Annotated in this window: 46 protein-coding genes; 15 read left to right on the forward strand and 31 right to left on the reverse strand. The window is 66.7% G+C overall.

Annotated features, from left to right (window positions below):
• From HRL41_RS03725 to HRL41_RS03760, 8 genes are all read right to left on the reverse strand, one after another.
• A partial coding sequence (locus tag HRL41_RS03725) for an FAD-dependent oxidoreductase (protein ID WP_172135608.1) occupies positions 1 to 672 on the reverse strand: 672 nt, incomplete at its 3' end.
• Positions 645 to 2,234 carry an AMP-binding protein gene (locus HRL41_RS03730; protein ID WP_172135609.1) on the reverse strand — a complete coding sequence of 530 codons (1,590 nt, stop codon included), beginning with the start codon at positions 2,232 to 2,234 and terminating at the stop codon, positions 645 to 647. The genes HRL41_RS03725 and HRL41_RS03730, both read right to left, overlap by 28 nt.
• Positions 2,231 to 3,472 carry a CoA transferase gene (locus HRL41_RS03735; RefSeq protein WP_172135610.1) on the reverse strand — a complete coding sequence of 414 codons (1,242 nt, stop codon included), beginning with the start codon at positions 3,470 to 3,472 and terminating at the stop codon, positions 2,231 to 2,233. The genes HRL41_RS03730 and HRL41_RS03735 overlap by 4 nt, the downstream gene beginning before the upstream one ends.
• 13 nt (positions 3,473 to 3,485) lie before the next feature.
• A complete protein-coding gene (locus HRL41_RS03740; RefSeq protein ID WP_172135611.1) occupies positions 3,486 to 4,853 on the reverse strand; it encodes an NAD(P)/FAD-dependent oxidoreductase in 1,368 nt (455 codons plus the stop codon).
• Between the two features lie 62 nt (positions 4,854 to 4,915).
• Positions 4,916 to 5,374 carry a DUF4442 domain-containing protein gene (locus HRL41_RS03745; protein WP_172135612.1) on the reverse strand — a complete coding sequence of 153 codons (459 nt, stop codon included), beginning with the start codon at positions 5,372 to 5,374 and terminating at the stop codon, positions 4,916 to 4,918.
• 37 nt (positions 5,375 to 5,411) lie between these two features.
• Positions 5,412 to 6,377 (reverse strand): FAD-binding protein, encoded by a 966-nt coding sequence (locus tag HRL41_RS03750; RefSeq protein WP_172135613.1) that lies wholly within the window; start codon positions 6,375 to 6,377, stop codon positions 5,412 to 5,414.
• Positions 6,378 to 6,389: 12 nt separating this feature from the next.
• The gene (locus tag HRL41_RS03755; RefSeq protein WP_172135614.1) at positions 6,390 to 7,151 is read right to left on the reverse strand and encodes an electron transfer flavoprotein; all 762 of its coding nucleotides are present in this window, start codon (positions 7,149 to 7,151) and stop codon (positions 6,390 to 6,392) included.
• 13 nt (positions 7,152 to 7,164) lie between these two features.
• The gene (locus tag HRL41_RS03760; protein ID WP_172135615.1) at positions 7,165 to 8,310 is read right to left on the reverse strand and encodes an acyl-CoA dehydrogenase; all 1,146 of its coding nucleotides are present in this window, start codon (positions 8,308 to 8,310) and stop codon (positions 7,165 to 7,167) included.
• Between the two features lie 274 nt (positions 8,311 to 8,584).
• On the opposite strand from HRL41_RS03760, the gene HRL41_RS03765 reads away from it, so the two are divergent.
• Both HRL41_RS03765 and HRL41_RS03770 read left to right on the forward strand, forming a co-directional pair.
• Complete coding sequence (locus HRL41_RS03765) at positions 8,585 to 9,556, forward strand: LysR family transcriptional regulator (protein WP_165172706.1); 972 nt, start codon at positions 8,585 to 8,587, stop codon at positions 9,554 to 9,556.
• A 203-nt stretch (positions 9,557 to 9,759) separates the two neighbouring features.
• Complete coding sequence (locus HRL41_RS03770) at positions 9,760 to 11,172, forward strand: SLC13 family permease (RefSeq protein WP_165172704.1); 1,413 nt, start codon at positions 9,760 to 9,762, stop codon at positions 11,170 to 11,172.
• A gap of 184 nt (positions 11,173 to 11,356) precedes the next feature.
• Here HRL41_RS03770 and HRL41_RS03775 read toward each other — a convergent pair whose 3' ends face one another.
• The 11 genes from HRL41_RS03775 to HRL41_RS03825 form a co-directional block, all read right to left on the reverse strand.
• Entirely contained in the window at positions 11,357 to 12,301 is a 945-nt protein-coding gene (locus HRL41_RS03775) for a LysR family transcriptional regulator (protein ID WP_172135616.1), read from the reverse strand.
• 169 nt (positions 12,302 to 12,470) lie between these two features.
• Positions 12,471 to 12,794 carry a 4Fe-4S dicluster domain-containing protein gene (locus HRL41_RS03780; RefSeq protein WP_172135617.1) on the reverse strand — a complete coding sequence of 108 codons (324 nt, stop codon included), beginning with the start codon at positions 12,792 to 12,794 and terminating at the stop codon, positions 12,471 to 12,473.
• 15 nt (positions 12,795 to 12,809) lie between these two features.
• Positions 12,810 to 15,122 (reverse strand): molybdopterin-dependent oxidoreductase, encoded by a 2,313-nt coding sequence (locus HRL41_RS03785; RefSeq protein WP_172135618.1) that lies wholly within the window; start codon positions 15,120 to 15,122, stop codon positions 12,810 to 12,812.
• 236 nt (positions 15,123 to 15,358) lie between these two features.
• Positions 15,359 to 16,708, reverse strand: a complete 1,350-nt coding sequence (purB, locus tag HRL41_RS03790; protein ID WP_172135619.1) for an adenylosuccinate lyase — start codon at positions 16,706 to 16,708, stop codon at positions 15,359 to 15,361.
• A gap of 266 nt (positions 16,709 to 16,974) precedes the next feature.
• Complete coding sequence (locus HRL41_RS03795; protein WP_172135620.1) at positions 16,975 to 17,646, reverse strand: TrkA family potassium uptake protein; 672 nt, start codon at positions 17,644 to 17,646, stop codon at positions 16,975 to 16,977.
• A 9-nt stretch (positions 17,647 to 17,655) separates the two neighbouring features.
• Positions 17,656 to 18,318, reverse strand: coding sequence for a TrkA family potassium uptake protein (locus HRL41_RS03800; protein ID WP_165172690.1), 663 nt, complete (start codon positions 18,316 to 18,318; stop codon positions 17,656 to 17,658).
• 3 nt (positions 18,319 to 18,321) lie between these two features.
• Entirely contained in the window at positions 18,322 to 19,170 is an 849-nt protein-coding gene (locus tag HRL41_RS03805) for a CMP-2-keto-3-deoxyoctulosonic acid synthetase (RefSeq protein WP_172135621.1), read from the reverse strand.
• Positions 19,171 to 19,381: 211 nt separating this feature from the next.
• Positions 19,382 to 20,266, reverse strand: coding sequence for a hemolysin family protein (locus tag HRL41_RS03810; RefSeq protein WP_253904682.1), 885 nt, complete (start codon positions 20,264 to 20,266; stop codon positions 19,382 to 19,384).
• Between the two features lie 237 nt (positions 20,267 to 20,503).
• Positions 20,504 to 21,133: a hemolysin III family protein gene (locus HRL41_RS03815; RefSeq protein WP_371808791.1), complete on the reverse strand. Its 630-nt coding sequence runs from the start codon at positions 21,131 to 21,133 to the stop codon at positions 20,504 to 20,506.
• Positions 21,134 to 21,362: 229 nt separating this feature from the next.
• Positions 21,363 to 23,408, reverse strand: a complete 2,046-nt coding sequence (locus tag HRL41_RS03820; RefSeq protein WP_253904683.1) for a PH domain-containing protein — start codon at positions 23,406 to 23,408, stop codon at positions 21,363 to 21,365.
• Position 23,409: 1 nt separating this feature from the next.
• Complete coding sequence (locus tag HRL41_RS03825; RefSeq protein ID WP_172135624.1) at positions 23,410 to 23,901, reverse strand: PH domain-containing protein; 492 nt, start codon at positions 23,899 to 23,901, stop codon at positions 23,410 to 23,412.
• 443 nt (positions 23,902 to 24,344) lie between these two features.
• Between HRL41_RS03825 and HRL41_RS03830 the strand changes: the two genes are divergently transcribed.
• On the forward strand, positions 24,345 to 25,016 hold the full coding sequence (locus tag HRL41_RS03830; protein ID WP_172135625.1) for a response regulator transcription factor: 672 nt from the start codon (positions 24,345 to 24,347) through the stop codon (positions 25,014 to 25,016).
• A 12-nt stretch (positions 25,017 to 25,028) separates the two neighbouring features.
• On the opposite strand, the gene HRL41_RS03835 is transcribed toward HRL41_RS03830, so the two are convergent.
• On the reverse strand, positions 25,029 to 25,901 hold the full coding sequence (locus tag HRL41_RS03835) for a MarR family winged helix-turn-helix transcriptional regulator (RefSeq protein WP_172135626.1): 873 nt from the start codon (positions 25,899 to 25,901) through the stop codon (positions 25,029 to 25,031).
• Positions 25,902 to 26,116: 215 nt separating this feature from the next.
• Here HRL41_RS03835 and HRL41_RS03840 point away from each other — a divergent pair, with 215 nt between their 5' ends.
• The 9 genes from HRL41_RS03840 (at position 26,117) to HRL41_RS03880 (ending at position 38,364) form a co-directional block, all read left to right on the forward strand.
• Positions 26,117 to 28,525: a molybdopterin-dependent oxidoreductase gene (locus HRL41_RS03840; protein WP_172135627.1), complete on the forward strand. Its 2,409-nt coding sequence runs from the start codon at positions 26,117 to 26,119 to the stop codon at positions 28,523 to 28,525.
• Positions 28,526 to 28,527: 2 nt separating this feature from the next.
• Complete coding sequence (locus HRL41_RS03845) at positions 28,528 to 28,947, forward strand: hypothetical protein (protein WP_172135628.1); 420 nt, start codon at positions 28,528 to 28,530, stop codon at positions 28,945 to 28,947.
• A gap of 271 nt (positions 28,948 to 29,218) precedes the next feature.
• Positions 29,219 to 30,127, forward strand: a complete 909-nt coding sequence (locus HRL41_RS03850) for a DMT family transporter (protein ID WP_172135629.1) — start codon at positions 29,219 to 29,221, stop codon at positions 30,125 to 30,127.
• Between the two features lie 542 nt (positions 30,128 to 30,669).
• Positions 30,670 to 32,220 carry a helix-turn-helix transcriptional regulator gene (locus HRL41_RS03855; RefSeq protein WP_172135630.1) on the forward strand — a complete coding sequence of 517 codons (1,551 nt, stop codon included), beginning with the start codon at positions 30,670 to 30,672 and terminating at the stop codon, positions 32,218 to 32,220.
• A gap of 253 nt (positions 32,221 to 32,473) precedes the next feature.
• On the forward strand, positions 32,474 to 34,768 hold the full coding sequence (locus HRL41_RS03860; RefSeq protein WP_172135631.1) for a molybdopterin-dependent oxidoreductase: 2,295 nt from the start codon (positions 32,474 to 32,476) through the stop codon (positions 34,766 to 34,768).
• 13 nt (positions 34,769 to 34,781) lie between these two features.
• Positions 34,782 to 35,111: an oxidoreductase gene (locus HRL41_RS03865; protein ID WP_172135632.1), complete on the forward strand. Its 330-nt coding sequence runs from the start codon at positions 34,782 to 34,784 to the stop codon at positions 35,109 to 35,111.
• Between the two features lie 18 nt (positions 35,112 to 35,129).
• Positions 35,130 to 35,597 (forward strand): hypothetical protein, encoded by a 468-nt coding sequence (locus tag HRL41_RS03870; RefSeq protein WP_172135633.1) that lies wholly within the window; start codon positions 35,130 to 35,132, stop codon positions 35,595 to 35,597.
• A 125-nt stretch (positions 35,598 to 35,722) separates the two neighbouring features.
• The gene (locus tag HRL41_RS03875) at positions 35,723 to 37,039 is read left to right on the forward strand and encodes a nitrate/nitrite transporter (RefSeq protein WP_172135634.1); all 1,317 of its coding nucleotides are present in this window, start codon (positions 35,723 to 35,725) and stop codon (positions 37,037 to 37,039) included.
• A 245-nt stretch (positions 37,040 to 37,284) separates the two neighbouring features.
• Positions 37,285 to 38,364 carry a HAMP domain-containing sensor histidine kinase gene (locus HRL41_RS03880; RefSeq protein ID WP_165172334.1) on the forward strand — a complete coding sequence of 360 codons (1,080 nt, stop codon included), beginning with the start codon at positions 37,285 to 37,287 and terminating at the stop codon, positions 38,362 to 38,364.
• Positions 38,365 to 38,394: 30 nt separating this feature from the next.
• Here the strand turns inward: HRL41_RS03880 and HRL41_RS03885 are convergent, their stop codons facing one another.
• Positions 38,395 to 39,282: a Fic family protein gene (locus HRL41_RS03885; protein ID WP_172135635.1), complete on the reverse strand. Its 888-nt coding sequence runs from the start codon at positions 39,280 to 39,282 to the stop codon at positions 38,395 to 38,397.
• 232 nt (positions 39,283 to 39,514) lie between these two features.
• Between HRL41_RS03885 and HRL41_RS03890 the strand changes: the two genes are divergently transcribed.
• Positions 39,515 to 40,393 carry an ABC transporter ATP-binding protein gene (locus tag HRL41_RS03890; RefSeq protein WP_172135636.1) on the forward strand — a complete coding sequence of 293 codons (879 nt, stop codon included), beginning with the start codon at positions 39,515 to 39,517 and terminating at the stop codon, positions 40,391 to 40,393.
• Complete coding sequence (locus HRL41_RS03895) at positions 40,383 to 42,584, forward strand: FtsX-like permease family protein (protein WP_172135637.1); 2,202 nt, start codon at positions 40,383 to 40,385, stop codon at positions 42,582 to 42,584. The genes HRL41_RS03890 and HRL41_RS03895 overlap by 11 nt, the downstream gene beginning before the upstream one ends.
• A 197-nt stretch (positions 42,585 to 42,781) precedes the next feature.
• Here HRL41_RS03895 and HRL41_RS03900 read toward each other — a convergent pair whose 3' ends face one another.
• The 3 genes from HRL41_RS03900 to HRL41_RS03910 form a co-directional block, all read right to left on the reverse strand.
• A complete protein-coding gene (locus HRL41_RS03900; RefSeq protein ID WP_172135638.1) occupies positions 42,782 to 44,203 on the reverse strand; it encodes a hypothetical protein in 1,422 nt (473 codons plus the stop codon).
• Positions 44,204 to 44,333: 130 nt separating this feature from the next.
• Positions 44,334 to 45,359 (reverse strand): cytochrome d ubiquinol oxidase subunit II, encoded by a 1,026-nt coding sequence (gene cydB, locus HRL41_RS03905; RefSeq protein ID WP_172135639.1) that lies wholly within the window; start codon positions 45,357 to 45,359, stop codon positions 44,334 to 44,336.
• Positions 45,359 to 46,861: a cytochrome ubiquinol oxidase subunit I gene (locus tag HRL41_RS03910; RefSeq protein WP_172135640.1), complete on the reverse strand. Its 1,503-nt coding sequence runs from the start codon at positions 46,859 to 46,861 to the stop codon at positions 45,359 to 45,361. The genes cydB and HRL41_RS03910 overlap by 1 nt, the downstream gene beginning before the upstream one ends.
• Positions 46,862 to 47,149: 288 nt before the next feature.
• On the opposite strand from HRL41_RS03910, the gene HRL41_RS03915 reads away from it, so the two are divergent.
• Entirely contained in the window at positions 47,150 to 47,737 is a 588-nt protein-coding gene (locus HRL41_RS03915; protein ID WP_172135641.1) for an NUDIX hydrolase, read from the forward strand.
• 106 nt (positions 47,738 to 47,843) lie between these two features.
• Here HRL41_RS03915 and hypD read toward each other — a convergent pair whose 3' ends face one another.
• The 7 genes from hypD to HRL41_RS03950 form a co-directional block, all read right to left on the reverse strand.
• Positions 47,844 to 48,935, reverse strand: coding sequence for a hydrogenase formation protein HypD (gene hypD, locus HRL41_RS03920; protein WP_172135642.1), 1,092 nt, complete (start codon positions 48,933 to 48,935; stop codon positions 47,844 to 47,846).
• A gap of 3 nt (positions 48,936 to 48,938) precedes the next feature.
• Entirely contained in the window at positions 48,939 to 49,208 is a 270-nt protein-coding gene (locus HRL41_RS03925; protein WP_172135643.1) for a HypC/HybG/HupF family hydrogenase formation chaperone, read from the reverse strand.
• 42 nt (positions 49,209 to 49,250) lie between these two features.
• Complete coding sequence (locus HRL41_RS03930; protein WP_172135644.1) at positions 49,251 to 51,878, reverse strand: carbamoyltransferase HypF; 2,628 nt, start codon at positions 51,876 to 51,878, stop codon at positions 49,251 to 49,253.
• A gap of 7 nt (positions 51,879 to 51,885) precedes the next feature.
• On the reverse strand, positions 51,886 to 53,775 hold the full coding sequence (locus HRL41_RS03935; protein WP_172135645.1) for a glucose-6-phosphate isomerase: 1,890 nt from the start codon (positions 53,773 to 53,775) through the stop codon (positions 51,886 to 51,888).
• A 224-nt stretch (positions 53,776 to 53,999) separates the two neighbouring features.
• The gene (locus HRL41_RS03940) at positions 54,000 to 54,713 is read right to left on the reverse strand and encodes a LytTR family DNA-binding domain-containing protein (protein WP_165047174.1); all 714 of its coding nucleotides are present in this window, start codon (positions 54,711 to 54,713) and stop codon (positions 54,000 to 54,002) included.
• Between the two features lie 328 nt (positions 54,714 to 55,041).
• Entirely contained in the window at positions 55,042 to 56,448 is a 1,407-nt protein-coding gene (locus HRL41_RS03945; RefSeq protein WP_172135646.1) for a Sapep family Mn(2+)-dependent dipeptidase, read from the reverse strand.
• 557 nt (positions 56,449 to 57,005) lie between these two features.
• Positions 57,006 to 57,341, reverse strand: coding sequence for a hypothetical protein (locus HRL41_RS03950; protein ID WP_172135647.1), 336 nt, complete (start codon positions 57,339 to 57,341; stop codon positions 57,006 to 57,008).
• Positions 57,342 to 57,423: the final 82 nt, after the last annotated feature.

A 57,423-nucleotide genomic window follows, 5' to 3' on the forward strand; every position in this document is an offset into this window, starting at 1 on the left:
GCCGCCGCCGAAGGTGCCCTTCGTGGAGTCGCCGGCGAACAGCCACGCCGCGCCCTCGTCGTCGGACGCGGCCAGGATGCGGTCGGTGATCACCGGGGCCGGCAGCTCGATGACCTCCTTGACGCCCACGGCGACGGCGGAGGCGGGCGGCCGGGCGGCCCCCACGGCCTCGGCGGTCAGCAGCGAGTTCACGCCGTCGCACAGGATGACCACGTCGGCGGTGATCTCGTCCTCGCCGGCGCGCACGCCGACGACCTTGCCGGCGTCGTCCTTCACCAGGCCCTCCACGGCGATGCCGTAGATGAGCTCGGCGCCGGCCTCCTCGGCCTTCTCGGCCAGCCACGAGTCGAAGGGGGCGCGCAGGACGGAGTAGGAGTCCTGGCCCTCCTTGAGCATCTCGTCGGAGGTGAAGTCGACGGTGAAGCTGGCGTCCTCGGACAAGAGCGAGATGCGCTCGCGCGTGATCTTGCGCTCGAGCGGGGCCTCCTGCTCGAAGTCGGGGAACACGGCCTTCAGCGCATGGGAGTACACGCGGCCGCCGGTCATGTTCTTGGCGCCGGCGAAGTTGCCGCGCTCTATCACGAGAACGCTCTTGCCGGCCTTCGCGAGCTCGTAGGCGGCAACCGGGCCAGCGCACCCGGCGCCTACGACGATGGCATCGAAGTCAGCCACGTCTCCTCCTTGTCTTCGGCTTCCCTTTTCCTCGCGCTCTCGGAGAGGGCCCTCCTCAGCGCGTCCTTCACCACCTTGCCCGAGGCGTTGCGCTCGATCTTCCTCAAGAAGAGCACGTGGCGGGGCTTCTTGTAGCCGCCGAGGCAGTGCTCGCAGCGCGCGGCCACCTCGTCGGCGGTCAGCGCGCCCGCGCCCTCGGACGCCACCACGAAGGCGGCGAGCGCCTCGCCCCAGACGGGGTCGGGGACCCCTACGACGGCCACGTCGGCGACGCGCTCGCCGAGGCCCCTGATGCAACGCTCCACCTCGAGCGGGTACACGTTCTCTCCCCCGGTTATCACCAGGTTGTTCTTCCGGTCGACCAGGGTGAGGTATCCCGCCGCGTCGAAGAACCCGATGTCCCCCGTGAAGTACCAGCCCTCCCGCATCACCCGCATGGTCGACGGCGCGTCGCGGTAGTAGCCGTTCATGAGCGTGGGCGTCTTCACCGCCACCTCGCCCAGCACGCCCGGCTGGCACTCGCGCCCCTGCTTGTCGATGACGGTGACCTCCATGCCCGGCAGGGCGCGCCCCACCGTGGAGCGCAGCGCCACGCTGTCGTGGTCGCGCGGCTCGAGCAGCGTGACGGCCGAGGCCGTCTCCGTCATGCCGTAGCCTTGGATGAGGCCGCAGCCCAGAACGCGCCGGCACCGCACGAGCAGCGCCTCGTCTATGGGCTCGCCCCCGTAGAGGACGTAGCGGAGCGAGCTCATCCGCTCGCCCGTCTCCTCGAGGTGCGCCACGAGCAGGCGCAGGACGTAGGGGACCGCGCCCATGCGCGTCACGCCGTGCTCGTTCACCAGCCGCACGATGTCCTCGGGGCGGCTCGAGTCGTCGATGACGACCTCCGCCCCCGCGAGAAACGCCGCGAACGTCGAGACCGACGTGACGTGGAACAGGGGCAGGACGCTCAGCACCACGTCGTCCTCGCTGAACCACATGGCCCGGGCGTCGATCTCCGCGCGGGCGATGAGCGCCTGGTGGGAGAGCATGACGCCGTGGGGGTCCCCCGCGGTCCCGCTCGTGTAGATCATGAGCGCCGGATCCGACGGCGCCCTGTCGACGTGCTCGTCGAAGGGCTCAGCGCCTGCGATGAGCTCCTCGTAGGCGGACGACGCGAAGGCGTCGTCGCCGTCGAGCAGGATGACGGCGAGGGGGCGGCCCACCCCGCCGATGACCGGCGAGAGCCGCCCCCACACCGCCGACGAGCACACGAGCACGGTGGAGCCCGACGCGCCCAGCAGGCGGACGAGCGCCGCGGGCGACAGGCGCGTGTTGTGCTGCTCGCACACCGCGCCGATCTGCGCGCAGGCGAAGGTGAGCTCCACGCACGCCAGCGTGTTCGCCGTCACGAGCGACACGTGGTGCCCGCGGCGCACGCGCAGCGCGCGCAGGATCCCCGCGAGGCGGTCGACCCTCCCCTTCACCTGCGCATACGTGAGCGCCCTGCCCTTGTGGCGCAGCGCGACCTTGTGCGGGCTGCGCCGCACGGCGTCGGCCAGCATGTCAGGCAGGTACGTCAAAGCCCACCAACGTAGTCGGTCTTGCGCAGCACGCGCGCCTCGTAGAGCTCTGCGATCTCGTCGGCGCCATAGCCCACCTCCGCGAGGATGTCGTCGTTGTCCATGCCCTGCGAGGGGCAGCCGCGCCAGATCCGCGCGGGGTTGTTCTTGAAGCGCGGAACTGACGTTACGCCCTTCACGTGCCTGCCGTCAACCGTGTCCCACTCAACCCAGGTGCCGCGCGCGAGGTAATGCGGGTGGCTCTCCATCATCTCATAGCTCATGACCACCGAGCAGGGGATGTTGATGCCCGCCATGGCCTCGGCGAACTCGGCCGCGGTGTGCTCGGCGCAGTACGCCTCGATGGCGGCGTCGAACACGGGGGCGCCCGGCGTGTCGATGCCCACCGACGGGATGCCCTCGGGGAACAGCTCGCTGCCGTACTCGAGGCCGAAGAACTCGAGCGCGCGCCTTATGGTGGACTGCCCCGCCGTGAACAGGTACACGCCCTCGCCGTCCTTGCACGCGTAGTAGCCGGAGCCGGCGGAGATGCTGTCACGCGGGGCGCCGGCGCCGCGCTCCTCCTGGATGCGCTTCTCGAACCACTTGCCGAACAGGCCCGCCTGGCAGCGCACCGCGGCCTCGTACTGGGCCAGATCGAAGCTCTCCCCCTTGCCCGTGCGCTGTGCGCCGACGTACGCGGCCAGCGCCGACCCGTAGGCGAACAGCCCGGCGTAGTAGTCGGTCACGAACTTCTGGATCATGTAGGGCGGGCCGTCCTTGTAGCCGTTCAGGTACATGAGACCGGAGAAGGCGTTCACCGTGAAGTCGTACCCGGGCAGGCTCACGTACGCGGGGTCGCCCGTGAGGCCGTAGCCCGACAGGTGCCCGATGACCAGCCGGGGGTTGTGCTCCCACAGAAGCTCGTCCGAGTAGCCCCACTTCTCCCACTGGCCGCCGCGCGACGCCTCGATGAAGATGTCGGCGGTCTCGATGACGCGCAGGAACGCCTCGCGGCCCGCGGGGGACACCACGTCGAGCATGAGGTTGCGCATGTTGCGGTGCTCGTTCTGCACGCCCCACCCGTCCTGCGTCCAGCGGTACGGGTCGATGCCCTTGGGCGGCTCGAGCCAGATGACGTCGGCGCCGTTCTCCGCGAACAGCTCGCCCGCGAACGGGCCCGCCGTGGAGACCGCCGCGACCACCACCTTCAATCCCGCGAGGTTGCCGAAGACCGGCATGTCGTCATGTCTTGCCATGGCATCCGCCTTTCTACGCGACGTACGTGTCGAAGAACTCGATGGCGCTGTTCGCGGCGAGCTCGGTGCCCACGCCCGAGCCGCCCGCCTCGGCGCCGACGACGAACAGGCCCTCGAGCGGCGTCTTGATGCACGGCCGGTCGACGCCCGCCTGCCCCGCCCGCTGGGCGATGCCGATGCCCGCGCCGTCCTCGCCCATGATGCGCGCCGCGTCGGAGGGGAACACCTTCTCGACGAAGAGGGCGTGCTCGCGGAGCCCGGGGAAGCTCTTCTCGGCGAGGTCGATCAGCGCCTCCAAGATGGCAGGGCAGTGCTCCTCCTTGATGCCCGCCGGCACGGCCGTCGTCATCATGACGAGCTGCTTGCCCTCGGGCGCCACCGACGGGTCGAAGCTCGAGGGGACCACGATGAACGAGTTCAGCTCCTCGGGGACCTCGCCCGCCATGAGGCGGTCGTTGTACTCGCGCACGGGGGTGGACGAGAACCCCGAGAGCATCTTGATCTCGGGGCTTATGACGGTGTCGAGCGCGAAGCGCGCGATGATCGACACGAACGATATCTCCAGGCCGCGCACGTCCTCGACGTAGCCCTCGTCGAAGTGCTCGGGGCCCACCAGGCTGTCCACCGTCTCCTTGAGGCCCGCGTTCGAGACGATCATGTCGGCGCGATGCTCCTCGCCGCCGACCACCACGCCGACGGCGCGCCCCTCCTCCACGACGACCTTCTCCACCGGCGCGCCGAAGCGGACCTCGGCGCCGTGCTGCTCGAGGCCCTTCAGGTACGCGCCCAGGATGGACACGCACCCGCCCGAGGGGTAGCCCGAGGCGTGCGCCTCGGACTCCCACTTGAGGCAGCGCGCGAACTCGCCCGCCGACAGGAGGTACTCGGGGATGCAGCAGTAGATGAAGCCGATCTGGCTCACGCACGCGTGGACGAAGGGGTCGGTGGTGTAGGCGTTCAGGAACTCCTCGAGCGTCTGGCCGTCGTAGTCGCTCGTCTCCTCGTCGCTCATGCCCTTCACGTCGGTCACCATCTTGATGACGGCCTCGAAGTCCGCGTCAGGCACGCGCCCCTTGAGGTCCTGCGGGAACTTGAACGTCTCGCCGCCCGTCGACTGGACGGGGCGGACCTTGGTGAACTCGATGCCGTGGTCGACCTCGCAGCGGTCGAGCAGCCCGATGAGCGGGCCCTTCGGCCCGCGTGAGATCAGGTGGACGCCGAAGTCGACCGTGAAGCCGTCGCGCTGCGACGACCCGATGCGCCCGCCCGGCTGCAGGCGCTTCTCGAACAGCGCGACGCGCTTCCCGCTGTGGGCGAGCAGCAGCGCCGACGCCAGCCCTCCCACGCCCGCGCCGATGACGATCGCGTCATAGTGCTTCATGTGATGCTCCGTTCTGCCGCCCTCAGGCGGCGCTCACTCGGGGGCCTCCGCCTCGCGCGCCGCTACTTCTTCGCGGGGAGCGCGTAGTAGTTGAACTTCATGAGGGCGACCTGCTCGCCGTCGGCGTCGAGCACGGGGACGTCGAGGAAGTAGTCGCCGCGCCCGCGCTCGCGGGCCAGCGCGATCTTGTCCTGCGCCTCCTGCTCGGTGAGCGCGAGGTCGACGTGGAGGTCCTTCACGCCGGGCTTCACGTACGCGCACTCGACGCTCTTCAGGATGGGCACGAACTCGTCGGTGCCGTACGTGGCCATGAACAGCGTGCCGCCCGCGATCTCGGCCAGCACGAACTCGCTTCCCGCGTACGCGATGCCCACGTGGTTTCGGTGCAGCTGCCCCAGGGGGAGCGCGATGCGCACGTGCCGCTCCTCCACGACCTCGGCCCTCAGCTCGGCCCTGTTCACGAACGGCGTCGGGCCGTTCGACACGTTGTCAGCCAGCTCCTGGAAAAAACCTGCGTCCATGATCTTCCCTTCCGCGCTTCGCATGCACCTGCGAAGGCTACCTCTCGAGCTCCGCGACAAGGCGCGGAACCACGTCGTACAAGTCGCCCACGATGCCGAAGTCGGCCTGCTTGAACACGGGCGCGCCCTTGTCCTTGTTTATGGCCACGACGACCTTCGCGCCCGTCGCGCCCACCATGTGCTGCACCTGCCCCGACACGCCCACGGCGATGAACAGGTTCGGGGTGAGCATCGCCCCCGACACGCCGATGTAGCGCTCGCGGGCCATCCACTTCGAGCCCTCGGCGACGGGGCGCGTGCAGCCCACCTCGGCGCCCACGGCGCGCGCGAGCTCGTACGCGAGCGCGAGGTCCTCCTCGGCCGCGAAGCCGCGCCCCACGCTCACGATGTTGCGCGCGGCGCTCAGGTTCACCGCGTCGACCTCGCGCGCGCGGCGCTCGACGAGCCTGATCCCCGACGAGCCCGGCTGCACCGCGAAGGTCTCGACCGCGCACGGCACCCCGGCGTCACCAGCGGCGCCTGGCGCGCTGGCGGCTTCGGCGGCCTTGCTCGCCAAGAGGGCGGCGCACGGCACCGCCACGACGAAGGCGCTTACGCCGCGCTCGACCGTCACCGCGCCGCCGCCGTAGACCATGCGCTCGGCGCGCAGCGCCCCCTCCTCGTCAACGCTGAGGCTCGTCGCGTCGCTCATCACGCAGGCCCCTCGGCGCGCCGCCACGCACGCGCCCAGAAGGCGCATGCGCTTGGTCGGCGCCACGAGAAGCGCGTCCGGCGTGCGCTCGGCCGCCAGCTGCGCCAGCACCTGAGCGCCGTCCTCGACGAGCGCGCCTCCCGCCAGGTGGATGACCGCGCCCGCGCCGCTCTCCCTCACCGCGTCCAGACCCTGCTCGTCCCCCATCCACACCGCGGTCGCGCACGCTCCCAGGTCGCGCGCAACCGCGACCAAGGCTGCGTAGTCAGAGGCGTCCTCAGCCGCAACCCAGACGTTCTCGCATCGCGTCATATCGCATCACCCCTACTTTGCAGCCTTGATGTCGGCAGCGAGGCTGCGCACGGCCTCGTCGACATCGCCTTCGTACATGACCTGCTTGCGCGCGACGCTCTGCGGGGCGAGCATCGACGTCACCTCGACGCACGGCGCGCACGCTGCTCCCAGCTCGTCGACGGTCCACGTGGTGGACGGCTTCTTCCCGGCAGCCAGGATGTCCTTCAGCTGCGGGATGCGCGGGAGGTTGGCGTCGGAGGTGACCGAGATGACGGCGGGCGCGGCCAGCTCGAGGACCTCCACCTCGCCCTCGAGGCTGCGCTCGACCACCACGGCGTCCCCGTCGACGCGCACGGAGCTCACCGCGTTGACGACCGTCACGCCGAGCAGCGCGCCTACGAGCGCGCCGGTCTGCTGCCCGTACGCGTCGGCGGAGCCTTCGCCGAAGAACGCGAGGTCAAACCCGATCCTCTGCAGCGCCGCCGCGAGCACTGCGGCCGTCTGGAGCGCGTCGGCGCGCGCCATGCCCTCGTCGACCACGCAGAACTGCTCCGCCGCGCCGCGCGACAGGGCCGCCTTCCTCAGCTTGCTGTCGGACAGGCGCGCGTCGCCGGCGCTCAGGAGCACCGCGCGTCCCTCGGTGTCGGAGGCGACGCGCACCGCCTCCTCGATGGCGTTGAGGTCGTACTCGCCGAGCACGTAGCTCGCCTTGTCGAAGCGCAGCGTGCGGTCGTCGTTGGCCACGATGTCCTGCGCGTCCGCCACCACCTTGTAGCATGCGACTGTGTTCATGTCAGCCTCCCGCCTAGCGCGCTTCCTTGACGAGCGCGCGGCCCGCGGTGTGCACCATGATCTCGTCGGTGCCCGCCATGATGCGGTAGACGCGCTGGTCGCGCCACAGGCGGGCGATGCGGCAGTCGTTGGTGTAGCCGATGCCGCCCATGATCTGGAGCGCCTCGTCGATCACCTCGAACGCGGCCCTGCTCGTGTAGCGCTTGACCAGCGAGGAGTCGACCATGATGGACTCGCCGTGGTCCTTCTTCCACGCGGCCTTGTACAGCATGTTCTGCATGTTCTCGATCTTGATCCTCATGTCGACGATCTTCTCCTGCACCAGCTGGAACGAGCCGATGGTCTTGCCGAACTGCATGCGCTGGGCCGCGTACCGCGCCGCCTCGTCGTAGGCGCAGCGGGCCATGCCCACGTTGGCGGCGCACAGGGTGAGGCGCTCCACCTCGAAGTTCTTCATGAGCTGGTAGAAGCCCTTGCACTCCTCGCCCACCAGGTCGGACTCCTCGCACTCGACGTCATCGAGGTACACCTCGTAGGTGCCGCACATGTGGTTGCCGATCTTGTCGAGCTTCTCGATGGTCACGCCGGGGGAGTCCATGGGGAACAGGTACATGCTGAAGTCCTTGTAGGGGTTCTCGTTGACGCCGCTGCGGCACACGCAGAGCATGAAGGGCGCGCGGTCGGCGCTCGTGTTGAAGGTCTTGTGCCCGTTGATGTACACCTTGCCGTCGCGCTTCGTGGCCGTGGTGGACATGGCGGCGCTGTCGGAGCCCGCCTGGGGCTCGGTGAAGCCCAGCGTGAAGGGCTTTCGGCCCTCGAGCGCGTAGGCGAGGACCTTCTCGCGCTGCTCCTCGTTGCCGAACGTCAGGATGTCGTCGACCTCGGTGGAGTAGTTGATCCAGCACAGCGACGGGTAGCCCTGGGCGTGCGCCTCCTCGGCGACCATGACCTGCGTGAGGATGTCGACCGACGTGCCGCCGAACTCCTCGGGGATGCCGAGCGTGGAGAACCCCGCCTCGACGAGGGCCTCGACGGCCTTGTCGGGGAACTGGTGCGTCTCGTCGCACTCCTTGAAGTAGTCTTCGAAGTTGCCGCGCTCGAACACCGTGCGCAGGCTCTCGAGCAAGAGCTCCTGCTCCTCCGTCTTCCTGAAGTCCATGAAAAGCCCCTTCCGTGAAGACCGCCGCAGCGCGATGCGTCAAGCCCCTCGGCAGTCAGCGAGCGGTCGCGTATAACGCCCGAAGCCATATCCCGGGCATGACCTGTTTGCTATTATAGAAACGGCGCCTGGCATAGGAAAAATACGTATGTTGCAGCCGGGAGCCCCTCAGATGTTCGCCCTGCATGCGCAGATTGCAGCCCCCGTATTCACCTTATGAATAGTTTTGGCAGGACCAAACGGCTAGAGTAGGAAAGCGGAGAGAGGAGCGCTCGTGGACATCGAGATCTACCGAGAGTTTATGGCGTTGGCGGCTCACAAGAGCTTCGTCTCGGCGGCGCGCGACCTGAACATGTCCCAGCCCTCGCTCAGCCGTCACATGACCTCCCTCTCGAACAACCTCGGCTGCAAGCTCTTCTACGAGACGCGCCCCCTGAGCCTCACCGCCGCGGGCGAGGTGGTGCTCCGCTACGCCAGCAAGATCGTCGGCGACGAGGAGAACATGATCGCCGACTTGCGCTCGCTGCCGTCGTCGGGCGGCAGCCGCATCCGCATCATCGACATGCTGCACACCAACGCGCTCTACGTGGGCCTGAACGAGGTGATCGCGCAGACGAAGGAGGCCTTCCCCGACCTGCGCGTCGACTATCCCAACATGGACGCGAGCGGGTTCGACGCGCAGCAGATGGTCCAGCAGGACAAGGTGGACATCGCCTTCGAGACCATCCTCTCCGACGACCCGCTCGCCACGCCCTGCGTGCCGGACGACCTGCGCGCCATCTGGATCCCCGAGTTCCACGGCGAGCTCGTGATGGGCATCTCGCAGGGCTCCCCCCTCGCGACGCGCACGTGCCTCGAGCTCAAGGACCTCGCCTCGTCGCGCTTCATCCTGCAGGCCAACCGCTACAGCGAGCGCTTCCGCAAGGACTTCGTGGCGATGTGCGCCGAGGTGGGCTTCTACCCCAACATATCGCTCGTGCCGGTGGAGAACCCGCTCATGTTCTACGGCACCGAGCCGGCCGACGGCATCCACCTGCTCTCGCGCGTCAACAAGAAGTACAAGCCGCTCATCGCCAACCTGCTCAAGCAGTACGTGGTCATCAGGCCGCTGTGCGACAAGAAGCGCTACGTGGACTCGTTCGCCCTCGTCAAGCGCGACACCGACAAGCCTGCGCTCGCCTGGCTGGCCAACCTCCTCGAGCAGCACGCCGAGGCGCTGCACGACGAGGTGCTCGCAGGCGACTGACCGATCCCGCCCGCCCCTCAGCGCGTCCTCCCGACTATTCGGATTCTGCATAGCACCTGCACGCTTTTCCGCAGATTCCCCCTTGACATACGTATTTGTCGCATACTCGCCCAGGCCCGTAGAATGGCGCCGTGAAGGGGGCAATTCGCAGGGGATCAGTCGAGTTTGCCGTCTTGGAAAAGGCTTTCGAAGAAGGGGGAAGTATGGAAAGCACTAACGTATCGCTCGTCAAGAGGCTCATCGGCATAGGCATCGCCCTAGCCTGCATCTCAGTCTCCTACCTCATACCCGGGACCGAGGCCCTCGGGCATGAGGGCATCGTCACGCTCGGCCTCCTTTTGGCCCTCGTGGCCCTCTGGGTGACCTCGGCCATTCCGCTGGGCGCCACCGCCGTGCTCATCGCCGTGCTCATGTTCCTGCTCGGCGCCGTCGACAACCTGGGGAAGGCCATCATGGGCTTCGCGAGCCCCGCGCTCTTCTTCATCATCGCCGTGTTCGCGCTGCCCGTCATCATGCTGAAGACCAAGTGGGGCATCCGGCTCATCAACGCGCTTCTGAAGTGGACCGGCTCGAACTCCCGCAAGCTGGTCTTGGGCTTCATGATCGCCACCACGCTGGTGTCCACCGTCATGTCCGACGTTCCCACCACCGTGCTGTTCCTGGGCTTCGCGCTCACCATCCTGAAGGCGGCGAACGCCAAGCCCGGCAAGTCGAACCTCGGCAAGTGCCTCATGATCGGCATCCCCATCGCGGCCGTCACGGGCGGCGTCGCCACGCCGGCCGGCAGCTCCTTCAACGTCGTCGCCATGAACATCCTCCAGCAGGTGACGGGGACCTCCATCACGTTCCTCGACTGGCTCATCGTGGGCCTGCCCATCGCCATCATCATGACGCCCATCACCTGGTTCTTCATCACCCAGCTCATCAAGCCCGAGCCCATCGACGACTCCTGCCTCCAGGACATCCGCGACGAGGCCGCCGAGGCCAAGACCGTGTCTCCCTATGAGATCAAGGCCCTCACCATCATCCTCATGCTGGTCGTCCTCTGGATCGTGGGCAACTGGGTGCCCGTGTTCAACGCCACCGTCGTCGCCGTCCTCGGCCTGGTCGTCATGTTCCTCCCGGGCATGAACCTGCTGACGTGGAAGGAATTCCAGGATGCCGTGCCGTGGGGCATCGTGCTCATGTGCGGCACCATCATGTCCATCGGCGACGTGGTCACCGCCACCGGCGGCGCCAAGTTCCTGGCTGACGCCTTCATGGCGAGCGGCGTCCTGAGCCTCGGCTTCCTCGCCACCATGGCCATCCTCCTGGCGTTCGCCTACATCCTGCACACCGTCTGCCCCGTGGGCGTTGCCATCCTCGGCATCTTCCTGCCCATCTTCATCCAGATCTGCGCAGGCTTCGGCGTCTCGGCCGCCGTGCCCACCATCTCGCTCGCCATCGTGGTCGCCGGCAACTACCTGATGCCCGTCAACCCGACCGTCATGCTGACCTACGGCGAGGGCTACTACTCCTTCGGCGACATGTTCAAGACCGGCCTCGTCCCGGCCATCGCGCTGATCGCCGTCATGACGCTGTGGGTGCCCTTCATCGTGGGAATCCTCGGCGTCTAGCGAGACAGGCGCAGCGAAGCGCCTTCGAGCTGGAGGGGGGCCGGCCCGAAGGGAGAGGGGGCCGCGGCGGAAGACGATTCCGCCGCGGCCCCCTTCTGTTGTTGGGAGCGCAAGGTCGCGGGAGGGCTGGGCGCGCAGGGGTGCCTCGCGGCTGGCGGCGGGAGGGCGCGGCGGGCGCCTCCCCTCACGCGAAGGGCAGCGCGTCGGCGCCGTCCCGCGACAGGAAGTCGGCCTTCGCGAAGCGGCGCGTGGCGCTCTTCACGAAGTCGGCGAACGCCACCACGAGCTCCGTCTCCTTCGACTTCTTCCACACCGGCCCCGCGACCAGGTCGAGCCCGTCGCCCTCGATGCGCGCGAACGCGAGGTTGTTCCCGCCGTACACGCTCAGGTGGTCGGGCGTGATCGCCACCTGGTTCGAGGCGACGAGCGTCGCCATGAGCGCCGCGGCGTCGGATATCGCGTCGTTCACGCGCACGTCGACGCCCGCCTTCCGCAGCTTCACGCTCAGCTGGGCGAGCGTGTTGTGAGCGCTGCTGAAGCGCGGCATCACCACCACCTCGCCCCGCAAATCGTCGATGGTCACGCTCGCGCGCTGCGCGAACCGGTGCGTCTTCGGCGCGGCGAGCTTGTAGCTGTCGGCGTAGAGGCGCCGGCACGCGTACTTCCCGCCGAGCACCCCCTCCGAGAACAGCGTGAAGGCGACGTCGACGTTGTTGTCGGCGAGCTCCCTCGTCAGCTGGCCGATCTCGAGCGTGCGGAAGCTGAAGCTCACGTCGGGGCGGACGTCGCGGAACATCCGGCACGCCACGGGGAGGAACGACCCGTACGAGCCCAGGAGGAAGCCGACGCGCATGACCGAGGAGGCGCTGTCGCAGAAGAGCCCGATGCGGCTTATGGCCGTCTCGTAGTCGGCGATGATCTTGCCGGCGTCCTCGCAGAACAGCGCGCCCACCTCCGTCAGGCGCACCGAGTGGCTGTCGCGCACGAGCAGGCGCACGCCGAGCTCCTTCTCCAAGTTGGATATGTGGCTGCTCAGCGCCGACTGCGCCATGTACAGGCTGCGCGCCGTCTCGGTGAAGCTCAGGTTGGATGCAAGCAGGAGGAACTCGTAGAGCGTTTCGATGCGCATGGCGGGCCTCCTCGGAAGAATCTCCTCGAAAGGGTGTCTCCCGCCATTATAGCCTCCGCGCGCGAGGCGAGGCAGGGGGCGAGGCGGGAGGCGAGAAAGGAGCGAAAGAGAAGGGCGCCCGCGCGGCCGAAAGCCCCGCGGGCGCCCTCTGCGGCGCGTGGCGCGTCCGCTAGGAGAACATCACGACCTTCTGCTTCCTCATGAGCTCGGTGAACTCCTCCTGCGCGCCGATGTACAGGCACCCCGCCTGGCAGTGCTGCACGCAGGTGGGCAGCTTGCCGGCGGCCTGGCGCTCGGCGCAGCGGTCGCAGCGGTCCGTGGGGATCGGCAGGAACTCGTACTGCCAGCGCGTCTCGGACAGCTGGTCAGGGCCGATCTGGGTGAGCTTGATGCCGAACTTGTCGGGGCCGAGCCCGTGCTCCTGCTGGCAGGCGATCTCGCAAGAATGGCAGCCCGAGCAGAACTCGTAGTCGACGACGATCACTTGTCTCATGGTAACCCTCCCCTTCTATTCCTCTACCTTGCTGATGGCGCACAGCTGGGACTTGTACGAGGCGCCGAGGCCCACCTTGCCCGGGCGCATGGGAACCAGCTTGTTGATGTTGCACTCCATGACGCCGAAGAGCGTCCCGTCCTCGGGGTCGCGCTCGGGGAACCACCACGCGTGGTCGGCCGAGACCGTGTCCTTGCGGATGCGCACCGTGAGCTTCGCCTTCTGCCGGCACGAGCCGAAGTTGTTCTCGACCTTCACCCAGTCGCCCTCGGCGATGCCGTGGCGCGCGGCCGTCTCGGGGTGGATGAGGATGGTGGGGTCGGGGTGGATGCTGCGCATGGAGGCCGACTGACGGTGCTCCGAGTGGAAGAAGCCCCAGATGCGCGCGCCCGTGGTGAGCACGAGCGGGTACTTCTCGGCCAGGTCGGGGCGTGAGACGGGACTCTCGGGCGGCTCCTCGTACGTCGCCAGCGGCGAGAGGCCGAAGTGCAGCATCTCAGGGCAGTAGAAGTTGTAGCGCCCCGTCGACGTGGCGAAGCCCACCTCGCCCTTGCGGCGCAGCAGGCCCTTCTCGTACTTGCGGTACTCGAACTCGGGGTAGGCCCAGGTGCGTTCGCGCAGCGACTCGTAGGTGAAGCCCGTGTTGCGCAGCAGGTAGTCGTAGAACCCCTGCTCGTCGTCCCACTGCTTGTACTCGTCGGAGGTGAAGCGGCTTCCCACCTCGTAGATGATGCGCTGGTCGGACCGGCACTCGCCGAGGGGCTCCACCGCCTGGGCGATCGCGCCGAGGGCGTAGGGCTGATGTCCCGTGATGCCGAGGCGCTCCGCGAAGCACGCGGCCGGCAAGAGCACGTCGGCGCACGCGAGCGCCGTCGGCGTGAGGAACAGGTCGACCACCACGTTGAAGTCGGTGCCCTGGAGCGCGGGAAGGATGCGCTGGGGCTGCGCGCCCATGCAGGCGATGGCGTTGTTCTGCATCATGAACATCGCCTTGATGGGATAGGGCTCGCCGGTCTCGAGGGCCTCGAGCAGCATGTCGGGGCTGATGGCGTCCATGGCCTTCAGCGCCGGGTACTTGCCGTTCATCGTCTTGTCCGCGGCGGCGACGGGGGCCGAGCACGCGCGCCACACCTTCTCGCTGGGCATCCACGTCACGCTCATGTCGAACGTCGGACGCGCAGCCACCATGGTGCCAGGCTTCTCGAAGTTGCCCGTGAGCGCCATGAGGTCGAAGCACGCCATGCCCGTGATGAAGCCCTCGGAGGTGTGGTCCATGGCCACGCCCCACTGCAGGCACGCCGACTTCGCGCTGCCGATGCAGCGGGCCGCCTTGACCACGAGCTCCTCGGGCACGCCGCAGGTCTCGGCGGCGAACGCGGCCGTGCAGGGCCTCACGTGCTCCTTGAACTCGTTGAAGCCGTAGCACCACAGGTCGACGAACTCCTTGTCCTCGAGGCCCTCCTCGATGATGACGTTGCACAGCGCGAGCGCGAGCGCCGCGTCGGTGCCGGGGCGGAGCTGCAGGAACACCTCGGCCTTGCCCGCCACCCAGGTGAGCACGGGGTCCATCACGATGAGCTTGCTGCCGCGCTTCATGCTCTCGACCACCCAGTGACCCAGCGTGCCGTCCGAATTGGCCACCACCGGGTTGTTGCCCCAGATGAGGATGTACTCGGGCGCCTCCCAGCGCGGGTCGTCGTAACGGTCGGGGAAGAACTGCGAGTAGTCGCACACGAACAGCCCGCCCGCCTTGAGGGCCGTGCTGAAGATGCGCGGGGCGTAGCATGCCTGACCCGACAGGAAGCCGGTGCCGTAGTTCGGCGTGCCGAGGTACTGGGCCATGAGCGGGCCGTAGCCGTTGATGTCGCGGCCCGTGCCCTGCGTCACCCAGATGGACTCGGGGCCGTACGCCTCCGCGACCTTCTTCATCTCCCGCTCGATGATGTCGTAGGCTTCCTCCCAGCTGATGCGCTCGAAGGCGTTCTTGCCGCGGTCCTCGCGGGCGCGCTTCAGGGGATGGCGCAGGCGGTCCTCATGGTAGAGCATCTCCTTGAACGCCAGGCAGCGCGGACACAGGCGCCCCTGGTTGTACGGGTTCTCCGGGTCGCCCTCGATCTTCTCGAGCACGCCGTCTCTCACGTACATGAGGATGCCGCAGTTGTCGTGGCATCCCGGGCCGGAGCGCGCGTTGGAGCGGATGACGGTGCAGCCGTCTTCCTCCCACGTCCACTTCCTGCCCGCCGGGTCATCCTGCGTCTTGGGATAAGGAGCGCCAGCCCCTTCGGCCCCCTGCGCCTCAAGCTGCGCGCGATCTTGCCTCTCGTCCATGGAAACCCCTCTCGCTCTTAGGGCGAACACTGTGACCTGATTATAGAATCCGCAGATCAGAGCGTGCATTTTGATTATCAGATCGGCTATCGCGCAATCCGATAGCCGATCGGAGCAAGGGGTCGAGGCGAAGGGAAGGCGGGGCCGCCGAAGCGGCCCGAGAGAAGGACGTGGCCCCGAGGCAGCGCCAAGCTGCCCCGGGGCCACGCCGAGACCATGCCGGGTTTGGGGCTGGGCTAGAACTCCAGGCCCTCGAGGCGCTTGAACACCTCGTCCTTGCGCGTGAGGAAGTCCCACGGGTCGAAGATCTCGTCGAGCTTCTCCGGCGGAAGCGCGGACGCGGCCTCCTCGTCGGCCTCGAGGCGCTCGCGGTACGTGGGCCCGTCAACCGCGTTCTGGATGTCCTCCCACACCTTCATGGCGTTGCGCTGCACGATGACGTAGGCGTCCTCGCGGCTGATCCCCGTGTCCACCAGCGCGAGCAGCACCTTCGAGCTGAAGATGAGGCCGCGCGTGCGCCACAGGTTCTGCTCCATCTTGGCCGGGTAGGTCTGCAGGCCGTCGAGCATCCACTGCATCTTGCCGAACATGTAGTCGAGCGCCGTGAAGCTGTCGGCCAGAGCCACGCGCTCGGCGCCCGAGTGCGAGATGTCGCGCTCGAACCACAGCGCCACGTTGTCGAGCGCCACCTGCGCGTTCGACTTCACCACGCGCGACAGGCCGCACACGCGCTCGGCCGTGATGGGGTTGCGCTTGTGGGGCATGGCGGACGAGCCCTTCTGGCCCTTCGTGAACGGCTCCTCGGCCTCGATCACGTCGGACTGCTGCAGCAGGCGCACCTGCATGGCGATGGACTCCAGCGTGGAGGCGCACACGGCGAGCGCCGTCATGACCTGCGCGTGGCGGTCGCGCGCGAGCACCTGGGTGGACAGCGGGTCGGGGGCGAGGCCCATCCTCTCGCACACGTAGCGCTCCACGAACGGGTCGATGCTCGAGTACGTGCCCACCGCGCCCGAGATCGCGCCCGTGGCGGCCACCTCGCGCGCCTGCTCCATGCGCACCTGCGCGCGGTGCAGCGCCCACGCCCAGCTGCCGAACTTCATGCCGAAGGTCATGGGCTCGGCGTGGATGCCGTGCGTGCGGCCCACGCAGAGCGTCTCCTTGAACTCGAACGCGCGGCGCTTGCACGTCTCGCCCAGCTTCCTGATGTCGGCCAGGATGATGTCGACGGCCTGCGTGATCTGGTAGCTGAGCGCCGTGTCGCCCAGATCCGACGAGGTCATGCCGTAGTGCACCCAGCGGCTCGGCGGCTCGGCGCCCTCGGGCACCTCGGCGTCGATGTACTTCGCCATGCACGTGGTGAAGGCGATGACGTCGTGGTTCGTGACCTTCTCGATCTCGTCGATCTCGGCCACCGTGAAGTCGGCGTGCGCGCGGATCCACGCGGCCTCCTCCTTCGTGATGCCCGAAACCCCCAGCTCGGCCTGCGCCTCGCAGGCCAGGACCTCGATCTCCTTCCAGATGGCGAACTTGTTCTCAAGCTCCCAGATGCGGCCCATCTCCGGGCGCGTGTAACGATTGATCATGCCGAGCCTTCCTCTCGTTTCCTGCAGGTTAGAGCATAGCAGATCACGGCGCGCTCGCGCTGCCGAGAACGGCGTGCGCCGCGGACGGGAACGGACGGGCGCTGCCTGCGAGCGAGGGCGGGCGGGAACGGGCGCGCAACGCGGGCGGGAACGGCTCGCGCCGCCTGCGAACAAAGGGTGCGGGGGTGCGCCACTTGCGGGTAAGGGCGGGCGGGCGCTACCTGCGGGCGGGAACGGCTCGCGCCGCCTGCGGGCGACGCGGAGGGCTAAAGCCCCCTGAACACGTCGCGCACCTCGTCGATGACGTCTTTGTTGGCGACCACGATCACCTTGTCGCCGGGATGGGCCGTGATGTTGTCGCTGGCCACCACCACGTCGTCCTTGGTGGTCACGGCCACGATGAGCGCGTTGTCGGGCAGCGGGATGTCGTCGATCTCGATGCCGTCTTCGTTGGAGTGGTGCCGCATGCGCGGGACCACCAGCTCGGCGAGCCCCACGTCGCCGTGCGTCAGCGACGACACGATCGACACCGAGCCCAGGAGCGCCTCCTCCTCGATGAGGTTCGCGATCAGCGTGGTCGACGACACGCACTCGATGCCCACCTTGCGGAAGATGCGCAGGTTCTTCGGGCTGTTCACGCGGGCGATCACGCGCGACACGTGGAACACGCGCTGGGCGATCTCGCACGCCACCAGGTTGTTGTCGTCCTGGCCGGTGGTGGCCACGAACACGTCGGCGCGGCGGATGCCCGCGTCCTCCTGGAAGCGCGAGTCGCACCCGTCGCCGTGGATGACCAGGTAGTCGCCCTCGAGCATGACCGACAGCGCGTCTGCCGCCTGCAGGTTCTCCTCGATGACGGCCACCTCGTTGCCGCTTGCCAGCAGGACCGAGGCCAGATACGACCCCACCTTGCCGCCGCCTGCGATGACGATGAACATCGGCTCCCCCTAACCTTGGATGTAGCGCGAGAAGGAGGGGATCAGGTCGTGGCGCACGCAGGCGAGCACGGTGTCGCCGTTGTAGAGCACCGAGTCGCTCGTGGGGATGGACGAGGCCGAGCCGTCGCCGCGCTCGAAGGCCACGATGCGCACCTCGTGGTCGCGCTCGAGCTCGGACACGCGGATGGTCCTCTTGTTCTCGCGGCTCGACAAGTCGAGCGAGAACTGGAGCACCTCGCACTCGCCGAACGAGTCCACGTGCGCGCCGTGGCCCGCCACCACCTTCGAGAACACGTCCTCGGCCACGAGCGACGTGCCGCACACGTAGTCGATGCCGAGCTGCATGTAGGCGCGCTCGTGGTCGGGGTTGTACAGACGGGCGATCACGTGGGGGACGTCGAACAGGCGGCTGGCCACCTCGGCGCACATGAGGTTCGCGTTGTCATACTGCGTGACGGCCGCGAGCACGTCGCACTCCTCCACGCCCGCGCGTATGAGCACGTCCTCGTCGAAGCCGACGCCCTGCACGGTGGAGCCGTTGAAGTTGCGGCCGAGGTTCGCGAACGAGTCGGCGTTGCGGTCGATGCAGCACACGTTGCTGCCGTTGTCGGAAAGCATGTTTGCCAGCTGGGAGCCTACGCGGCCGCATCCAACTACGATGACGTTGCTCATGGGTTAGATCTTAGCCATCTCGTTGACGGTCTTGGCGTACCAGTCCAGATACGTGGGCGGGCAGTACTTCTTGGCGTTCGCCACGCTGATGCTGTAGCCGTAGCCGCTCGCCAGACCCGCGACGTGCGCGTTGATGGCCTCTTCCCAGCTCGACCAGCTCTCGGCCATCCAGCCCCACGCGTTGTAGGCGCGGAAGCAGTGGCGGCCCTTGGTGCTCTCGGTGTTCGAGATGGCCGGCGACCAGCGCGGGTCGACGCCGTTCTCCCAGGCGGCCTCGGCGAACACGCTGCCGTAGCCCGCCAGCGGCGAGCCGTGCAGGTACGCGTCGATGCGGACGGTCCACTCGGCGACGAAGACGGCCTTGCCGCAGGTGAAGTCGACGTCGGGAAGGACGGGCGCCTCGATGGCAGCGGCGGCGGCCTTCGCGGCGGCGGCGATGGCGATGTGGCGCTGCTCCTCGGCGCGGGCGGCCTCCTCGGCGGCGATGCGCGCGGCCTCCTCCTCGGCGGCGATCTCCTGGAAGCCCTTCGACACGTCGCGCTTGGCGGCGCTCTCCAGGACGAGACCCTCGGACACGTCGCCGTATGCGGCGGACCCCGAGGTGAACGTGGTAGAGGAAACGCCGCCCGAAGCAGGCGCGGGGGCGGCGGAGATGGTGGGGCTTGCGTAAGCGGAAGGCGTGGCGGAAGCGGCGGCGGAGAGCCCGAACTCGGCGACCTCGGTGCGGGAGGAGTTCCCCGCCGAGGCGACGCCGAACGTCACGCAGCTGACGGCGATCACCGAGGCGCAGGCGACGGCCGCGAAGCGCGCAGCGAGTCCCCTGTTCGTTGCGGTATGTCGTCTCGTCGCCAAACCCAGCCTTTCCAACGCGCACTCAGACGAGCCGCCTTGGCGGTGACAGCATGCTGGGTTGTGGGTGAATTTGCTGCCGAACGGCTCGATATGCGATTTTTGCTTCGGCCATTTTACCGTAGCGAGCGCCCCGAAGGCAAAAAACCGCCGCCCGCCCTCCACGTTTTGTTCGCTTGACAAACGTCAGGCCAACCAAAACCGCAGGTGAGAGCTACTGTGCATGCCTTATGTTCGCTTTTTCCTCCACAACTGGCTCTCCACAAACGCGCTCGACGCGCACCCAGGATATGCGCGACCGGCGCATCTTCTCGATCTTGAAGGAGTAGCCCTCCACGTCGATCACGTCGCCGGCCTGGGGGACGGAGTCGAGCACGCCCATGAGCCAGCCCGCGAGCGTCTCGTAGTCGCACGACTTGGCCACCGGCCAGCCCAGCTCGAGCGCCCGCTCCACGGGGAGGCGCCCGTCGGCGCGCCACGCCTGCGGGCCGATCTTCGCCACCAGCTTGTGGCCGCGGTCGCGGTCCGTCTCGTCGTTGATCTCGCCGACGATCTCCTCCACGATGTCCTCGACGGTGACGAGGCCGGCCGTCCCGCCGTACTCGTCGACCACGATGGCTATCTGCTGGCCGGCGTCCTGCATCTCGCCGAGCAGCGGGATGACGTCCTTCGTCTCGGGGACGAACAAAGGGTCGTACATGAACCGGGTGACCGGCTCGTCGATGCGGCCGTCCATCAAGGGCCCGATCAGGTCCTTGAAGTGCACGATGCCCTCGATGCCGTCGATGTCGTCGTGGTACACCGGCAGGCGCGAGAACCCCGTGCCGCGCATGCGCTCGAGCGCGGCGCGCCCCGTCTCGACGTCCTCCACCAGGATCATGTCGACGCGCGGCTTCATGATCTCGCGCACGGACGTGTCGCTCAGGTCCAGGATGTCGTGGATCATGCGCTTCTCGGCGGCCTCGAGCTCCTCGGCGTCGGCCACCATGTCCTTGATCTCCTCTTCCGACGCCGACTCGCGGCGCCCCATGCCGAAGATGCCGAAGATCCCCGACCGCTCCCTCTTCTCTCTGCCTTCTCTGTCAGATGCCTTGTCCATGTTCGTTTCTTCTTCTTGCCTTACCTTGCTTGACTCGCTTGCTTCTCGCCTTTTTCGCCTCACGTGCCCCACGCGCTTGCGGCCTGTCGCCCCTGCGCGCCTCATGCGCGCCCTGCGCTCCGCGCCGACATCGGCGCCGGCGCTCGCGCCTCACGCGCACGCACGCGCTTCCTTTGCGCTGGATCTCGCTCCAACGTCTACGTCACGCTCCTCCTTCGCGCCCGACCACCAGCCTCGCTAGATGACGAACAGGATCACGGAGAGGAACTGCAGGACGCTTCCCGCCAGCACGAACACGTGGAACACCGAGTGCATGTAGGGCACCTTCTTCAGGAGGTAGAACGCCGCGCCCACGGTGTAGCTGACGCCGCCCGCGGCGAGGAGCCAGAAGCCCGGCGCGGGCAGAAGATCGAACAGCTGCGGGAGGAACGCCACCACGCACCAGCCCATGAGCACGTAGATGACCGCCGACACCCAGCGCGGGCGGAACGTCCAGAACGCCTCGCACGCGACGCCTATGAGCGCCGCGGCCCACACGAACGCCGCCAGCCAGATGCCGCCGGCCTCGCCGAGCGTGATGAGGCAGTACGGGGTGTAGGAGCCCGCGATGAGCAGGTAGATGCAGCTGTGGTCGAGCACCTTGAACACGCGCTTGGCGCCGTCGTGGGCGATGGCGTGGTACAGCGTCGACATGAGGTACTCCACCAGAAGCGAGATGCCGTAGACGAGCGCCGCGAACAGGTGAATGCCCGCGCCCGAGCCCACCGCCTTCACGATGAGCAGCACGAGCGCCGCGATGGCGAGCGCCGCGCCGATGCCGTGCGTGATGGAGTTGGCGACCTCCTCGCCGAGCGTGTACTCGCGCACGACGCGCTTCTTGCCGTGCCGGGAGACCGCCGACATGCCGGACGCGGCAGAGGCGGCGCCAGGGGCTCCGGGAGCGGCGCCAAGGGCTTCGGAGGAGGCGCCTTCGCCCGCGGGGCGGACGACCAGAGGCGCGGCGCCCGAGAGGCCGAACGAGCGGCCCCGGCGGCCCTTCTCCGAGGGCCTGCCTGCCGGTGCTTCATGTTGTGATGAGCGGCTTTTGTCCATAGGCTCACTGTAGCACATTTCCGCGCGGCTTCACCCAGCCAAGCCACGTGCAAGCGTCTTGTTCGCTCACGTCGATGAGGCGCATGGTGGTGCCGCCGACGCCTGCGGCGGTGCGCACGGCCAGGGTGGCGGTGCGCGCCCGGCGCTGGAAGGGGTTCGTGCGCGTATAGCCGTACTGGATCTTCTGGCGCGGGAAGCTCATCGTCTCACGCGAGAAGCCGCCGATGCTCATCTGCATGAAGCGCTCGTTGTAGGCGAAGCTCGACTCGCGGAACCACAGCACGCTGCCCACCGCGTCGAGCACGAGCAGGATGGCGGCGAGCACGTAGAACGCGGCGGCGCCCGCGTTGAGGTAGCCGAGCACGACCTGGCCGCCCACGAGGTCCAGCTCGAAGGCGCTCGCCACGCCCGCCGGGCCCGCGACGACGTTCAGGAGCAGCTGGAGCGCCGCCACGCACACCGCCAGCCAGAAGCCCGCACCTTGGAGCACGCAGCGGCGGATGACCGCGCGGCGCAGCGCCACGGGGGCCACCGGGACCGCGTCCGTGGGCAGGTCGGCGTACTCGGGGATGATGCCCGCGAGGATCTCGGGCACGCGGGAGACCTTCACGAAGGGATGGATGACCAGGCCGCGCGCGTTGAGCGCGCTCTTCTGGGAGGCGTCCTCGCCCTCGGCGGCCGCGTCGATCTTGCCGAGCGAGACCTCGCAGTAGCCCAGGATGCGGCGGATGAAGGTCTGCTTGACCACCACCGCCTGCACGCGGTCGATGTCGACGCCCTGGAACACGTGCTGCAGAAGGCCGCGCTCCACCTCGATGCGGTTGTCGCGCCGGCGCGCGCGGAAGCCGCCGTAGCTGATGCACGAGCCCACGCCCGACAGCAGCCACAGCACGAGGATGCCCACGAGGAAGGCGGCCACGCCCGCGGCCACGGCGCCGCCGACTACGTCGGCGGCCGCCTGGGCAGCGGCCTGGGTGGCGAGGCCCTCGACGAACGAGCTGCTCGTGCGCGGGAAGAGGCTGAAGAGCACGTCGACGAGCTGGCCTGCGATGCCGAGCACGCCGATGACGATGATGACGAACGCCGTGTTGTTGGACAAGCCCGTGAGCAGGAGCTCCTTGTTGGTGAGGCCGTACTCGTAGGTGACGCGCCCCGTGTCGAGCTCCGCGCCCGCGAACAGGCCGCCGACGTCCTGCCAGACGGCCGCGCCCGCGTCGAGCACGTTGCCGGAGGCGGGGGCGACATGGGCCGGCGCCGCGCCGGGAACGGGGACCACGGGGGTCGCGGCGGCGGCTGGCGGCACGGCACCCGCGGCGACGCCCGCAGAGGCGCCGGGGACGCCCTGCGCGCCCATGAGCGCCGCGCGCTTGCGGGAGAACAGCTCGACGCGCAGCCACTCGGCCTGCTGCTTGGTGAGGTAGGGCACCTGGACGGCCTTGTTCGACGCCCCGCCCGCCGTGTCGATGGACACCGTGCACACGCCGAAGAGCCGCTGCAGCAGGCTCGCGCGCTGGTCGACCGACTGGACGCGCTGGTAGGGCACGTGCACGCGCTTCTTGTTGATGATGCCGCTGTGCAGGTTGAACTCGTCAGCCGAGAGCATGAAGTAGAGGTGCTTGTAGGAGACGAGCTGGTAGGCCGCGAGCGCGCCGATGAGCACGACCAAGCCCGCCACCGTCGCGGCGATGGCGATCGTCGCAGCGAAGGCGTCCTCGGCTGGGGCGCCCTCGCTCGCGCCCGCGATGAAGCTTATGATGCTCGAGAGGGAGGCGACCATGGCGGCAAGCAAGACGGCGAGCGCCGTGCGGATGGAGCCGAGCCAGATGTAGCTGTGGTGCACGTGGTGCTTCTGCAGCTCGCCGGGCGCGGGCGCCCCCGGCTGGGGCACGGCGTACGCGGGCGGGACGGCCGCAGGGGCTCCAGACGCGGCGTATGCGGGCGGCGTGACCGCAGGTGCTTCGGGCGCCCCCGGCTGGGGCGCGCCCTGCTGGGGCATGCCCTGCTGGGGCGCGGCGCCGTAAGGCTGCTGACGAGGGTTGCGCGGGTCCATGCTACACGTCCTCCCGCGCGATGCGGGCGAGCTCGGCGGCGCGGTCGCGCAGGAGCTCGGCCTCCTCGTTGCCGAGGCCGGGGATCTCGTGCTCGCCCGCCGCCGTGGCCACCGTCACGCTCGACAGCCCGAACGCGCGCAGGATGGGCCCCTGGCGCGTGTCGGTGTTCTGCACGCGGATGAACGGGATGATGAAGCGCTTGCGCCAGATGATGCCGCGCGCGATGTCGAGGTAGTCGTCGGATAGCTCGTAGCGCCAGCGCGCGTAGCGAATGGGCGGCAGCACCACCAGGAACACCACGGCGAGCGCCACGAACCCCGCAGCCACCACGGCGAGCACCATGAGCGCCCACCCGGCGTCGGGGTCAACGGCCGCGGCGATGGCGAACGGCACGAAGCACACGAGGAAGCACACGGCAATCCACAGCCCGTCGCTGATTCGCCACACCATCTTGATCTTGGGGTTCAGCTGATGAGCTGGCATCTCCCGCATGGTCACTCCTTCTTCTTCACGCACTACCCTGTCCGAGGCGCTTCGCCGCGCACGTGCGCCGGCTGGAAAGCGAAGGCCCTTCAGATTCTGTCGGCTCCCATTGTGACATATCCTCTCCCGCCTCGACGCCGCATCCGACATTCTCGAGCAGCAGTTGAGGCAAAGAGCCGCAGCGCGAAAGCCCCCTGACGCCGAGGCGCCCTTCGGCAGCGAGCGCCGCGGCCCCTTCCCCTTACGGTTTTGCAAGGTTCACGGGAGCTGGTCTTCTCGGAGCTTCCCCGCGCGCTACAATGGCGAAGACGCCGAGGCGTCACGTCGCGCGAGCGCTCACCGCAAGGGCGGCAGGCGACGGCAGACCGGGGCCGGCTGTCCCGCTGTCCCGCCGCCCCGCGCCATCCGCGGACGCTGCCCGTCGCGCGACGCAGCTTGACCAGGAGGTTCCCATGCCCAGCCGGATATACATCATCGAGGACGACGCGGCGCTGCGCCGCGAGCTGGCCCATCTGCTGGAGCTCTCGGGATTCGAGGCGCGCTGCTGCGAGCAGTTCACGCACGCCGCAGCCGACGCGCTCGCGACCAACCCCGACTGCGTGGTGCTCGACCTCAAGCTTCCCGGCACCGACGGGCACACCGTCTGCCGCGACATCCGCGCGCGCTCAAGCGTGCCCATCATCATGCTCACCTCCTCGAACAGCGAGTTCGACGAGGTCATGGGCATGAACCTCGGCGCCGACGACTACGTGTGCAAGCCCTACAGCCCCGCGGTGCTCATCGCGCGCATCCAGTCGCTTTTGCGCCGCAGCTCGGCGGGAGCGGCCAGCCTCAGGATAGAGCACAAGGGCGTCACGCTCGACGTGGGCGCGGGCGCGGTGTCGTTCGAGGGCAAGCAGGCCGAGCTCACGCGCAACGAGCTGAAGATCCTGCACATCCTCATGCGCAACCCCGGGCTCGTGATCTCGCGCACCGAGATCATGTGCGACTTGTGGGAGTCCGACGCGTTCATTGACGACAACACGCTCACCGTGAACGTGAACCGCCTGCGCAAGACGCTCGGCCATCTCGGCGTCCCCGACACCTTCCTCGTCACCCGCCGCGGCCAAGGCTACATGGTGTAAGGCCCGCGCCCCTCAGCCCATCAGATGCTTGCCGCGGTTGAGCGCCAGCACCTTCCGGCTGATGGAGTCATAGCGCTCGAACGCCCCGTCCTCCAAATCGCAGATGTCGGTTCGGAAGGTATCCACGATCCCCGGCGTCATGCGCTCGAGCTTCCCAAGGCCGTCTTCGGTGATGACGAGCAGGTTTACGCGACGATCAGCCGAGCTGCGGACTCGCGTGACGCGGCCATGCCGCTCGAGCTTCTCCGCCGCCACGGCAACCTCGTTCGAGCGCAGAAGCAGCGTGTTGCAAACATCCGACGGCCGCATGCCGCTGGGGCTCGTGCTCAGCAGATACAGGATGCGGTACTCGTTGAGGGATATGTTCGCGCGACGCATGTGCCGACTCAGCGCGTTCATCATGACCAAGCTGGCATCCACGTACGCGTTCTCCACGGAGAGCTCGCCGCCCTTCTGATAGGCCAGGCGATGCGCAATGGCGGTGTTGGCCGAGTCCTTGAACGTAAGCTCGAGCTCGTCAGCCGTGTACACCGACCAGAACTCATGGGCCAGGGCGTGGATCGACGGATCCGCCAGCTCAACCAGATGCCGTCCCTTCTCGCCGAGCTCCACGTGCACCACGCGCCGGTCGCTCTTGCTGTAGCGTCGCCTGACCGCCTTGCGGGACTCCAGGTCGTTGATGTTGAGCGTCACGGTAGACGTGGCGAGGTCCAGGTCCTGAGCCAACGAGCTGACGGTGCGGCTGCCTTCGGACATGATGAGGCGCAGCAAGATGCGGTACTGGGTCATGGAGATCCCCGCGCGCTCGTGAACGATTGCACCCGCTGCGCGGCTGAGCAGAACGACGGTGGTGATCCAATCGGAGTGACCCTCGTTGGCAAGCATGGCCGCCTCGTCTCAAGTAGTTTGGATAATGCCTCATTTTACGAGAATCTACTTGATCAATCTAGGTTCTCTTTTCTCCATATCCCCTTTTCACGGCCTTATCCTTATATCCGACGAAAGACCGTCAGCGCGTTCGGGAGGAGCATGTCGGCTTTTCTGGCAGCCGACACGCAGCCAACCGAGGCATGGCGGTCTCAAACGAGAGGAGGCAAGCTATGTCAGAGGAGAAGTGGGTTTGCACAGCCTGCCCTGGCTGGGGCGACCATGAGTTTTGCGCCATCAAGACCATCACCAGAGACGGCGAGATCGTTCGCACCGAGCACATCGACTACCAGGGCGCCGAAGCCGGCGAGGGCCACATCTGCCAGAAGGGCATCATGTCTTGGCATCAAGTGTACGCCGACGATCGTCTGCTCTACCCCCTCAAGCGCGCCGGCGAGCGCGGAGAGGGAAAGTGGAAGCGCATCAGCTGGGACGAGGCGCTCGACGAGATCGCCGAGAAGCTGCTCGACATCCGCGAGAAGTACGGCGCCGAGTCCGTCACGTTCTGGAACATCACCACGTCGCTGCCCCCGTCGCAAGGCCTGGACAGCCTGCTTGGCGAGCGTTTGAACTGCCTGTGGGGCGGCACTGACCCCTTGAACGCGTATGGCCTCGACAACGGACCGTACTACTCCAGCTACTTCGACCTGGGCGAGTTCTACAAGTACATGATGATCGACCCCGTCAAGTTCGACGGCTCCCAGTACATCATCGTATGGGGCGGCAACCCCGTCGAGAACCAGCAGCGCGTGGCCAAGCACATCGTCGAAGCCAAGTCGCGTGGAGCCAAGATCGTTGACGTGGGCTTGCTGTTCGACGGCACGGCCGGCTACGCCGACTGGTTCATCCCGGTCAAGCCCGGCTCTGACACGGCGCTGGCCCTGTGCATGGCGAACCAGATCGTGCAGCGCAAGGAGTACGACGAGCCCTACCTGATCAAATACACCGTCGCCCCCCTGATGGTCGACGTGGAGAGCGGGCTGTACGCTCAGCCCGAGGACGGCAAGTTCTACTGGTTCGACGAGGAAGCCGGTCAGATGAAGGTCGCTGAGCGCGGCCAGGAGGAGTACCCTGGCAAGCCGGCGCTCGAGGGCACCTACCAGATCGACGGCAAAGACGTCAGGCCCGCGTTCCAGATGCTCAAAGACCACCTGAGCACCTACACGCCGGAGTACCAGGAGTCCATCACCGGCGTTCCCGCGCACGACGCCGTCAAGCTGGGCGAGGAGTACTCCTCCCACCGTCCCGCCTTCATCGTGGGAGCCCTGGGGCTCCGCTACCAGAACCAAGGCGACGCGTATCGCGCGTTCTACCTGCTCGGCATGCTCACGGGCAACCTCGGCAAGCCGTGCGGCGGCGTGACCTCCGAGATTCAGCCCTGCGGCTTCCCGCTGCTCTTCAACAACCTGCCCATCGTCTACCCCGAGGGCCGCGAGAACGACAAGGCCCATTACGTGAAGCAGGCCGACTACTTCGAGGACGTGAAGAAGGGCAAGTACAAGGCGTTCCTGAACGTGTCAGGCAACCCGGTCCACAACTGCCCCAACCGCTCCCGTTGGATCGAGGACACCTTCCCGCAGATGGAGCTCATCGTCGACATAGACATATGGATGACCGACACCGGCGAGTACGCCGACTACGTGCTGCCCGCCTGCATGCCCTTCGAGCGCACTGAGCTGATCGCAGCCGCCCAGTACAACCACATCGTGCTGCAGGAGCCAGCGGTCGAGCCGAAGGGGGAGGCGAAGGATCCCAGCTACATCTACCGCGAGCTCGGTTGCCGCCTGGGCTTCGGCAAGTACTTCGAGGGCATGGAGGCAGAGGACTGGATCGCCATCCGCTTGGACAGCCAGTCTCCGTTCATCGCCAACATCGAGCCCAAGGTGACCGTCGAGCGCCTGAAGGAGGAGAAGATCATCCGGGCTGCCGTACCGCCTGTTCCGTGGGATCCTTTCCTGGGGATGAAGTTCCCCACGCCCACCGGCCACATGGAGTTCTACTCGAGCCGCCTGGCGACCATCGGCGTTCCCATGGCCTTCTACCATGAGCCCTACGAGGTTCCCACGCTCAAGACCGAGCGCGAGGGCACGTCCAAGTTCCCCTACCAGTTCTTCAGCGGCCGCCAACGCTTCTTCATGCAGTCCATGTTCACCGACGACCCGGTGATGGCCGAGCTCTCCGGAGGGAAGCCTACCGGGCGCATCAACCCTGTCGACGCAAAGCGCGAGGGCATCAAAGACGGCGACAAATGCGAGGTGTTCAACGACCGCGGCCACTGCATCGTGGAGATGCGCATAGACAACGCCATGCCTCCGGGGACCATCCAGGTTTGGTTCGGCTGGCGCAAGCGCGCCTTCGAGGACGGCGGCATGTACTCCGAGCTGCTGGTTCCCCTGGGAGAGAAGGACACCATCGACAAGGCGGCCGAGTTCTGGTGGGACTGCACCGTCGCCGACTGCGCCGTCGGCCCGCTGCTGGGCGGCGCCTACAGCGGCATGGCCGGCGCCTGGGACACGATCTGGGACTGCGCTTGTGACATTCGCAAAATCGAGGACAGCGAGAACGAGGAGGAGGCAGAGTAGTCATGGCAGAGATCAAAGAGAGCACCATATTCGTCGATCTGCTTCGCTGCACCGGTTGCTGGACCTGTGCCCTATCCTGCATGACCGGCAACAACCTGAAGGACGGACAATACTTCGTCTCCGTTCGCACCAACGGCTCGGGCGAGGGCATCGACCGCCCCTCCGGCACGTGGCCTGACCTGCGCATGAGCTGGATGCCCATCTACTCCAAGCACTGCGTCAAATGCACCGACCGCACCGCCGAGGGCCGCGCCCCCTACTGCGTGGGCATGTGCCCGAACAAAGCGCTGAGCTGGGGCGAGGAGGTTGAAGGCAAGATCGAGGCTTGCCGCGAGCGCGGAAGCCGCATCTTTCAGCTTCCCCGATGGGAGAACTCCCGCGAGGACGTGATCTACGCATCGGCTGATCGCGAGATCATCTGAGAGCTTGCCTCGCGTAAGCTCGCATATGCGGTGGCGCCCTTCCCCAAAGGGCGCCACCTATTTAGCGCAGAAGCCTCCGACGCGTAGCCGCCGTCCCTGAGCGTCCAGATCTCACCTCGGTGCTCTCGTCCGCTGCCCCCGCGTCCGGGAGCGCTATTTCGTCGCAGGACGGGCAGGCTCTCTCCTGTCGGCTTGTCGCCCATGGTGTATCCTTCGTTTTGAGAAGCGGGCGGCCGCATGAGCGGACGTGCATTCAAGCTAAGGAGGCTCTTTGCAAGGCAGAGATGGCAAAGCGGGGTCGGCGGTCGTAGGGTACGGCCTCGCGATATTGCAAGCCGTCCTCTACTCCACGCTCGGCATCTTCGGAAAGCTCGTCTACGCGACCGGGCTCAATGCGCAGCAATCGGTCATCCTCCGCTTCTTCTTCGCAACGGTGCTGCTGGGGGTCTTCATGCTCATCTGGAGGCGGCAGGCGTTCGTAAGCCGACAGCCCTCGGTGTACCTTCAGGCCGTGTTCTTCTATATCAGTTCGATCTTCTACTTCTTCACCGTCGAGCGCCTGACCGCCGGCATGACCACGGTGATCTTCTACGCCTACCCGGCCGTGGTTGCCGTGGCCAGCCTGTTCGTCTTCAAGGAGCGGCTCAGCGTCTCCACCGTCGTCGCGTTCGTGCTGGCCATCAGCGGCCTTGCGATGGTGTCGGGGGTGGCGGCAGGCGAGGTCACGCTGGATGCGCTCGGCATCCTGTTCGGCATCGTCTCCTGCGTGGCGTTCGCCGCCTACACCATCCTCATCCAGAAGACCGGCCGCTCCGAGAGCCCCCTGACCGTCACCTTCACGCTGTCTTGGACGAGCCTGCTGGCCTCCTGCATCGTCTTCGCCCCGTCCCTTCCGGGGCTGCTCGACCTCGACGCGTACCAGCTCATGCTGGGCGCCCTGATGGCGCTGTTCGCCACCATCCTCCCCATCTTCATCTACATCGAGGCGATCAAGCGCATCGGCGGGACGAAGTCGTCCCTCATCGGCATCAGCGAGACGCCGTTCTCGCTGATCATCGCATTCCTCGTGCTCGGGGAGACGCTGACCTTGGGGCAGGGCATCGGCTCGTGCCTCATCGTCGCCAGCATCGCGGTCATCACCATAGCTCCGCTGCTGGCGAAGGACGAGAAGCCCCGCTGACCCGCCGAACGCGCCGCCGAGAGCCGCTTCATTCGGGTCGTCCGCCTGCCTCGGAATCTCTGGGGCTCAAGGCCCTCGAAATTCTCCAAGTCCTCGGGACTCTCGAGACCCTCGAGGCTCTCGGAACCCTCGAAGTCCTCAAGGCCCTCGGAACACCGACAACGCCCTCTTTTCATCCACGCTTCTAAAAAGATGGATGGAAAAGCGCCATTGTCGGTAACGTTGCCCTGCATTGCCGACAAGCAGAGGCAAGGACGATTCCGCCGTTTCCCCTGAAAGCGGGAACGGGACATGAAGACTTTCAAAGAAGTTCCGAACAAGGACGACCATCATTTCCGGAGGTGCTTTTCGACGCCTTCAGACCCTTATTCCGCAACAGCATCATGACAGTCTTATCTGAAGAAATCGGATCCCTAACCGGCGCAACGGAGCAGAGCCTACTGCCCGACATGCCCTGCCTCGTTGTAGAATAGGAATGTTCCGCGTCAGGCTCAAGGGGACGGTCCTGATAGCACTACCGTTTCACACAGAGGGGAACCACTATGTCTGACGAGCTGCATTATGCCCAGAGCGGTCGCTCCGGACTCGACGAGTACTTGGCGGGATCGAACGCTCGCTGGCCCATAATCAAGTTTTTGAGTCTCTCCTTGTACTCCGCCTGGATTCTCCTAACCATGACCACCCCCAGCGCGGTCGCCCAAGCTGAGATCGAGAGTCCGGCAATCTACAGCTCGTTGCTGTACCTCCTCTCGGGGGTGGCATTAGCAGCGTGTCTATTCCTCTGCGGCATATTCTGCATGCGACTACAACCTTGGCTTAAGAAGCGTTGGTTCGTGCTGGGCGCCGGCCTCATCGCAGGCATGGGAACCTATCTCCTCTCTGGCGGCGCCCCCGGGGAACACTACGGCACGCTGTTTCCCGTCGGCAGCGTGCTCACTGGCCTTGGCACTGCGTTCGTCTGCCTGAAGATCGGCTGCGTCTACGCTGAGATGTACATGGGCAATCCCTTCGTCATTACCATCGCATCGGTATTGCTGTCAAACCTGGTGTTCTTTCTCTGCATGGGAGTGCCGCCCGATGCACAGCGCGTTCTGATTGCCCTGCTTCCCGCAGGCGCATCGCTTCTGACTTGGTTCGACGTTAAGAATCCCCGTCATGCCTCCACGCTGGAGAAAGACCTCATCCCCATCGAGAGCCTGCCTACGCACCTGTTTCTGCGTCTGAACCTGACCATCTTCCTTATGTGTGTCGCCGTGGGAGCCATCAGGGGCATGGCCGGGTTAGTCCATCCGGCAGAGGGATGGACACCTGCAGTCATCGTGTTCGCGAGCATGGTTGCATGGGGAATTGGCCTTGTCGCCTTCTCGATCGCCTTCACGCTGAGAAACTTCGAGATCAGTTCGGTCTATCTCCCCGCAGCGCTCGGATCAGCTGCTGTCATCGCGGTCTGTTCCCTTTTCGGCTCGAATCTCGGCCCTTTGGTTAACGTTGTGGCAAACGTCGGATACAACGTGTTCATCATCGTCGTCTGGTGCCTGCTTCAAGATCTGGCAAGCCGCACCACACTCAACCCCGTGAGAGTGTTCGGCTTCGGACGTGGATCCTCGGGGGCGGGCACGACGCTCGGTTGGCTCGCCTCTTTCATCATATTCTTCTACGGCACGAGCAGCGACCTGTTGCCTCTGCTGTTTGTAATCAGCGCCCTCTTGGTGCTCGCCTCGGGCGTCTTGATGCGCGGCTCGTTTACGATCAGCCAAGCCTTGCAGCGGACCTTGAAGGAGCGACGTCGCGTCGACGCATCGGATGAGCAGAAGCGCGCCGCAGAGCAAGACGAGGTGGAAGCATCCTCCCTGACCATCGCCGATCCTCTTGCGGCAGCCTGTGCACAGCTCGCCGAAGAGATGGGACTCACGACGCGCGAGGCTGAAGCGATGGAGCTACTGGGGCGCGGACGGACGGTCGGCTATGTAGCCGAAGAGCTTGGCATCTCCTACAACACAGTCAAGGGGTACGTGAAGAACGTCTACGCGAAGTGCGGGGTCCACTCCCGGCAGGATCTGATCAGCGCCATCGAAAAGCGTTGGGGAGGCTGACACGACATTCTGCAGCTGGCGCAGATATTCGTGTTCGCCTCGTTTTAGCAGGTCAGAGCGCTGCCCACCCGAAACGGGCGGGCTGTTTTTCTTCAAGAAACCCCAAAAAAACGCCCCGAAGCGGGTCTGCCGCCAAGTGCTCGTCCTCCCTAAGCTTGCAGACGAGCTCGGCTTCGGCCGTCCCCTAACTGCCGGAGCTGAGCGATCTCACTGCATATCAGAGCAGTGAACCGCAAGGCAAGAAGGAGGAAGGATGTCCGAAGAGAAGAAAAGCTACCTCACCGAGGAGAGCGACGGGGTTCTCAAAGTGCGCACCTGCGCCTGGTCCCCTCCGGGAGACCACCCGGTGGGATGCGGCGTATGTCTTTACGTAAAGGACGGCAAAGTCGTAAAAGTCGAGGGCGACCCAACCCACCCCATCTCCCAAGGTCGCTTGTGCCCGAGGTGCCTGGCCCTCGACGAGGTCATGTATCACCCTGACCGCATCAAGCATCCCATGAAGCGCGCCCGCAAGGATCGCGGCAAGAACACATGGGAGGAGATCACATGGGACGAAGCGTATGATATCCTCGAGCACAAGATCCGTGAGATCTGGGACAAGTACGGTGCTGAGACTATCTTCACTTTGACCGGCACCGGCCGCGAGTCCACTCTCTACGCACCAGTCTACGGCCCAGCTGTCATGAACACTCCCAACGGCGCCTCCACCTACGCGTTCTCCGGCGAAGCATGTTACGGCCCCCGCGCGACTATCACCAACTACCTGCTAGGTGCCGGCTACCCCGAGATGGACTATGCCCAGTACTTCCCTGATCGCTACGATGACCCGCGCTACGAGATCCCGAAGTACGTGTTGGTCTGGGGCAAAGATCCACTGTACTCCAGCCCCGACAGCTTCTTCGGCCACAGCCTCATCGACCTCAAGAAGCGCGGCACTCGGTTTATCGTCATTGACCCGCGCCTGACATGGCTGGCGTCGCGCGCCGACTTTCATCTGCAGCTTCGTCCAGGTACCGACGCGGCTGTGGGCATGGGCCTTCTGCGCGTCATTATCGAGGAGGATTTGTACGACCACGCTTTCGTCGAGAAGTGGTGTCACGGCTTCGATGAGCTGCGCGAGGCCGTCAAGGACTGGACGCCCGAGCGCGTCCAGGAAATAACCTGGGTCGACCCTGAGGTGCTGGTTGGCGCAGCACGTGCGTTCGCGACCAACGTCCCATCTTCCGCGCTGTGGGGCGTCGCCCTTGACCAGGCGAAGGCGTCCACCCAGGCTGGCATGTGCTTTCTCGACCTGCTGGCGCTCACAGGCAACCTCGATCGCCCCGGCGGTGTGACCCTAGGCAAGCCCACCAGCTTCATCGGACAGTGGCGCTACGATATGATGAACGTGCTCGATCCCGAGATGGCTGCGAAGCACATCGTAGATCCTACGGGAAAGTACGAGTTGTTCAACACAGGTGCGGCCATGGGCGGCGTTCAGGGCGACACCCTTCTGAACTACCTGGAACAGAAGCTGCCCGAGTTCAAGGAGGTCCCCTACAAGCTGCGGATGTGCTGGATGATCGGCACAAACCCGCTGGCTTGCATGGCCGACCAGCCGCAGCGCTGGTACAAGGCCATGCTTCCGCTGGACTTCATCGTGGCGAACGAGATCTTCATGACTCCCACCACCATGGCCCTATGCGACCTCGTCCTGCCCCTCTCCACCTTCGCCGAGCACGACGGCCTGGTCACCCCGCACTTCGGCCGCAACCAGCACTTCATCGGCGCGATGAACAAGGCAGTCGAGCCCCTCGATACTAAATCTAACCTGGAGATCCTCATCGACATGGGCCGTCGCATGCGCCCCGAGATATGGGAGAAGATGGCCTCCCCCGAAGATTTCTTCCGCGACAAGCTCAAGGAAGTCTACGACTGGGATTATGACGAGCTGCGCGGTGAGGTCTGCCGCCAGCATGACTACGAGTACTACAAGTACGAGACCGGCGGCTTGCGAGACGACGGCGAGCCCGGCTTCCAGACCCTGACCGGCAAGGTGGAGCTCTACTCCATGCTGCTCCCGGTATTCGGCGAGCAGGGCACCCCCTACTATGAAGAGCCCGAATACAGCCAAGCATCGAAGCCCGAGCTGGCTGAGGAGTTCCCCTTGGTGTACACCACCGGCGGCCGCAATATCTCCATGTTCCACTCCGAACACCGACAGATCCCCAGCATGCGCGCCATGCACCCCGACCCGCTGGCAACCATCAACCCCGTTGACGCCGAGAAGTACGGCATCAAGGAAGGCGACTGGGTAGCAGTCGAAAGCCCGCTCGGCCGCGCGATTCAGAAGGCGTCGATAAACGAGCAGGTTTGCCCGAACCTGGTTCACATCGAACACGCATGGTGGTTTCCCGAGCAGGACGGAGAGGCTCCCAACCTGTATGGCGTCTGGGATGCGAACGCCAACAATCTGATCCCTCACGAGAGCGTCGGCCTCACCGGCTATGGTGCCCCGTACAAAAACGGCATGTGCAAAATCTACAAAGTCGATACCCCCAAAGGCTAAGGAGGGAGGACCCATGAAATACGGAATGCTCATCGATTACGGAAACTGCACCAACTGCGGCACCTGCGAGATCGCTTGTCGCAAGGAGCATGGCATACCCCTCGACGAGTGGGGCATCAAGGTAAACGAAATCGGGCCGAAGAAGCTCGCTGGCACGTGGGAATGGGACTACGTCCCCGTCCCCTCCTCGCTGTGCAATCTGTGCGCGGAGCGCCTCGCAAAGGGAAAGCTCCCCGCCTGCCAGCATCACTGCCTAGCGAAGGTCATAGAAGTGTTACCGCTTGAAGAGATGCCCGCCCGCATGCGAGCCATCGGCAGCAAGGTAACCTGCTACCTGCCATAGCAGTAATCGGAGGTCCCCATGCCGCAGAAACGCACTGGCTTCACCACCATGGTCGACTTGGCCGAATTTGAAAAGACCACCTGGGCGTTTTTGACGAACGTGAAGATGGTCTGGGAGTACAACGGCATCGCCTTTCTGTTCCGCGAGGCCGGAATTCCCCTCTACGGGCTCGAGAAGGGAACGATCAAGATGAACCACCCTGTCATCGGCATGGTCATCCCTCCCAGCAAAGACAAGAACTACGGCGTCGACATCTACGTTCCCGCCGAGAAGAAGGCGAAAGCCGCAAAGCTGATCGCCAATCGAGAGCGCGTCAAGAAATGCGCCGAGCTCGAGCTGAGCGCAGGCCCAGCGCATTACGACGCATTCTATTCCGCGGCACGCACGGCAAAAGCAGCGTACGACCGCCAACGTCACGAGACTCGCTGGAAGCGGAGGAGAGAGAAGCTGTCGTCCTTGCTGCCTTCATTTGCCACAAGAATCTGAGCCTGGAGCAAACTGCGAAGAGCACTCTTTCTTTCAAGCGAGCCTCCCTCACACCATAGCGGCATGTCGTTTCATAGGACGATTCCGCAATGAGCACACCACGACAACAACAAAGGAGAAATTCCATGCTTCAAGATATCGAAGACGTGAGCAAGCCAAAAAGCAGCGGGTTGCATTACGCATTCGCCATCTGCTTAGGTGGCTTCCTCACCCAGATGATAGTTCTTTCCTGCCAACGCATCCCATCTATCGCGCTTGAGCCCATCCGCGAGACGCTGGGCGTCAGCTATGCCGAGGTCGGCCTGATCACCTCGGTGTTCATGGTCTTTTACGCGGGCCTCTCCATCGTCTGGGGCATGCTTGGCGACAAGATCGGCACCCGGAAGGCCATCACCCTGGCCTGCGTCCTGTCGGCCATCGGCGCCATCTCCTTCGGCCTGTTCGCTCCCATGGGGTTGTACATCGCCATTGCGACATGGGCAATCGCCGGCATCGGCACCGCCGGCTTGCTGATGGCCATTCTTCCCAAGATCGTCTCTCGTTGGTTTGCCCCCAACAAGCGCGGTTTTGGCATGTCGCTCATCACCCCCGGCGCAAACTTCTCTGCGATAATCTTGGGCATTGTCGCCCCTATCATCATCGCTGCCACGGGGTGGCAGGCAACTTACATCATCTTCGGCGGCCTATTCGCAGCCATCGCGGTGTTTGTGTTCATCGTGTTCCGCGAGGGACCTGAGGAGAAGGGCCTCGCCCCCTACGGCGCCCCCGCTGGCACCCAAGCGGCGCCCACCCCCACCATCGAGAAGACCGCAGACGAGGAAGGCGCCATGAGCAAGCTCGGCCGCGTCTTGAAGATGCCCATCGCATGGCATTTCGGCCTGTTCTACATCATCTACCAGATCGCCTACATGGCAGCAACCCAGTATTACGTATCTTCCATCCAGTCCGCAGGCTTCCAGCTTGGCGAGGCCGCCCTTTCCATCACCATTGGCGGCGTCCTCACCATCATCGTCGAGCTTATCCTCGGACAACTCTCCGACCGCTTCGAGCGCAAGAACATCATCGGCGGCGTAGTCCTCGTCGGTGCCATCCTCGGCTTCGGCTACTGGTTCTACTTGTCCTCGGTCGCTGTTCCGTCCCTGTACGTTTGCTACTTCTTTGTCGCGCTGATCAGTGCCTCCACCGGTGTCATCACCGTCATCATGACGGGCGCCGGCGAGTACTTCGACGACGACGTCCGCGCAACGGGCACGGGCTTCGTTGGCACCGTCAACCTGGTCGGACGCTACCTGGGTCCGTGGATCGCCGGTATGATCATCGATGCGACGGGCGTTGTCGGCAACTCCTTCGGCATCGTTGGCGTATGCTTCCTGGTTGCTGCGATCATAGCCTTCAGCTTCCCGCGCGTCGAGAAGGTTCGTCCTCACGCACGTCATGCCTAGAGTGCCTGCCGTCAGTTCGCGCCTCAGACGCTGTCAATCCCATGCCTAGGAGGAGGGCTGCAACTTTTGCTGCAGCCCTCCTTCGCGTAGCAGCAGGCTTTATCGCTAAAAGCACCTCATTGCAGACACGATGCCGTATTTTGCGGGCAGGCACCTCCCTTACAAAACTGCAAGCAAGGCGTCATCGCGCGCCCTTTTCCGGCAGATGCGCTATCCTTGGAGGCATCGAGAGAGGACCTGCCCCCATGCCCGACGCCGCCGACATCCCCCGCTTCACGTTCGCCGCCTATGCGCGCGACCGGTGGGCGGCGCTGCTCATCGGGGTGTTCTGCCTGGCGGGAATGGCCTGCATGCTGGCGATCCTCGGCATTGGAGCGCACGCCTGCCTGCTGGTGACGGGCTTCGTGGCAACCTGCCTGATCGTCCTCTTCGTCAGCGACTTCGCGCGGCGGGCGCGGCACTACCGCGACGCGGCTGAGTTCGTCGTGCAGATCGGGCAGGTCGGGCAGTTCACCTCGCTCGTGGAGGAGCCTGCGTTCCTCGAGGGCCGCATCCTCTACCACGTCACCGACCAGCTCGCCAACGTGGCGAACAGCGAGAACGCCGCCGAGCGCGAGCAGGCGCAGGCGCACCGCGAGTACATCGAGCTGTGGATCCACGAGATCAAGACGCCCATCGCCGCCGCGAAGCTCATGCTCGCGAGCATGCACGGCCAGCAGGCCACGAAGCTCAAGGGCGAGCTCGAGCGCATCGAGGCGCAGGTTGACCAGGCGCTCTACTCCGCGCGCTCAACCTCCGTCTCCAACGACTACGCCATCCGCGAGCTCAACCTGGCCTCCGCGGTGCGCGCGGCATGCCGCAAGAACACCCACTTCCTCATCGAGCGCGGCGTGGAGCTGCGCGTGCAGGTCCCCGAGGAGACGTCCGTGCTCGCCGACGAGCCGTGGCTCACGTTCATGCTCGGGCAGGTGATTACCAACGCGGCGAAGTACGGCGCGCACGCCATCACGTTCTCGGCACGCGAGGAGGAGCCCGGCACGCCACGCGAGCGCACGGTGCTCGAGGTGCGCGACGACGGCTGCGGCATCCCCGCCGCCGACGTGCCGCGCGTGTTCGACCGCGGGTTCACCGGCAGCGTGGGGCGCGCCCAGGGCTCGGCCACCGGCATGGGGCTCTACCTCGTGGCCGTCATGTGCGCGCGCATGGGCCTCGGCGTGGGCCTGGCCAGCGAGGAGGGCGTCGGCACGCGCGTGCTCTTCGCCTTCCCCCACGACCGCCGCCGCGCCCTGAGCGAGCACCCGTCCCCGTGGCGCTTCGACGGGTGAGGGAAGAGGCGCTTGCAGAGGCAACGGCGGCTAGGGCAGGTTTCGCTTGTCGAGGGCGCTGGCAGGATCGACGTTGCGGATGAGGCTCGGAGCGTCGAAGAGGGCCGCGCAGACGAGGTCCTCGCGATTGAGGGCGTGACGCCCGCGCCCCAGGGCGTTCTCGAAGAAGGCCGCCAAAAACGACTCGTCGGGGAAGATGCCGGCAGCGGCGTTGCGGTACATGGCGCGCACAAGGGCGTCGCGAAAGTAGAGGGCGCTGCTTTCGAAGGGCTCCCTCGACACGTCGAATCCCAGATGGTTGAGATAGAGCGCCGAGAACACCGCCACCGTGCGCGTATTGCCCTCGTAGAAGGGGTGAACCTGCCAGAGGAACGCGACGAAGTGGCAGAAGCTGGCAAGCTCGTCGCCTTCCAAGGCGGTGTAGAGCCTTCCCTGCTCCGTGGCGAACGCGCCCTTGAAGGCCATGTCGTAGACGAGAGGGTCGGCGTACAGAACGCTGTCGCCGTTCAGGATGTCCTCCTGCTTCACCATGCGCTCGGCCTTGAACTCGCCGGGGTGGTACACCGCGGGGTCGAGGTCCTGGAACAGGTAGCGGTGCACTTCCGCCAGCATATCCGGCGCAAGGCAGAAAGGCGCAGCCGCCAGGAGCTCGGCGATGCGCTGGGCCACCAGGTCAGCTTCGCGGGTGTCGGCATGGACGGCAGCGTTGTGGTAAGCGCGCACGAGCCGCCCCGTTTCCTCGAGGGTGCGCTCGCCGCTCACATAGCCGGCGGCCGCTTCGCGCACGTAGGGGGAAACCTCCAGGCCGTCAACGCGCTGCAAGCCGATGGCCACGGCCCAGTAATGGCGCCGCGCCGCTTCCGACTCGCGTGAGCGAGCAGGCTCGTATGCGAAGCTGTCCAGACCTTCAGCCGTCATGGCCGCCCATCGTTTCTCTCGGGAACCCAACGGACCCACCTTACCACGAAACGCCTCTCGTCGCAGAAGGCAGACGGACGCAGCGCTCCTCGTTCCCCTTCCATCTCCGTGCCCCCATCCCCCTCCCTGCTCGCCTAACAAAGCTGTAAGCTAACCGTAAGCGGGTTCGATGGATGCCTTGCGGGCGCGTCCGTAAGATGAGAGCATCCCTAAGAAAAGGAGGCATCTCACAATGAGCGAGACATTCGCAACGCCGTCGGCCGCAACGCTCGGGTCGGCGGCTTTCTCCCGCGGCAACTACGGCACGGGCGCCCACGCGAGCAGAGGCTCGGGCCGAGGCGTCGGCGCGCCCATCCTGAGCGTGCACCACATCGAGAAGGTGTTCGGCTCGCGCGACTCGGTCACCCACGCGCTCGCCGGCGTGAGCTTCGACGTGGAGGCCGGCGAGTTCGTCGGCATCATGGGCCCGTCAGGATCGGGCAAGACCACGCTTCTGAACTGCGTCTCCACCATCGACAAGCCCACCGGCGGCCACATCCTCGTGGACGGGCGCGACATCACCGGCCTCTCCAAGCGCGCGCTGGCGAAGTTCCGCCGCGACGACCTGGGCTTCATCTTCCAGGACTCCAACCTGCTCGACACGCTCACGGGCTACGAGAACATCGCGCTCGCGCTCACCATCAAGCACGACGCCCCCTCCTCCATCCCCGCGCGCGTGGAGTCGGTCGCGCGCTCGCTCAGCGTGGAGGGCGTGCTCAAGAAGTACCCCCACCAGATGTCGGGCGGGCAGCGCCAGCGCGTGGCGGCGGCGCGCGCCATCGTGAGCGACCCCAAGCTCGTGCTCGCCGACGAGCCCACCGGCGCCCTCGACTCGCGCAACGCCCAGATCATGCTCGAGACGCTCGACCTCATGAACCGCGACATGGGCGCCACCATCATGATGGTCACGCACGACGCGTTCGCCGCGTCGTTCACCAACCGCGTGCTGTTCATCAAGGACGGCACCTTGTTCAACGAGATCCGCCGCGGCGACATGGCGCGCGAGCAGTTCTTCAACCGCATCATGGAGGTCATCGCGTTTCTGGGAGGTGACGCGAGCCATGCTGCTTAAGCTCGCCGCGCGCAACATCCGCCGCTCGGTGAGGGACTACGCCATCTACTTCGTGACCCTCGTGTTCGGCGTGGCGGTGTTCTACGCGTTCAACTCCATCGGAAGCCAGAAGATCCTGTTCAGCATCGAGGGCGCCGACGCGAGCGCCTTCGAAGTGACCCAGGAGCTGCTCGGCACGTTCTCGGTGGTCATCGCGTTCGTGCTCGGGTTCCTCATCGTGTACGCGAACCGCTTCCTCATCAAGCGGCGCAAGCACGAGTTCGGCATCTACCTCACGCTGGGCATGGGTCCGGGCGAGGTGTCGCGCATCGTGCTGTACGAGACGGTGCTCGTGGGCCTCATCTCGCTCGCCGTGGGCCTGGTCTGCGGCGTCCTGCTGTCCCAGGCGCTCTCGTTCGCCACGGCGGCGCTGTTCACCATCCCGATGACGCACTACCAGTTCGTGTTCTCGAGCACGGCGCTTCTCATGACGCTTCTGTGCTTCGTGGCCATCTACGTGGTGGTGGCGCTGTTCAACCTGCTCACGGTGCGCCGCTACAAGCTGATCGACCTCTTGAGCGCCAACGTGCGCAGCGAGCGGATGCCCGTGCGCAACCCCTGGGTGTGCCTGGCCGCGTTCGTGGCGTCAGCGGGCGTCCTGGCCGTGGCGTACCGCCTGCTCAACGAGAACGGCATGATCTACTTGGAAGACCCGAAGTTCGCGTGGGCGACCGTGCTCATGCTGGCGGGGACGCTCGTGTTCTTCTGGTCGCTCGCGGGGTTCGCGATCGCCGTGGTCACGCGGGCGCGCGGCGCGTACCTGCGCGGGCTCGTGCCGTTCACCGTGCGCCAGATCGCAAGCAAGGTGAACACGGCGTTCGTGTCGCTGTGGGTGGTCTGCGTGCTGCTGTTCCTGTCGATCACCACGTTCTCCACGGGCATGGGCCTCATCGAGGTGTTCTGCGGCGGCATGGAGAAGGCAGCGCCCTACGACGCCACCATCCGCGCCGACGTGTACTACGAGGAGGAGACCGACCTCGTGCACCCCGCGTCCGAAAGCCTCACCGCGCGCGCCGAGAGCATGGCCGCGGAGCACCCCGCGACGTACGCCGACGGCACAGCTTACGGCTGGGACATCGAGGCGAAGCTGCGCGACGCGAACCCCGCCTGGGATGACTTCGTGAAGGAAAGCGCGCAGATCGACTACTGGGAAGTGCCCGGCTCAACGTACGCGCCGCTCATGGAGGCCGCGGCAGACGTGGAGCTCTCCACCGTCTTGAACGAGGAGAACATCAAGAGCTCGAACATCCAGGTGGTGGACGTCTCCCAGCTGAACGCGCTGCGCGCGATGACGGGCGCGGACCCGATCACGCTGGCTGACGACGAGTGCGCGCTGGCCAACAACATGGACGCAACCGACGAGCTGGCACATGCGTTCATCGAGAAGGGGAAGGTCGCGAGCATCCTCGGGCATGACCTGCGGATCCAGGATGAGATCCTCGACGTGCAGTTCTCCGACAACGCCATGACGGCCACTGCGCTCGTGTTCGTCGTGCCTGACCAGGCGGTGTCCGAGCTGCGCGCCGGCGGCGCCATCCCGATGACGAGCTACCTGAACCTCACGTACGCCGACGGCCTGAGCGCCACCGAGGGCGACGAGGCGCTCGCCGAGGGGCTGGCGATCGCGCTCCCGAAGGGCTCGCCCTCGGACCTCGAGACCAGCTACACGTACGCCGACGACGCCTACTCCTTCCAGCCCGGGCTGTGGCCGGCGTCGACCACGTACACCAAGGCCGAGATGAGCTCGCAGGCGGACGGGCTGCGCATGATGATCACGTACCTGGCGCTCTACGTCGGCTTCATCTTCCTCGTGGCCACCGCCGCCATCCTGGCCATCCAGCAGCTCTCGGAGGCGGCTGACTCGCAGCAGCGCTACCGCCTGCTCGCGAAGCTCGGCTGCGACGAGCGCGCGCTCAACCGCTCGCTGTTCACGCAGGTGCTCGTGTACTTCCTGGCGCCGCTGGCCCTGGCGGTGTGCCACTCCGCGTGCGCCATCGGCGTGATGTCGACCACGCTGTTCGAGGCGCTCGGCGTGCCCGTGCAAGGCCCCATCATGATGGCAGCCGGGTTCACGCTCGTCATCTACGGCGGCTACCTGCTGATCACCTACTTCGCCAGCAAAGGCATCATGAGGCAAGCCATCCGCGGGTAAGGGGAAAGCGCGGCGCTAAGCCCGCAGGTCGTTCGCAACGTCAGCGAGAAGGGCCCTGGCGCCCGCAATTGCCCCGCCTTTGCACCAAGCGCACTTCGTGCGCGCCGCGTGCAAAGCAAGGGGCAAGGGCGAGTGCCAGGGCCCTTCGCAGCGTCGAGCTGTCTCGCCCGTTCCGTCAAGACGGGCGGGACTAACGCCTAGTAGAGCCCGAAGAAGTAGTCGAGCTCGTCTTCCCATTCGTCTTGGTCCATGACCCACTTCCCGTTCTTGTACTCCACGTCGACGGAGAAGTAGCCGTCCTGCTCCATGTCGGCCTCGTTCACGGCCTGCATGAACAGCTCGCCGATGCGGGCGTAGCCCTGCTCCTGCGTCATGCTCGACGCCTCGCCGGACGCCTTGAAGTCGCTGAGCAGCGCGTTGAAGCGGTTGAGCACGTCGAACACGTCGCGGCACGTGACGTCGAAGGCCACGAAGCCCTCGGAGCTGCGGTCGACCACGTACATGCTCACCTCGTAGTCGAAGCCCTGCGTCATAGCGCGCGCGTACTCCATGGGGTCGATGCCGCACTGCGCCATGGTGAGGCCCGTGCCCTCGACGAAGTCCTCCTGGACTATCGCCGCGATGGAGGCCAGCATCGCCTCGTCGCCGGTCTTGATCTTCTCGAGCTCGGCGCTCACCAGGTCGATGGCGGCCTTCTCGTCCTCGGTGTAGTCAGACCCCGCGACGTCGTCCGAGGACGCCTCGCTCGAGGACACGAGCCCCGAGCCGGAGCCGATCTCGTCCGCAGCCATCTGGGACACGGCCATGCCGAAGAACGCGAAGTAGCTGACAACCGCGATCACCGAGAACACGATGCCCAGCACGCCGCAGATGCGGCCCGCCTTCGCCGTGCCCGCCGTGCCGCCGGACTTGAGGTAGCTGCCGGCGAGCACGATGGCGACGATGCCGAGGATGATGCTCGGCACCACCGAGCTGGCCAGCAGGATGGCCAGGATGCCGCACACGAGCGCTCCCGTGGCCTTGCCCGCGGACGCGGGAGCCGCGGCGCCCGGATAGGGCTGGCCGTAGGGCTGCGGGCCCGCCGGCGGCTGCCCGTAGGGAGGCACCGCGCCCGCCGGCTGCTGGTAAGGCTGGTAGGGCTGGCCGGCCGCCGGCTGGGGCGCGCCGTAGGGGTTCGCGCCCGCAGCACCCGGGGCACCCGAGGCGCCTGGGGCGCCTGGGATGCCTGCGGCACCTGGGGCACCCGAGGCAGGGGCTCCGTAGGGGTTCGCGGCGCCCTGCGCAGCCGCGGGGCCAGCCGCGCCGCCGTACGTCTGCTGGTAGGGGTTGCCCGCAGGCTGCGCCTGCGCCTGCGCGGCTCCCGCAGCCGCAGGACCCGCAGCCGCGTACGCGCCTGCCGCCGGCTCGGCCGCGGCGGGCTGCACCGAGGCGTAGGGGTTCGCCGGCTGCGCCACCTGCGGTGCGTCATCAGCCGAGACCACCGGCTCCTCCACGCCGCCGTACGGGTTCACCACCTGGATGGGCGACGCGTCGTTGTCGCGGGAGTCCGTGCCGAACAGCGAGTCGTCGCCGCTCTGTCCCTGGTCGTTGTCGTTGAAGATGTCGTCTTGGCCGGCCATGCGCGACCCCCTTCTCCTGTGTGAAAAAAATGAGCCCGGGCGTTCAGGCCCGGGCTCATTGTACCTAACTTCGGAGAGCTTGCGGCTCGCAACGCCGCCGCGCTCTCCTGCGTTTCGCGCTCACATGCCCCTAGTGCGCCATGTCCTTCTCGGTCAGGCGGCCGCGGAACGTGCGGTAGATCACCACGTGGTAGACCAGAACGAGCGGCAGGCCGATGCACAGGATGATCGTCATGTACGTCAGCGACAGCTCGGAGGCGCCCGCGCTCATGAGCGTGATGGCGTCGCCGACGCTGCCAGCGCTGGCCACCACGAGGTTCGGGAACATCGAGCACGCGAGCAGGCCCACGAGGCACAGCGCCGCGGCTGACTGCGCCAGGAAGGCGAGCAGGTCGCTCCTCTTCCCCGCCACGAAGGCCGCCACGAGCGCCGCCACCACGAGCGCCGCGAACAGCACGCGCAGGATGCCCAGCTCGGGAGCCATCTCGGGGGCCACGCCGCCCGCCAGCGCGAACGCGCTCACCACGACGAACACCGCGAGCGCCGCAACCTGCAGCGGCATGCGCAGCTTGGCCGCGCGCGAGCGCAGCTCAGAGCCCTCGGGGGTCTTCAGCGCCAGCCAGCTCGCGCCCGCAGCCATGAACATGACCAGCCCGAGCACGCCCGTGAGCAGGGTGAACGGCGTCACCAGGCCCAGCAGCGGAATGCCCGCGTAGTCGCCGTTGGCGTCCATCGGGATGCCCGCGAAGATGTTGCCCACGGCCACGCCCAGAAGCAGCGCCGGGAGGAGCGACCCCAGGAAGAAGCACACGTCCCACAGCTTGCGCCACGCGCGATCGCCCGCCCAGAACTCGAACGACACCGCGCGCACGATCAGGCCGAACAGCACCAGCATGACCGCCAGGTAGAAGCCCGAGAACGTGGTGGCGTACGCCGCCGGGAACGCCGCGAACAAGGCGCCGCCCGCCGTGAGCAGCCACACCTCGTTGCCGTCCCACACCGGCCCGATGGAGCGCCGCGCGACGGCGCGCTCCTCGTCGTTCTTGGCGACGAAGGGGTACAGCACGCCCACGCCCAGGTCAAAGCCGTCGAGGATGAAGTATCCCGCAATGAGGACGAAGATCAGGAAGAACCACAGCACGCTGAGAACGGTCATTATCGATCGCCCCCTTCCTCGGAAGCCTTCGCAGAGACTGCTTCGCCGCCCGCGGCAGGAGCTTTCGCGGCAGCTGCGCTCACGAACGAGCCCGCGGCGCTTGCGGCGACGGCCTCGACGTCGGAGTCGTCCTCGACGGGGCCGGCCGCGATGAACTTGGAGATCACGCGCGCCCAGCCGACGAACAGCAGCAAGTACACGACCAGGAACAGCACGACCGTGATGAGCAGCTCGACCGGCGTGACCGAGGCCGACGTGCCGTCCGCGGTGAGCAGGGACACGCCGTCAGGGCCGGTGGTCGAGGGGTACACCACGTAGGGCTGGCGACCGAGCTCGGCGGTCATCCAGCCGCACTGGATGGCGAGGAACGGGAACACCGGGCAGATCAGCAGGAGGTACTGCAGCCAGCGCATGCTCTTCACCCGCGCGCCCTTGCGCGAGAACACGAGCGCGAGCACCACGCACAGCGCGATGGCGCCGAACATGGCCACCATGAGGTGGTAGGTCTGGAACACGAAGTTCACCGGCATGGTCTCAGGGTCGATGTCGGCGTACTTCTCGGTCTGCGCCAGGTCGTTCAGGCCGGGGAACTCGGTGTCCCACGTGCCGGTGGCCAAGAAGCTCGTGCCGCCGGGGATGGAGAAGGGCGCGAGCACCTCCTCACCGCTCTCGTCAACCCAGCCGAACGCGTACAGCGGCGGGGCCTCGGACTCGTACATGCCCTCCATCATGGCGAGCTTGGTGGGCTGCTCCTCCGCGACGATGACGGCCGAGGCGTGCGCGGTGCCCAGCATGACGCAGGTCGCCACGATGCCCACGACGGCGCCCACGCGCATCATCTTCATGGCGGCGCCCTCGTGGCGCTTCTTGATGAGGTACCACGCGGCCACGGCCATCGAGACGAACGCTCCCATGATGAGCAGGCTCACCACGGTGTGCCCGTAGCGCGACAGCGTCGAGGGGTTGAACGCGGCGGCGAAGAAGTCCGTGATCACAGCCTGGGTGCCGTCGGCGGAGAGCTCGGCGCCCGCGGGCGTCTGCATCCACGAGTTGGCGATCAGGATCCAGAGCGCGCTCAGGCACGAGCCGAACCACACGAGCCACGACGACGCGAGGTAGAACTTCGGGCTCACCTTCTTGCGCCCGAACAGGAGCACGCCCAAGAACACCGACTCCAGGAAGAACGCGAACAGGGCCTCGGCAGCCAGCGGAGCGCCGAAGATGTCACCCACGAAGCGCGCGTAGTCGGCCCAGTTGGTGCCGAACGAGAACTCCATGGTGATGCCCGTGGCCACGCCGATGGCGAACGTCGCCGTGAAGATCTTCACCCACATGCGCGCGAGCGCATCGTCCTCCGCGGACTTCGTGCGGTACGCCTTCGTGGCGAAGATGGCCATGATGAGGCCGATGCCAATGGTGATTGGCACGAAGATGAAGTGATAGCTTGCCGTCAGGGCGAACTGCAACCGCGCCAGCAAGACCGGATCAGCCAAGAAATCCATGAACCCCCTCCTTACCTTTCCTCAATTGCTACTAACTGAGTAACATTGTAACCTCTCGGCGCATCGTTAAGAAGCACGATCAACGTTTTTCTGAGCGAATGTTGCCGAGATGTTGAGGGGCCGCGCCCGGCGAGCCGGAGAGCCGCACGAGGGGCGGACGGAAGGCGGGCAGCGCAGGGGGCGCGAGGACGCGGGGGCGGGGCTGCCGCCGGTTCGCGCGCGGGGCAAGCGGAGACACGGAGCTCAGGCGAAGGGAGGACGCGAACACGGCGTGGTACACTGTCGGGTATGGGCCTTTACGATGACATCCTCGCCTTCGAGCCGTTCAACGAGCAGGAGGCGGCCGACAAGCCGGTGATCCTGCGCGCGCTGCGCGAGGACCCGGCGTGCTTCGAGCGCGCGGCGCAGGCGCACATGGCGTGCTCCATCTGGGTGGTCGACCCCACGTTCACGCAGACGCTGCTCGTGTACCACAACATCTACGACTCGTGGAGCTGGATCGGCGGACATGCCGACGGCGAGCGCGACCTGGCGCGCGTGGCGCTGCGCGAGCTGGAGGAGGAGACGGGCGTGGCGGGCGCGCGGCTTCTGCCGTGCGGGCCGGGCGGCATCTACTCGCTCGAGGTGCTCACGGTGGACGGGCACGTCAAGCGCGGCGCCTACGTGAGCTCGCACCTGCACTTGAACGTGACGTACCTGGCCGTGGCCGACCCCGCCGAGCCGCTGCGCGTCAAGCCCGACGAGAACAGCGGCGTGCGCTGGGTGCCGCTGGGAGACGCCATCGCGCTCTCGACCGAGCCGTGGATCCGCGACCGCATCTACCGCAAGCTCATCGACAAGCTGCCCGCCGCGCGCACCGCCAGCGGCCTGCTCTAGCGCGCCGCCAGCAGCCTGCCCGAGCGCATCCCGCCCCGCTCAGGCAGCGCGGCCCGCTCGGGCGCGCGCCAGCAGCCCACTCGGACGCACTTCCTTCGTCTTAGCCCTAGTAGTAGCGGTAGTACGCGGCGCAGCTTCCCTCGCTCGAGACCATGCAGGGTCCCACGGGGTTCTCAGGCGAGCACACCGTGCGGAACAGCGGGCAGTCGCTCGGGGGCATGATGCCGCGCAGCACGTCGCCGCAGCGGCAGCCCTTGTGCTCGACGGTGGGCTCCACCTCGGGCGCGAAGCGGCGCATGGCGTCGAAGTCGGCGAACTCCTCGCGGATGCGGTAGCCCGACCCGGGGATCTCCCCCAGCCCGCGCCACGTGGAGGCGCAGGTCTCGAACACCTCGTCGATGGCGGCGAGCGCCACGGGGTTGCCCTCGGGCATGACGCCGCGCGCGTACGCGATCTCGATCTCGGCGCGGCCCTCGTGCAGCTGGCGCATGATCATGGCGATGCCCTGCAGCACGTCAACCGGCTCGAAGCCCGTGATGACGCCGGGGACGCCGTACTTCTCCGCGAGGAAGCGGTAGGGCTCGGCGCCGATGATGGTGCTCACGTGCCCCGGCAGGATGAGCGCGTCCACCTTGAGCGCCGGGTCGTTGATGATGACCTCGAGCGCGCCGGGCATGTTCTTGTGCGCGGCGTACACGCTGAAGTTCGCCAGGCCCGCCGCCTTCGCGCGCTTGATGGCCATGGCCACGAGCGGCGTGGTGGTCTCGAAGCCGACGCCCACGAACACGATCTGGCGGTCGGGGTTGTCTTGCGCGAGGCGCAGCGCGTCGAGCGGCGAGTACACGATCTCCACCGAGCGCCCGGCGGCCTGCTCCTGAAGCAGGCTCGAGGTGGAGCCCGGCACGCGCGTCATGTCGCCGAACGTGGCGATGGTCACCTCCGGCACGCGCGCGAGCGCGATCACCTTGTCGATGTCGTGGTTCGACGTCACGCACACCGGGCAGCCCGGGCCGCTGGCCAGGCGCGTGCCCTCGGGCATGAGGCCGCGGATGCCGTTGCGCGCGATGGCCACCGTGTGCGTGCCGCACACCTCCATGAGCGTGGCGCCCGCCGGCGCCAGCGCGCGGATGGAGCCGATCAGGCCCCGCGCCAGCTCGGGGTCCTTGAACGCCTTGAGCTCTGCTCGCAGGTCACCCATTTCTCACGCCCCCGCGACGGCGATCTGCTCTTCGGAAACCCCCAGGTCCTCGCCTACGAGATCGGGGAACTGCCTGATGAGGTCAATGGTTTCCAGCGCGAACTGCTCGTCGACCACCTCGATGGCGAAGCCCGCGTGCACGAGCACGTAGTCGCCCGCGCCCGCCTGCGGCGTGAGGTCAACCGAGATGGAGCGCGTCACGCCCAGGATGTCGACCGTCGCCAGCCTGCCGTCCTCGATCTGGGTAATCTTCGCCGGAATCGCCAAGCACATGTCTGCCTTCTTTCACCCTCCGGTGTCGCGCGCGGAGGAACGTCACATCGCCTTCGTTTTCGCCCATGCTACCACAGCCTGGCCGAGCGAGACGCTTCCGTCGTTGGGCGGCAGGTCGCGGCTGATGGCGACCGTGAAGCCCGCGTCCTCGAGCGCGGACAGCGCGTGCTCGACCACGTAGCGGTTCATGAACACGCCGCCCGCGAGCACCACGGTCTCGATGCCGTACAGCGCGCGCACGAGCTCGGCCGCCTGCGCGACGGCGCCCACCACGGCGTCGTGGAAGCGCCGCGCGATGACCGGCACGGGCACGCCTGATGCCACGTCGTCGAGCAGCGCGCGGAAGGTGGGCTCGGCGTCGAGCAGGACCACCGAGGTGTCCTGCGCCGTGCTCGCCTCGGTGGCCGTGTTCTTCACGACCGCCACCGCATAGCGCTCGGCGGCGTCCGCTTCCGCATCGCCGGAGGCATCCCCTTCCGCGAGGTCGCCGATGGCCGCTTCCAGCAGGCACGCGCCCTCGCCCTCGTAGGCAGGCTCCGCGCAGACGCCGAGCAGCGCGCTGGCCGCGTCGAACAGGCGCCCGACCGAGGAGGTCAGCGGCGTGTTGATGCCCTGCTCGATCATGGCGTCGCAGATGCCCGCCTGCGCGCCGAGCGCCTCGAGCGCCGGCGCGGCGCCGGGGTGGTCCAGCAGGTCGAAGGCCCACAGCACGCCGTAGGCCATGCGCAGCGGGTGCTTGATGGCCGCCGCGCCGCCCGGCATGGGCACGTAGGCGAAGTTGGCGAAGCGCTCGAACGCCTGCAGGTTCGCGAGCATCACCTCGCCGCCCCAGATGGCGCCGTCGACGCCGTAGCCCGTGCCGTCGAACGCGATGCCGCACACTGCGTCGCGCAAGCCGTGCTCGGCCATGACCGCAGTCACGTGCGCGTGGTGGTGCTGCACCTCCGTCACGGGAAGCGCCTGGCCATGCGCCCACTTCGACGTGAGGTACTCGGGGTGCAGGTCGCAGGCGACCACGGCGGGCGCAAGCTCGAACAGCTCCTCGTAGCGCTGGCGCGCCGCCAGCCACGCGTCATAGGTCTCGGCGTTCTCCATGTCGCCGACGTGCTGCGAGACGAACGCCTCGGCATCCTGCGCGCCCTTCTCGCCTGCGCGCAGGAGCGTGAAGGTGTTCTTCTGCTCCGGCCCCGTGGCGAAGATGACGGGCGAGCCTCCGTCAGCGCGGCAAGGCCGGGCGCCACGGGAAGCCGCGGCGTCGGCTTGCTCCGCCTGTCCCGCGAGGGCGAGCGGAACCGGAAGCGGCGCGTAGCCGCGGGCGCGGCGGATGAACTGCACGGCGTGCCCCGCGCTGCCCGCGCGGATCACGCGCACCACCGAGTCGTCGAAGCGCGTGAGGATGTCGCGGTTGTTCCCCAGAAACGCGTCGGCCACGTCCGCCAGCTTCGCGTAGGCTTCCTCGTCGCTCACCACGATGGGCTCGTCGTGCAGGTTCCCCGAGGTCATCACCAGCATGGGAGGGAGGGCGCCGCCTTCCCCCGCCCCGGCGGCCCTGGCGGCTCCGGCAACCCCGGCGGCCCCAGCAGCCCCGGCGGCACCTGCGCCCGCCTCCGCCGCAGCGGCGAAGTCGTGCATGAGGAGGTGCTGCGCGGGCGTGTAGGGCAGCATCACGCCGAGCTCGCCCAGGCCGTCGGCGAGGCGCGGCGCGAGGCGCGCGCCCGCGCGCTTGCGCAGGAGCACGATGGGCCGCTGCGCGCCGGTGAGCACCGCCTCCTCCACCTCGTTGACCTCGCACACCGCGCGCACGTCGCCCACGTTGGCCATCATGACCGCGAACGCCTTGCCCTCGCGTCGCTTGCGCGCGCGCAGGCGCGCCACCGCCTCGGGGTTGTTCGCGTCGCATGCCAGGTGGAAGCCGCCGAGGCCCTTCACCGCCAGGATCTTTCCCGCGCGCAGGAGCTCGACCGCCCGCGCGAAGACGGCGTCGCTCTCCGCGCGCGTCCGCCCCTCCGAGATCAGAAGGTCGCCTTCTCGCCGACGAGCAGGCGGAGGGCAGGCGCCTGTCGGAGCCGCAGCGTCAGCCTCGTCCGCTTGCCGCCAGGCAAACGAGACAACGGGGCCGCAGTCGAAGCAGGCGTCGGGCTGGGCGTGGAAGCGGCGGTCGAGCGGGTCGGCGTACTCGGCGGCGCAGCGGCCGCACATCGCGAAGTCGCGCATCGACGTCTTCGCGCGGTCGTACGGGAGCCCCTCGATGATGGTGAAGCGCGGGCCGCAGTTCGTGCAGTTGATGAACGGGTAGCGGAAGCGCCGGTCGTTGGGGTTGAAGAGCTCGCGCAGGCAGTCGTCGCAGGTGGCGAGCTCGGGCGACACGAGCGTGGTCTGCTCTGCCGCGGCGGCGTCCGAGAAGCGGATCTCGAAGCGGTCGAAGTCCTCGAGCGGCACTTCCCTAAGCTCGATCTGCGTGACCTGCGCGGCGGCCGGCGCGTTGTCCGAAAGCTCCAGCACGAACTCGTCGAGCAGCTTGCCCTCGCCTTCGGCGTGGATGTGGACGCCGTCGGTCGCATTCAGAACCCAGCCGTTGATCAGGTACTTCTTCGCCATGCGATACACGAAGGGGCGGAACCCCACCCCTTGGACGATGCCCTGGACGTGTATGTCGAGCGCCTCTACCACAGCCGCGCTACTCGGCCTCTGCAGGCGCGGGCGCGGGGGTCACCACGGCGGTCACGCCCTCGACCTCATGCGCCTCGGCGCCCGCCGCAACTGCCGCAGCCGCCGCCGCAGCAGCCTCGGCCTCGGCAGCCGCGGCCTCCTCGGATTCGCGGTCCTCCGCAGCCGCGGCCTCCTCGGCCAGCGCGCGGTCGGTCATGATCTCGGTGATCGTCTCGTGCACCACCTGCGCGAGCATGCGCAGCGTCACGCCCGAGTTGTCGGGCAGGTGCAGGTGCACACAGCGGCGCCCGCGGTTCGCCAGCGTGATCAGGTCTCCCGACGCCTGCGCCTTCGCGAGCGCGCCGAGCGACTCGGCCTCGCGCGGCAGCGGGATGTCCTTGAGCTCGTCAGCCGACAGGATCAGGAACACGCCGCAGTTCGGGCCGCCCTTCTGCAGCTGGCCGGTGGAGTGCAGGTAGCGCGGGCCCACCTCCAGGCACGACACCACGCCGAACGCCTCGGCCACGCCGTGGCGGATGGCCTCGAGCGCCTCGCGGCGCCCCTCGCCCGTGAACGGCAGAAACGCGTTCAGCGCGAAGAAGTCGCCCGGCTGGACCGACGAGAGCAGCGCGTAGAGGCTCGAGCGCATGTCGTCGCAGCCCTCGAACATCGGCGCCTGGCGCACCTCGACGGTGCCCATGTGGATCTCGTCGGTGAAGTTCTCCTCGTAGTCGGGCGCGGGCTGGCCCTCGCGCAGGATGTCGAGCACCACGGCCTTCGCCGACGCCACGTCAGGCTGGTCGAACGGGCACACCTTCATGAGGTAGCCGCACATGGCGATGGCGTACTCCCACATGACGAAGTGCTCCGCGAGCTCCTCCACCGAGTCGATGCGGTAGTTCTGGCGCGGGATGGACGAGTCCACGTAGGCGAGGCTCATCTCGAAGTTGCGGCGCTCGTCCCACAGGTCGGTCTTGGTCTGGTACATGATGACGCTGCGGTCGCCCGGGTCCTCGGTCAGGAGCAGCGAGTCGATCTCGATGTTGGGCAGGATGCCCTGGCCCTCCTTGCCCACCGACTCGGCGACCAGCTGCTCGATCCACAGGCCGAGCACGCGCCCGCGCTTCGGCGTGAGGAACGAGAACTTGTTGCGCCCCGCATGGTAGTTGTCGTACAGAAACGCCGCCAGGTTGATGGCCGGGTTGTCGATGGCGTCCTCGCTGCAGCGCTGCTCGGCCTCCACGGCGTGCTCGATGAACGCGTCGAGGTCGATGCCCGCGAGCGCCGCAGGCAGAAGCCCGAACACGGAGAGCGCCGAGAAGCGCCCGCCCACGGTGGGCTCGCCGGAGAACACCGCGCGCCAGCCTTCCGCCTTCGCCTGCTTCTCCAGGTCAGAGCCCGGATCCGTGATGGCGACCAAGTTCTTCGCCACAGCCTCCTCGCCGATCTGCTTGGCGAAGCTCTCGCGCAGCGCGCACGAGAGGAGACGCGGCTCGATGGTGCCGCCGCTCTTCGACGAGATCACGACCAGCGTGGTGGCGGGGTTGCACGCCGAGAGCAGTTCGCGCATGCGCACCGGCGAGTCGGAGTCGAGCGTGCGGAACTTGACGCGGTTGGAGTCCTGCTTGTTGTACTTGGTGATGGTCATGGGAGCCTGCGTGGAGCCGCCCTGCCCGATGAGCACCACCGTGTCGTACCCGTCGGCGACCACCTCGTCCGCGAACGCCTGGATCTCCTTGATGTCGCACTGCGGATGGCTGGCCAGGTCGGCCCAGCCCATGAAGTTCTCGGCGCACTTCTGCGCCTCCTCGGAAAAGTCGTACAAGGTGGCGTCCTTCGCGAAGATGCGGCTCGCCACGCACTCCTTCACCAGCGTCTTCGCTGACGGGTAGAGCTTCTCCATTTCTCCGGAAATCATAGGTTCCTTCTTCTCGAGGCGCCCCTCTCCCCTGCTTTCCCGGCAAGAGGCGCAAAAAGACCAAATTATGGAATTGCGGACATTCTAGCAAAGTACCTGCACGCGGCCTATTTCAAGCCCTGCGTGTGGCGGTTCTGTGAAACGAGAGGCAGCCCGCAGGCTGCCTCTCGTCACTTGATGCCGCTTTCCTGGCTGTTCGCTACCGTCCTCGCGGCTTCGCGACCTTACAGCCCGAGGGCCTTCTTGAGGGCGCTCACGCGGCGGCGGGACACGGGGATCTTCTCCTCCACGCCGTTCAAGGTGAGCAGCAGCGTGCCGCCGGAGACCGACTCGATCTCCTCGACCAAAGACAGGTTCACCAGGTACCCGCGGTGCACGCGGAAGAACCCGTGGCCGTCCAGGCGCTTCTCCAGCTGGGCCAGGCTCACCGTGGAGAAGTAGCGGTCGGTGTCGGTCTGCAGGTACGCGTAGTCGTCGCGCGCCATGACGAAGCGGATCTTGTCGATGCCGATGAGGATCTTCTTGCCGCCCTTCTCAACCGGGATGCGCTCGGACTTCTGCGCCTGCATGTGCAGCGACACCTGCTCGCGCACGCGCGTGATGGCCTGCGCCAGGCGCTCGGTCTCGACGGGCTTCACCAGGTAGTCGATGGCGTTCACCTTGAACGCGTCAAGCGCGTGCTCGCTGTATGCCGTCACGAACACGACCGCCGGGGGGAACTTGAGGTGACGCAGCGCCTCGGCCAGCTGCAGGCCGGTTGCCTCGGGCATGTTCACGTCGAGGAACATGACGTCACAGGGGTATTCCTTCAGCTTCTCGATGGCCTCGCGAACGCTGGCCGCCTCGGCGACCACTTCGACCTGGCCGACTTCATCTAAGAGGAAGCGGAGCTCTGAGCGCGCAGGGGCCTCGTCGTCAACGATGATTGCCTTGAGCACGTTTGCCTCCAAACACGGTACGGGAACGTAAAACTTCTTTCGTATTATAGAGCAGAACAACGCCTTTCGCCGAAAAAGCATGGCGATTTGTGTAGTTATTATGATGCTCAGCCAACGAACGCGGATGCCGCTCGCGGAGAGAATGCGCCCGCTCGCTTCCGAATGCCCGCCGTTCGCCGCGCCCGCCTGCGTGGGGCGGATGCGGCGGGGCTGGGCGGGCGCGCCGGGAGGCAGGTGCGGGCGCGGGCACGCCGGGGAGCATGCTCGCCTGCGCCCGGCGCGCCTGGCGCACTTGCCACGCGCTTGCGCCGCGCCCGCGCGCTTCGCGCTAGCCGAGGTCGAGCTGCTGCAGGTCGAACAGCGCCAGCGCGTAGATCTTGAACGCGGTCTGCAGCTGCGCGACGCTCACGGTCTCGTCGGGGCCGTGTATGCCGCCGGCCCACGCGGGCATCTCGAGCCACGGCATCTCGGGGCCGAAGCTCGCGCCGCGCGTGAACTCGCGCGCGTACGTGCCGCCGCCGATGGTGAACGCCTCGCGCGACTCGCCGGTCACGTCGTTGTACGCGGCGAGCAGCGCCTGGATCTCGGGCGTGTCGGGCTCCACGAGGAACGGCTCCATGAGCAGGGTCCGCTCGAACGTGGCGCCGATGGGGTCGGTGAGCGCCGTCAGCGCCGCCGTGATCTCCTCGGGCGTGATCGACGTGGGGAAGCGGGAGTCCATCGTCTGCACGAGGCGCCCGTCGGAGAGCGCGATGGTGCCGCCGATCACCGTGAGCGGGCCGAAGTAGTCGTCGGACGTCGCGATGCCTACGCCCGAGCCGTCGGTGGCGCCAAGAAGGCGCTGGTCGAAGGCGAGGAAGGCACGCTCGGCCTCGTTGCACAGCGCGTTTTCCAGCAGGTAGTCCACGATGAGCGCGATCGCGTTCACGCCGGTCTCGGGCATGGCTGCGTGCGCGCTCTTGCCCGCGGCCTCGATGCGCGCGAGGCCCGGGCCCGCCGACGTCACGGTCAGGCGCTCGGCGGCGGGCAGGCTCGCCGCGTCCGCCCTCACCACCGCATGCGCCTGCCCCGGCACCGCGTTGGTGGCCGCCCCGCCCTCGAACTCCACGATGACGCCGTCGCCGAGCGGCGCGCTCGTGATGCGCGCGTCGAAGCCGCCCTTCTCGCCGTAGCACACGGGGAACTCCGCGTCAGGCGTGAACAGGAACGTCGGGTCGGCGTAGCGCGCGCGGTAGTAGGGGACGTCGCCCATGCCCGACTCCTCGTTCGCGCCGAAGAGGAAGCGCACCATGTGGCGCAGCGGCAGGCCGAGGCCCGCGAGGAAGCGCATGGCGTGCAGCGCCACCACCGAGGGGCCCTTGTCGTCGAGCACGCCGCGCCCCACGAGGCAGCCGTCCTTGACCGTGACGTCGTAGGGCTCGAAGCTCCAGCCCGGGCCCGCCGGCACCACGTCCATGTGCCCGATGATGCCGATCTGCGTGCCGGCCGTGCCCCCGAGATCGGCGAACCCCATGTAGCCGTCGACGTCGCCCGTCGCGAACCCCATGCCCGCGGCGATGCCGAGCACCGCGTCGAGCGCGGCGCGCGGCCCCGGGCCGAAGGGCGCGCCGGGAGCTGCCGCGCCAAGGTCCTCGAAGCTCGGGATGCGCACCAGCGTGGTGATGTCCTCGAGCATGGCGGGCCAGTTCTCTTCCACGTACTTCTCTGCGGCGGTCATGACGTCGTTGCGTTCCATGGCTTTCCTTTCGTCGGAGTGTTGCGGCAGGATGGTGCAGCGGGATGGTGCGTCGGGAGCGTTGCGGTAAAGCGTCAGCGGAGCATTGGCAGAGCATCGGGGGGCGTTGCGGCGGTGCGTCGCGTCAAGCGCTGCGGCCGAATGCCCGTCAGGGCATCGCGGTGGAGCGTCGGCGGCGAGGCGTTGCGGCAGGCACGGCACGAGCGCCGCGCCACGAGCGCTGCGTTGCAAGCGCTGCGCCACAAGCGCCGCGTCACAGGAGCCCGCGTTGCAAGCGCTGCGCCGTGAGCGCCGCGTTATAAGCGCTGCCCTCCATTATGGCGGCTCGGCGCCGGAAAAGCACGGAAACTTATCAAAGTAAACGCAACGCCCGTGAACGTTGCGTGTTTCCCGAGGTAGGCGCAACACTTTGGTGCTGATTGCGTGGCTGGTCCTAGGCAGAGGCCATGTCAGGGGGCCGTTTAGGAGCGTTGCGGTTTGTCTGAGGGCATGCTGACGCAAGCCCTCCCGTGAGGGCTTCAAGACTAAGCGCAACGCATCGCCTTGCTCTTTTGGCGCTACCTCAGACGGGTCAGTGGCGGCTCCCCTCGCTTGGCGCGCTCTATGTCGAGGATCTCGGGCTTGAGCATCAGCTCATCGCGGTTGACCCCATAGATGCCGAAGGCATCGAGCAGGGCGTTTGCATCGTCGTCGCCGTAGACGAAGCGCAGCATCTGTATGGGCGACTTGCCGCCGAGGGAGGCGCGCGGGTTGGAGTTGACATGGCTCATGAGGACCACCATGTCAGCGCAGGCAAGCTCGTCGAAGATGAACATGCCCTTCTCCAGGATCTGGCGGATCTCGGTGTGGTCAATCCCTATATTTAGGACCTGTTTTCGGGCATGCTGCGCCATGCTCTCGTCTCATGAGAGCATGCTCCTGGTGTATATTGTTCGCGTCGAAGGCTAGATCGAGTACATCTCGCCGTTCTTCACC

This window comes from Adlercreutzia sp. ZJ473, from assembly GCF_013185065.1.
In the GTDB taxonomy this organism is placed as follows: domain Bacteria; phylum Actinomycetota; class Coriobacteriia; order Coriobacteriales; family Eggerthellaceae; genus CAAEEV01.

Bases quoted from the DNA above. Each gene is read 5' to 3' on its own strand.
- HRL41_RS03735 (WP_172135610.1), bottom strand. From the start codon at position 3,472: ATGGCAAGACATGACGACATGCCGGTCTTCGGCAACCTCGCGGGATTG.
- HRL41_RS03740 (WP_172135611.1), bottom strand. From the start codon at position 4,853: ATGAAGCACTATGACGCGATCGTCATCGGCGCGGGCGTGGGAGGGCTG.
- HRL41_RS03745 (WP_172135612.1), bottom strand. From the start codon at position 5,374: ATGGACGCAGGTTTTTTCCAGGAGCTGGCTGACAACGTGTCGAACGGC.
- HRL41_RS03750 (WP_172135613.1), bottom strand. From the start codon at position 6,377: ATGACGCGATGCGAGAACGTCTGGGTTGCGGCTGAGGACGCCTCTGAC.
- HRL41_RS03755 (WP_172135614.1), bottom strand. From the start codon at position 7,151: ATGAACACAGTCGCATGCTACAAGGTGGTGGCGGACGCGCAGGACATC.
- HRL41_RS03760 (WP_172135615.1), bottom strand. From the start codon at position 8,310: ATGGACTTCAGGAAGACGGAGGAGCAGGAGCTCTTGCTCGAGAGCCTG.
- HRL41_RS03770 (WP_165172704.1), top strand. From the start codon at position 9,760: ATGGAAAGCACTAACGTATCGCTCGTCAAGAGGCTCATCGGCATAGGC.
- HRL41_RS03775 (WP_172135616.1), bottom strand. From the start codon at position 12,301: ATGCGCATCGAAACGCTCTACGAGTTCCTCCTGCTTGCATCCAACCTG.
- HRL41_RS03780 (WP_172135617.1), bottom strand. From the start codon at position 12,794: ATGAGACAAGTGATCGTCGTCGACTACGAGTTCTGCTCGGGCTGCCAT.
- HRL41_RS03785 (WP_172135618.1), bottom strand. From the start codon at position 15,122: ATGGACGAGAGGCAAGATCGCGCGCAGCTTGAGGCGCAGGGGGCCGAA.
- purB (WP_172135619.1), bottom strand. From the start codon at position 16,708: ATGATCAATCGTTACACGCGCCCGGAGATGGGCCGCATCTGGGAGCTT.
- HRL41_RS03795 (WP_172135620.1), bottom strand. From the start codon at position 17,646: ATGTTCATCGTCATCGCAGGCGGCGGCAAGGTGGGGTCGTATCTGGCC.
- HRL41_RS03800 (WP_165172690.1), bottom strand. From the start codon at position 18,318: ATGAGCAACGTCATCGTAGTTGGATGCGGCCGCGTAGGCTCCCAGCTG.
- HRL41_RS03810 (WP_253904682.1), bottom strand. From the start codon at position 20,266: ATGGACAAGGCATCTGACAGAGAAGGCAGAGAGAAGAGGGAGCGGTCG.
- HRL41_RS03820 (WP_253904683.1), bottom strand. From the start codon at position 23,408: ATGGACCCGCGCAACCCTCGTCAGCAGCCTTACGGCGCCGCGCCCCAG.
- HRL41_RS03825 (WP_172135624.1), bottom strand. From the start codon at position 23,901: ATGCGGGAGATGCCAGCTCATCAGCTGAACCCCAAGATCAAGATGGTG.
- HRL41_RS03830 (WP_172135625.1), top strand. From the start codon at position 24,345: ATGCCCAGCCGGATATACATCATCGAGGACGACGCGGCGCTGCGCCGC.
- HRL41_RS03835 (WP_172135626.1), bottom strand. From the start codon at position 25,901: ATGCTTGCCAACGAGGGTCACTCCGATTGGATCACCACCGTCGTTCTG.
- HRL41_RS03840 (WP_172135627.1), top strand. From the start codon at position 26,117: ATGTCAGAGGAGAAGTGGGTTTGCACAGCCTGCCCTGGCTGGGGCGAC.
- HRL41_RS03845 (WP_172135628.1), top strand. From the start codon at position 28,528: ATGGCAGAGATCAAAGAGAGCACCATATTCGTCGATCTGCTTCGCTGC.
- HRL41_RS03855 (WP_172135630.1), top strand. From the start codon at position 30,670: ATGTCTGACGAGCTGCATTATGCCCAGAGCGGTCGCTCCGGACTCGAC.
- HRL41_RS03860 (WP_172135631.1), top strand. From the start codon at position 32,474: ATGTCCGAAGAGAAGAAAAGCTACCTCACCGAGGAGAGCGACGGGGTT.
- HRL41_RS03865 (WP_172135632.1), top strand. From the start codon at position 34,782: ATGAAATACGGAATGCTCATCGATTACGGAAACTGCACCAACTGCGGC.
- HRL41_RS03870 (WP_172135633.1), top strand. From the start codon at position 35,130: ATGCCGCAGAAACGCACTGGCTTCACCACCATGGTCGACTTGGCCGAA.
- HRL41_RS03875 (WP_172135634.1), top strand. From the start codon at position 35,723: ATGCTTCAAGATATCGAAGACGTGAGCAAGCCAAAAAGCAGCGGGTTG.
- HRL41_RS03880 (WP_165172334.1), top strand. From the start codon at position 37,285: ATGCCCGACGCCGCCGACATCCCCCGCTTCACGTTCGCCGCCTATGCG.
- HRL41_RS03885 (WP_172135635.1), bottom strand. From the start codon at position 39,282: ATGACGGCTGAAGGTCTGGACAGCTTCGCATACGAGCCTGCTCGCTCA.
- HRL41_RS03890 (WP_172135636.1), top strand. From the start codon at position 39,515: ATGAGCGAGACATTCGCAACGCCGTCGGCCGCAACGCTCGGGTCGGCG.
- HRL41_RS03895 (WP_172135637.1), top strand. From the start codon at position 40,383: ATGCTGCTTAAGCTCGCCGCGCGCAACATCCGCCGCTCGGTGAGGGAC.
- HRL41_RS03900 (WP_172135638.1), bottom strand. From the start codon at position 44,203: ATGGCCGGCCAAGACGACATCTTCAACGACAACGACCAGGGACAGAGC.
- cydB (WP_172135639.1), bottom strand. From the start codon at position 45,359: ATGACCGTTCTCAGCGTGCTGTGGTTCTTCCTGATCTTCGTCCTCATT.
- HRL41_RS03910 (WP_172135640.1), bottom strand. From the start codon at position 46,861: ATGGATTTCTTGGCTGATCCGGTCTTGCTGGCGCGGTTGCAGTTCGCC.
- HRL41_RS03915 (WP_172135641.1), top strand. From the start codon at position 47,150: ATGGGCCTTTACGATGACATCCTCGCCTTCGAGCCGTTCAACGAGCAG.
- hypD (WP_172135642.1), bottom strand. From the start codon at position 48,935: ATGGGTGACCTGCGAGCAGAGCTCAAGGCGTTCAAGGACCCCGAGCTG.
- HRL41_RS03925 (WP_172135643.1), bottom strand. From the start codon at position 49,208: ATGTGCTTGGCGATTCCGGCGAAGATTACCCAGATCGAGGACGGCAGG.
- HRL41_RS03935 (WP_172135645.1), bottom strand. From the start codon at position 53,775: ATGATTTCCGGAGAAATGGAGAAGCTCTACCCGTCAGCGAAGACGCTG.
- HRL41_RS03945 (WP_172135646.1), bottom strand. From the start codon at position 56,448: ATGGAACGCAACGACGTCATGACCGCCGCAGAGAAGTACGTGGAAGAG.
- HRL41_RS03950 (WP_172135647.1), bottom strand. From the start codon at position 57,341: ATGGCGCAGCATGCCCGAAAACAGGTCCTAAATATAGGGATTGACCAC.